We start from the raw sequence: 57,671 nt of genomic DNA on the forward strand, positions 1-57,671 counted from the left end.
CAGATAAGAGAAATGATAGAGCCTCATATGGCTAAAACCGCCTGTAAGAATATGTCTAAAGAATACCTGCTAGGGTTGAAAGAGAAATTTAAAGCGATAAAATTTGGTTTAGATAGCGCAAGTGATATGGCGTATTTTGACCTAGATATAGAATTTCATAAGTATATCCTTGAGAGGGGAAATAACAATCATTTGATAAGGTTTATGAATGAGATATTTGACTTAGACTATAGGATTCGCGTTATGTCAACTTTAGATCGAGATGATGTTGAAAAAAGATCATCACCTGAACATTTTGATATTATTGATGCGCTAATTTCTAAGGATGAGAAACGAATAGAGGACACAATACGAAGACATTTAATAAATTCTCGTGAAGTAGCTTTGATGAGAATTTATTAGTGAAAAATAGAAGACGTATTAAAGATAAAAAATATAATTGACTTTAAAACAATAGATGTTCTAATCTAAAGGGCATACGAGGGAGAGATAAATATGGAAAAAATGAAAGCAGTTCATATTAACGACGACGCTACAATACAAGTTGTAGAGATAGATCGGCCAACACCTAAAAAGGGAGAGGCGCTTTTAAAGATAAAATACTGTGGCATCTGTGGTTCCGATATTCAGACATATACAGGAAATCAACCATTTGCAACATATCCAAGGATTCCAGGCCATGAATTTTCTGCTGAAATCATAGAAATCGAAGAAAATGATATGGGATTACAGAAGGGGATGATTGTCACTGCAAATCCATATTTTAATTGTGGAAAATGCTACTCCTGTCTGAGAGGAAAAGTAAATTGCTGTGAGAACAATGAAACAATGGGCGTACAAAGAGATGGATCCTTTGCGGAGTACATTGTCATGCCAATAGAAAGAATCGTGGATGGTAAAGGGCTAGATGCAAAGACATTATCCCTCATTGAACCCTTTAGTATTAGTTACCATGCTGTTAATCGAGTTAATATACAAAAGGGCGACAAGGTCTTGGTAATAGGTGCAGGGGCCATTGGTATTTTTGCAGCACTTGCAGCGAAGCTCAGAGGTGCTGAGGTTTATATCTCTGATATTTTTGATGAAAGACTTGAAGCTGCATTGAAAATGGGAGCAGACGGAACGATCAATGTAAAGAATGAAAACCTACAAGAACGTGTCAAAGACATTACCAATGGAAATGGAATGGACGTTTGTATCGAAGCAGTAGGAATGCCAGAAACCTTCTTAGACTGCATTGAAAATGTATGCTTTGGGGGGAAAATAGGTCTAATCGGGAATGGTAAAAGAGAAACGACATTTAACCATTCTATTTTACTAAAAAAGGAATTAGATGTTTATGGTTCAAGAAATAGTTTGAATGATTTTATACCACTAGTTGATTTGGTTTCTAAAGATAAAATCGATATCCTTCAGATTGTATCGGATATTTTACCCTTGGAGAATGTGAAAGAAGCATTTGACCTACTAAAAAATAATGACGGTAGTAAAATGAAGGTACTGGTTGAGTTTGATAAAGTATAAATAATAAATAAAAGAAGCTCTTTGGTGGTTGTGCAAAGGGCTTTTAAGCATAAACATTTTGTAAAACCAGGAATTTATTAAAAAAGGAGGAAAAATAATGAAATTGAATAAAACCATTTATAAGGAAGCTAGGAATTACCCAGAAAAAATAGTGCAATTTGGAGAAGGTAACTTTTTAAGAGCCTTTGCTGATTGGACAATAGACAAAATGAATAAAGAAGCCAATTTTAATAGTGGGGTTGTTGTGATTCAACCTTTACAGGGAGGGTTAATAGATAAACTCAATGACCAGGATGGTTTATACACTTTATATCTCAATGGTATAAAGGATGGTGAAGTTGTAAGTGAGCACGCAGTCATTGATTGTGTTACTAGAGGCATCAATACTTATACAAATTATGATGAATATCTAGCAGTAGCAGAAAACCCAGAGCTAAGATTTATGATATCCAATACCACAGAGGCAGGAATTACTTATAATGAGCAAGACCGATTAGAAGACAGACCTCAAGCTAGTTTTCCAGGCAAGTTAACTGCCCTATTATATCACAGATTTAAAACTTTCAATGGAAGTAAGGATAAGGGTCTTGTTTTTATTCCTTGTGAATTAATTGAAAAAAATGGTGAAAAGCTTAAGGAAACGGTACTGAAGCTTGCGGCGCTTTGGAACTTAGAAAATGATTTTAAGGTATGGATTGATGAAGCCAATACATTTTGTAATAGTCTAGTTGATCGAATCGTACCTGGATATCCCAAGGAAAGAATGGAAGAGATTCGTCAAGAATTAGGATATGATGATGATTTAGTAGTAGAAGGGGAACCATTCCATCTATGGGTAATTGAAGGGCCAGCTTGGGTCAAGGAAGCGTTCCCAGCTCATAAAGTAGGATTAAATGTGTTAGTGGTAGATGACATGACTCCCTATAGAACCAGAAAGGTTAGAATTTTAAATGGAGCACATACCAGTATGGTTCCTGTAGCCTATTTATACGGAATTGATACCGTTAGAGAATCTGTGGAAGATTCTGTAGTGGGTCAATTCATTAAGGAAACAATTTTTGAAGAAATCATTCCCACTTTAGATTTACCTAGGGAAGAATTGGACGGGTTTGCAAATGATGTATTAGACCGATTCAGAAACCCCTTTATTAAGCATCAATTAATGAGCATCTCATTAAACTCAATGTCAAAATTTGAAACAAGGGTACTTCCTTCTATTTTAGAGTATGAAAATAGAAAAGGTGAATTGCCGAAAAAATTAACGTTCTCGCTAGCAGCATTAATTGCCTTCTATAAAGGAGAACGAAATGGAGAAAAAATTGCGTTAACTGATGATGCAGCCATTTTAGAACAATACAAAACCCTTTGGAAAGCTTATGAGGGAAAAGAAGACCAATTAAAGCATATCGTAACAACTATATTATCCAATGAAAAGATATGGAAAATGGACTTAAATCAAATTAGTGGGTTAACGGATATGGTGACCAATTATCTTAGCAAAATTCAAGAACATGGAGTTAAAAATGTATTGCAAAGGATGATGAAATAAAATGAAATCATTCATTAAAATCAACGAAACGGATAATGTAGTGGTGGCTTTAACTGACTTAAAGAACGGTGAAATAATTGAACTAGGCGATTTACAAGTGGTACTCCAAGAAGAAATAAAAAGAGGCCATAAGTTTGCATTGAAAGAGATCACACAAGGAGAGCACATCTTAAAGTATGGTGCGCCCATCGGATATGCAACACAGACAATAGCAAAAGGTCATTGGGTACACTCTCATAATACCAAAACAAATCTAGAGGGAGTGAGTGAATATCAATTCAATCAAAAACTCAATGAATTAATAGCGGAAAATAGAAATCTGAATTTTGATGGGTACCGCAGAAGAAATGGAAGTGTGGGGATCCGAAACGAACTATGGATTGTACCTACGGTTGGGTGCGTCAATGGTATTGCACAAATGATTATTGAGAAATTCAAAGAGGAAGTCAAACCAGAAGGCATAGATGCCATTGAAGTATTTAAGCACAACTATGGTTGCTCTCAGCTGGGGGATGACCATAAAAATACAAAGGTCATATTAGGTGATGTTGTGAGACATCCTAATGCCGGTGGCGTGTTAGTCCTTGGATTAGGCTGTGAAAACAATTATATTTCCGCATTTAAGGAAGATCTAGGTGAATATGATCAAGATAGAGTTCGTTTTCTCATTACCCAAGAGGTAGGTGATGAGGTTCAAGAGGGTGTTAACCGCTTGAAGGATCTTTATGAAGAAATGAAAACCGATAAAAGAGAGGTTGTTTCTATCTCTGAATTAAAGATTGGATTAAAATGTGGTGGTTCCGATGGACTCTCTGGTATCACAGCTAATCCATTACTAGGTGTTTTTTCTGATTTCCTTATTTCTCAAGGTGGAACAACGATCTTGACAGAAGTGCCAGAGATGTTTGGAGCAGAGAATATATTAATGGGTCGTGCAGAAAATGAAGATGTATTTGATAAAACCGTGAATCTTATTAATGATTTCAAACAGTACTTCATTGAACATAAGCAACCAATTTATGAAAATCCTTCTCCAGGCAATAAAGAAGGAGGAATCACCACCCTTGAAGAAAAATCCCTTGGATGCACTCAAAAAGGTGGCATAGCCACAGTTGTGGATGTACTAAAGTATGGTGAAACTTTAAAGAAAAAGGGTTTGAATTTATTGGATGCGCCAGGAAATGACTTGGTGGCAGCAACGGCATTGGGGGCATCTGGCTGTCAGATCGTATTGTTCACAACGGGCAGAGGAACTCCCTTTGGAAGCTTTGTCCCAACCATAAAGATTTCGACTAATTCAGCAATATATAATCTGAAGCCACATTGGATTGATTTCAATGCAGGCACCTTGGTAGAGAATGAGACAATGGAAGAAGCTTTGGAAAGATTTATTGAATATATTATTGAAGTGGCCAATGGAAAATTGGTAAACAACGAAAAAAATAACTTTAGAGAAATATCTATATTCAAGACAGGTGTTACATTATAAATTAATTTTATTTAATATATAAAAAGTCCTTCGAAAGCTGTGGTAATTTGGAGGGCTTTTTTGTTGCGATAGATTATATGATGATTGTGAATTTAGCGAGTGGTCAAGGAGAAGAGGGTTGAAATTGGGGATGAGGTGATGCTAAGCTATACTTAGCCAGAAGTCGGGGGCTTTGAAGCCCCTCTAGCTTCTGGCTATTTTTTCAGTGTGAAAACATAGTAGAAGGAATTTATCAGAATATATAGAAACATAAAAAGAAAGCAAGCGATTCAGGAATACCTAATCTTTTTAAAGGGAAAGACAGTGTAGTGAATGTTCAAGTATCAGTTAATCATATAGGGGGGCGCATAAAATGAAGAAGTATATTATGGCTTTAGATCAAGGAACCACAAGCTCAAGGGCAATATTGTTTGATCAAGAGGGTAAAAGAGTAGGAAGTTCACAGAAAGAATTCACTCAATTTTATCCAAAGGCAGGATGGGTAGAGCATGATCCAATGGAGATATGGGGAACACAGAGTGGTGTTGCCAGAGAGGTTTTAGAAACAACGGGGATCAGTACTCAGGATATCGCAGCAATTGGGATTACAAACCAAAGAGAAACCACAATCATATGGGATAAAAACACAGGCAAGCCTATATACAATGCCATCGTTTGGCAATGTAGAAGAACTGCAGGGATTTGTGATGAATTAAAGGCACAAGGCATGGAGACCTACATTAGAGAGAACACGGGATTGGTGGTAGATGCATACTTTTCCGGAACCAAGGTGAAATGGATATTAGATCACGTAGAGGGAGCAAGAGAAAAGGCTGAAAATGGGGAATTGTTATTCGGTACAGTGGATAGTTGGTTGATATGGAATTTAACAAGAGGAAAGGTACATGTAACTGATTATTCCAATGCCTCAAGAACCATGTTATATAATATCAAGGAATTAAAATGGGATGAAAAAATATTAGAGGCATTAGATATTCCAAAATCTATGCTTCCAGAAGTAAAGGCCTCCAGTGAAGTTTATGGACATACAGACCATCAAACATTTGGTGGCGCTGACATTCCCATAGCAGGAGCGGCGGGGGATCAACAGGCTGCATTATTTGGCCAAGCATGTTTTCAACCTGGAATGGCTAAAAACACCTATGGAACAGGATGCTTTATGTTGATGAATACAGGTGAAAAATTTGTGCCATCTGAAAATGGACTCTTAACTACTTTAGCATGGGGTGTAGATGGGAAGGTAGAGTATGCTTTAGAGGGAAGTATCTTTGTAGCTGGGGCTGCGGTTCAGTGGCTGAGGGATGAACTAAGGATAATCAGAGATGCAGAGGACACTGAGTATTTAGCCACAAAGGTGGCGGATTCCAATGGTGTTTATGTAGTACCGGCCTTTACGGGTATGGGGGCACCTTATTGGGATATGTATGCAAGAGGTGCAATCCTAGGGTTGACAAGGGGAGCTAAAGCTGAACATATTATCAGAGCCACATTAGAGTCAATTGCTTATCAAACGAGAGATGTATTGGAGGCCATGCAGGAGGATTCTGGGATTGAATTACGCTCCTTAAAGGTCGATGGTGGTGCTGTTTCGAATAATTTTTTAATGCAGTTTCAAGCGGATATATTAGGAGTCCAGGTAGATAGACCTGAGATTATAGAGACAACCGCCCTAGGAGCTGCCTATCTTGCTGGACTGGCAGTAGGCTTTTGGCGTGATAAAAATGAAATTGCTAATAAGTGGAAGGTGGATACTGTTTTTAGTCCAACAATGGAAAATACTAAAAAAGAAAAAATGTATAGAGGATGGAAACGAGCAGTGAATCGTGCCTTGAAATGGGAGCTAGAAGAGGAATAACAACAAATGGTACCACAAAGGCCAACAGCGCTATATTTGTTTTCAAGTACTTTACAAAGTAAAAAGCATGTGGTAACATGAGAATATATTAACAGGAATTACAATATGTGGTATTTTTTCAATTTTCAGAAAGTACTTTTACAGAGGATTTAATTAAATATAATGAAACTATTGGAGACAGGAGAATTGGAGCGTCAACAGTGGGCAATATAATGTACTGTAGCTGTGAGTTACAGGGTTATTGTTCTATTGTTGCTTTTTATTGCATGTCTATTTTATTGACTCTATTTATCTAAGGGATGTTCAATAAGTGGATTATGGACAGGAGTAAGTCCCGTTTACTTATGAAATAATTAAACTGCCACAAGCTAGAGGAAAACGTTAACGTTAATCAAATTAACAATAGAAAGGGGGCATGAAGAAACAAATTTGTAGCCAAGTCTAATTTTAGAATGCATGTCCATCTAAGGGTAGCTAAAGGTATGAACTCAAAAAAGGGAGGATTATATTATGAAAAAATTGGGAATAAAGTTAAGCGTTATACTGGTGTTATTACTACTAATCACAGGGGTTTTGACGGCATGCGGCGGAGGGGAAACACCGGCAGAAGCGGAAACGGAGGGTGAAGTAACAACAGAAGTAGAAAGTGACGATGACTACAAATTGGTCTTAAGATTGAGTCATGTATTCTCACCTGAGGAGCAACTGACTAAGTCAATGGATTTAGTTGCAGATAGCATTTATGAAAAAACAAATGGTGCTATTGAAATCCAAACATTTCCACAGGGACAAATCGCTGCTTACAAGGATGGCGTAGAGCAAGTGGTTAGAGGGGCAGACTTTATTTCTGTTGAGGATCCTTCATACATAGGAGACTATGTACCTGACTTTACCGCAATGGTTGGTCCTATGTTATACGATACTTATGCTGAATATGTGGCTATGACAGATACCGAATTAGTGGCAGACATGAAAAGAAGAGCAGAAGAAAAAGGCATCAAAATCCTTTCTTTAGATTATGTATTTGGTTTTAGAAATGTAATCACAGACAAAGTAATCGAAACCCCAGCGGATTTAAATGGTGTTAGATTAAGAGTACCTGGAAGTCAATTGTTTATCGAAACATTAAACGCCATGGGTGCCAATTCAACACCGCTACCATGGGGAGAAACGATTTCCGCTATGCAACAGGGGGTTGTTGATGGGATCGAAGGCTCTGAATTCACAAATCTTGGTAACAGTATTTATGAAGTAAGAAAAAATGTGGCATTAACCCGTCATTTCCTTGGTGCTTGCGGTGTTTATATTTCAACTGACGTATGGGATGGAATTCCAGCAAAATACCAAAAAATTATCCAAGATGAGTACAATGCTGGTGCCATTCATATGGTGGAACTATTAACAGAGCAACATGCAGGTGTTGTTGAGGAATTAGAATCCTATGGTGTCCAGTTTAATGAAGTAGACCGAGAGGCTTTTGTAGAAGCAACTGCTCATATTTATGATACATTCCCTGGTTTAACACCTGGAATCTATGACTTGCTTCAAGAGGAGCTAGCTATCATAAGAGGACAATAGTAGAAATAGGTCGGTTCTTAATATAATTATAAATAAAGACAACTAATATTATCCTAATAGAATAAGAATATTATAGGAGATTACTTGCTATAATCATTCATCTATTAGGATCGTTTTTTTACCATCAATTCAACCATGAGGACGTAAGGAGTCGTGATGAGTATGAGAAGAATAATCAATAATCTTGAGGAAATCATAAGTTCCTTTTTTGTAAGTATAACCGTTTCTTTAGTCATTTTAAATGTAATCCTAAGATATGTTTTTAATATGGGAATATACTGGTCAGAGGAAGCTGCTACCATTAGCTTTGTATGGAGTGTTTTTATAGGAGCAGGTGCATGCTATAAGAAAAAGATGCATATTGGAATTGATTTATTGACACAGCTGGCATCCGTAAAGGTTCAAGGCATTATTCATCTCCTAGTCAATTTAGCTCTAGTGGGAATTAATGGATATATCACCTACTTAAGTATCGTCTTTGTAAGAGCATCTGTGGGCAAGCCAACGGCTGTTTTAGGCATTTCATCTGCATATATGAGTGCCGCAGTATTAGCTGGATTTGCCATTATGACCTTCCATTCTATTCGATTTTTTATTGCGGGAGTAAAGGTATTGATTACAGGGGAAGTAAATAAAGAAGTGGAAGAAGCCAATATCATATCAAAGTAGGAAACAGCAAGAATATAAATGAGTAGGAGTGATGAAAATGGCTTATGTACCAGTGGCAATTGTATTTTTATTATATTTCTCAAGCATTCCAATAGCCTTTGCTCTATTTGCTGCAACATTATCATACTTTACCTTTATCAATACAGGTATGCCGGTTGATTTGGTTTTGCAAAGGTTTATTACTAGCACAGCTTCCTTTCCGCTATTAGCCATTCCATTTTTCATTATGGCAGGTGCCATTATGAACTACGCAGGGATCAGCTCTAAGTTAATGAAAATGGCCGATGTACTGACTGGACATATGGTGGGTGGGCTGGCACAGGTGAATGTGGTGTTAAGCACCCTAATGGGTGGCATATCAGGGTCTGCCAATGCAGATGCTGCAATGCAGTGTAAAATTTTGGTGCCGGAGATGGAAAAAAGAGGGTTTAATCGAGCTTTCTCAGCGGCCATTACCGCAGCCTCCTCTTCGATTGCACCGGTGATCCCTCCAGGTATTAACTTGATCATCTATGCACTGATTGCAAATGTATCTGTGGGAAGGATGTTTGTGGCGGGATATGTACCTGGGTTGTTGATGTGTCTCGCTCTAATGGTGACTGTGTCTATTATCTCAAATAAAAGAAGTTATAAGCCATCTAGAGAAAAAAAAGCAACATTAATGGAAGTTTTACTACAAACAAAGGAATCAATTTGGGCATTATTTTTACCCTTTGGCATTATCATGGGATTACGTTTTGGAATGTTTACACCTACAGAAGCAGGTGCCATCGCTGTATTATTCTGTACACTGGTTGGATTTTTTGTGTATAAGGAATTGAAAATACAACACTTTCCTGAAATATTGAAGGATACCATTTATGGTACAAGCTCAGTCATGTTAATTATTGTTGCCGCATCTGTATTTGGATACTATATGAGCTGGGAAAGAATTCCACAAAGTATTACTTCTGTTTTATTAAATGTAACAGAAAGCAAGGTAATGATGCTTATGGTAATCAACCTGTTACTTTTGTTTATGGGAATGTTTTTGGAAGGGGGCGCAGCACTGATTATTGTGGCACCATTACTGGTTCCTGTGGTTGTGAGTCTTGGTGTTGATCCAATCCATTTTGGGATTATTGCCATTGTCAATATCATGATTGGCGGGGTGACACCACCCTTTGGATCCATGATGTTCACCACATGTACCATTACAGGGGTTCCGATTACTGACTTCATCAGAGAGGTTTATCCCTTTATTATTGCATTACTTGTTGCATTACTGCTTGTGACATACCTACCAGGATTAATTTTATTTTTACCAAATCTAATGTAATTTTAGGAGGCTGAAAATAGATGTTAATGATTGCCCATCGAGGCGCATCGGGAGATGCTCCAGAAAACACCATAGCAGCTATGGATTTAGCAATAAAGCAGAATTGTGATGGCATCGAAATGGATGTGCAACTCACAAAGGACGGACAGGTTATTGTTTGTCATGATTGGACTGTAGATAGAACCACAAATGGAACTGGAGAAATTAGAAATTTAACAGTAGAAGAAATTAAAAAACTAGATGCAGGGTCATGGTTTTCTGAAAAATTCACAGGAGAAAAAATACCTACATTAGAAGAAGTGATTAACCATGTACCACATTCTCTGTTATTAAATATTGAAATCAAAATACAGGCATTTGATGATAGGGATATCGCAAAACAGGTACTGGTGATTTTAGAAAAATATGATAGAATAGAGAATACGATTGTTTCATCTTTTAATCATTTACAGATTCAAAGGATAAAAAAATTAAAGCCCGCGGTGAAAATTGGATCTTTATATGAGGCCTATCTTTTGAACCCTTGTGACTACTTCAAGCAAAATGATTTGAACCTGTATAGTTTTCATGCTTGCGGGTATTATATCAATCATGAAGTGATCAAAGAGCTACAGGATAATCATATAAAGGTGTATTGTTGGACTATAAACGATAAAGAAAATGCAAATTTGCTTAAGGATATGGGGGTAGATGGCATCATTTCTAACTTTCCAGATATGTTAAAATAAGGGTAGATTATATATTTTTGTCTATTGAAGGATTATGTGAAACAGTGAGAAAGACACATGAGTATTGGCATTGAATGAGCCATATCATAACGAATAGCTGGCGTGTGTGTTTACATTTATAAAAGGGGTGTTAATGAGATGAAGGAAACGATATTTGAGAGAATAGTAGAGAATCCAATTATTGCAGCTATTCAGAAAGAATCTGACTTAGACATTGCGCTACTATCTCAGGTAAACACCATATTTTTATTGCGTGCGGATATTTTTAATATTAAATATTTAGTTGACAAGATTAAAAGTAATGATAAAAGTGTCTTTATTCATATGGACTTTTTAGAGGGAATAGGAAGAGATGCCAAAGCCATTGATTATATTGCCAAAGTGGTTAAACCGGATGGCATTATTAGTACCAAGAGTAGCCACATAAAGATTGCCAAAGAAAAAGGAATGTTTACGATACAACGTTTTTTTCTCATTGATAATCAATCCTATAATATGACCATTAAAAGTGTTGAGCTTACACATCCAGATATGATTGAGATCATGCCAGGGGTGATACCGGGCGTTATTGGTCGTATGACTAAGAAATTAACCACACCTGTGATTGCAGGCGGATTAATAGAAAGTAAGCAAGATATTATTGAAGTCTTGAAGGCCGGGGCATTAGGGGCTTCCACTGGGAAAAAAGAATTATGGGAGTTGTAATCAAATAATATATTTCAAGTCAAGATAAAGGCTGAATAAAGAGAGCGAGTCACATTTAAAAGAGAGTAATAACCTTTTTTAGATGTGGCTTTTTTATACAATAGGAAAGTTTTGTTTCCTATTGTATAAAAAACGAGGGGGGACTAATATGATAAGTATAGGTGAAACGATTTTAAGACTCGTTCTTTCTGCACTGACTGGTGGACTGGTGGGAATGGAGAGGGAAGCCAACAATCGACCTGCTGGACTGAGGACCCATGTATTAGTTACATTGGGTTCAACATTGATCATGCTTATATCCATGTATGGCTTTGATGGATTGGGGGTAGATGGTCAAGGAGGAGAGCCTGCAAGGTTAGCGGCACAAGTCGTAAGTGGTATCGGATTTTTAGGGGCAGGTACAATTCTACGTACGGGGAATAACATTAGTGGACTGACGACAGCAGCAAGTATCTGGGTATGTGGTGGAATTGGATTAGCCATAGGCAGTGGATATTATATTGGGGGATTAACCACTGCAGGGATTGTTTTTTTTACGCTTAAAAGTCTAGGATTAGTTGAAAACAAGCTTTTCAAAAAGAAATACAAGTCATTGATTCTACAATGTAGAGAAAGACCTGGATTAGTTGGGGACATTGGACACTTATTAGGAAAGAATAATATTATTATAAAGGATATCAAAGTGATTAATGAATATGACCAATACGATGAATACGATGAAAGTAATTCTATTGAAATTCATTTTATGGTCAAAATACCTTCGAAATTTTATGGTGAAAAGTTCTTTGAAGAGCTCCTGGATATCAATGGAATTCGTGATGCCATGTGGGATGGGACATCGAAAGTATATAATGTAAAAAGAAGTGTTAAATAGTAGAAGAATAAAACATGTAGTCTAAATTACATTTGTATAAATAATAATTAAAGTGTATAATCATTCTAAAGAAATTAGCGTCATTTCGTACTTAGAAAGGTGTGGGTGCAATGAAACCTATCGGATTGGCATACGGTCGAAAAGAAGTATTATTGGGGTTACCGGAAAAAACCCTAGTGCAAGTATTGGAAGGCAAGCCCAATGGGCATGAAAAAACTGAAGAAGCCATTATTGTAGAGGCTTTGAGCAATCCCATGGGAACCGATAGATTGCAGGATATTGTGAAGGCAGGACAGCGGGTATGCCTTGTGATTTCCGATGTCACAAGAGCTTGGCAGAAAATGAGTCTGTATCTTCCTTATATCGTTGAAGAACTAAACCAAGCGGGAATCCTAGATGAAAATATTATTTTTCTCTGTGCAACCGGTTCTCATCGAAAACAATCAAGAGAAGAACATAAACTGCTTTTAGGAGAAGAACTAGCGCTGCGCTTTCAGGTGATCGATCATGACTGCAGAGATGAGAGTAATCTAGTTGATCTGGGGAAGACAAGCTTTGGAACCCCAGTTCAAATCAATCGAATTGCCATGGATTGTGATCATATTATTATAACCGGAGCCATTGTATACCACGATTTAGTTGGCTGGGGAGGGGGCAAAAAATCAATCCTTCCTGGAATTGCGGGGTATCAGTCCATTATGGGTAACCATGGATTATCCTTAAGTCATATAGAGGGTGCGGGAACCCATCCCCATGTCAAGAGTGGGAATATTGTCCAAAATCCATTGCATGAGGATATGTTAGAAGCTGCCGGTATTGTCAATCCTTCCTTTTTATTTAATGTGATGATGGATGAGGCAGGTAACATTGGAAATGCCGTTGCAGGGCATTTTGAAGGGGCCCATGAAGTAGGACGAAAGCTAGTCAGTGAAAGTGATGGTATATTTATTAATGAAAAGGCAGATTTGGTTATTGCTTCTGCAGGTGGATTTCCCAAGGATATGAACCTATATCAAGCTTCTAAGGCTTTAAGTAATGGTAAGGAAGCCCTTAAGCCAGGTGGAACAATGATATTGTTATGTCAGTGTGAGGAAGGCTTTGGACATCCTGAGGTTCAAGAAATCATCACTGGTTTTGAAAGTAACCTAGCCCGTGAAACGGAATTGAGAAGAAATTATACCATTGCAAAATATGCTGGTTTTTTAGTCACTGAAATTGCTGCTAAATATAAAGTGATACTGGTGTCTGAAATTGATCCAGTACTGCTAGAGGCAGCCAATATTAAAGTAGTGAGCACCCTAGAATCGGCATTAAAGTTAGTTGGTGGAATACAAGATGCAATCTTAAAAACCTATGTGATTCCTAAGGCGGCAAATGTATTGCCTATAGTAGCCAGTGATTCTAATTAATTGGATTTTAGATAAAGATGCCCTTGAAGGATCAACTCTTCAAGGACATTTTTTATATAACAGGAAAATGAATTGAAATAAAATCATATTATTATGAATTTTTTGTTGAAATGAAAAAGACTTTGTGATAGTATGTTCATATTGATTCAACAAATGTACACTGTAGATAAACAAAAGGGAGGTGTAATGATGGAGCGTGATGGGGGTACCCATTATATTGTTAACGAAAAAGCACTGCCGATCGTACTCTTAAAGACCGTGGAAGCAAAGGAATTACTAAAAAAAGGTGAGGTCGTGACCATCCATGAAGCAGTGGACCGGGTAGGCATGAGTCGCAGTGCCTACTACAAGTATAAGGACTACATCTTCCCTCTTTATGAAATGAATAAGGGGAAAATCATTACAATGCATTTGATATTAAAACATCTTCCAGGTATTTTATCCGAGGTACTAAACCAAATAGCGGAGTCTGAGGCTAGTGTTTTAACCATTAACCAAAGTATTCCTGCCCATGGAATCGCCAATATTTCCGTAGCATTAGAAACGAGACAGATGACAATCAATATTGAAGAGTTAATTTTAAAGATGGAACAAATAAAAGGAGTGCAGAAAATCAATATACTTGCACAGGAGTAGTTTTAAATTATATTGCTTAAGTGAGTAAGCAAGGACGAGGGGATGATAAAATTGGGGAAAATAAAAATTGCTTTGCTAGGAATGGGAACAGTGGGAACCGGAGTATGGCAGATTGTACATGAGAATAAAGAAGAGATATTGAGAAGCTGTGGCTATGAAATTGAGGTCTCAAAAATTTTAGTGAGGGATTTAGAAAAAAAGAGAAATGCAGATATTCCACAGTCATTATTGACAACAAACTATGAAGAGATTGTCAATGATAAAGAGATCGAAATCGTGGTAGAGCTCATGGGAGGCATTGAGCCAGCTAAGGGCTATATTATGAAGGCCATTGAAAATAAAAAACATGTGGTGACGGCCAACAAAGCATTAATCGCATCCCATGGAGATGAAATCATAGAAAAAGCAAAAGAGAAAAAGGTGATAATCCAATATGAAGCCAGTGTTGGTGGGGGAATTCCAGTTCTACAGGCAATCAAAGAGGGGTTATCAGGCAATAAAATTCAAGAAGTCATGGGAATTGTCAATGGCACAACCAATTATATTTTAACAAAAATGACCAAAGAAAAAGTGGATTTTGAAACGGTATTAAAAGAAGCCCAAGATAAGGGTTATGCAGAAGCAGATCCAACTGCAGATATTGAAGGCTATGATGCAGCACATAAATTAACGATTTTGGCCTCCTTATCCTTTGGATCAAATGTTAACTTTGATAGTGTCTACCGAGAGGGGATCACAAAAATCACACCCTTAGATATTGAATATGCAGATGAATTGGGATATGCCATTAAGCTTTTGGCCATAGGCAAGGAAAAGGACAACGAAATGGAATTGAGAGTTCACCCAACATTTATCCCTTTATCCCATCCATTAGCAGCGGTGGGGGATGCTTTCAATGCAGTCTTTTTAAAGGGCAATGCAGTAGGTGAATTAATGTTTTATGGAAAGGGTGCTGGGGATTTACCAACTGGAAGTGCGGTTGTGGGAGATATGATATCCATTATTAAAAACAAATGTAATTTAGCTGATGAATCCTTGAAAACAGTAGACAAAAAGCCAAATAAGTCTGTGAAGCCTATGTCCGAAATAAATTGTGAATACTATATTCGTGTCATGGTGAAGGATCGACCTGCGGTGTTGGGAAAAATCGCCTCATTAATAGGAGATAGTGGTGTCAGCTTATCCACAGTGATTCAAAAGGGGGAAGGGGACCCTTCTGTATCCCTTGTCTTTATTACACATCGAACAAATGAAGGTAATATAAAGCGAGCCTTAGATGCGATTATAGCAGTCCCTGAGGTAGTAGAGCTTGCCAACCTAATTCGTGTGGAGAATAGCTAGATAGAAAACAACTAAAAACAGCTTAAATAGCTAATAAAGGGAGGCATTCATTATGTGGGAAGGTATCATATCAAAATATAGCAGTTATTTTGGCGTAGCAGATGGGGAAAAGGTCATTACGTTAAATGAAGGAAATACACCTTTAATTGCAGCAGAGAATATAGGAGAGATGCTAGGAGGCATCAAATTATATCTGAAATATGAAGGATTAAATCCAACGGGATCCTTTAAGGACAGAGGGATGACCATGGCGGTTTCTAAGGCTGTGGAAGCAGGAAGCAAAGCCATTATCTGTGCGTCAACTGGAAATACATCAGCGGCAGCGGCAGCCTATGCTGCAAAGGCTGGTATACAATGTTTTGTATTAATTCCTAATAAAAAAATTGCACTTGGAAAGCTTTCACAGGCCGTTATTTATGGAGCTAAGATCATACCTGTAGAGGGGAACTTTGATGATGCCCTACGGATTGTACAGGAGATTGCGGCTGAAGGAAGGGTGACTCTAGTGAATTCAGTTAACCCCTATCGTTTAATTGGTCAAAGATCAGGGGCTTATGAGGTTTGTGAGCAATTAGAGGGGGAAATTGACTATTTATCTATTCCTGTAGGGAATGCAGGTAATATCTCTGCCTACTGGGCAGGGTTTAAAGATTACTTTGAAGCAGGGAAACTGAAAAAGTTACCTGTCATGCTAGGATTTCAGGCTGAGGGGGCTGCACCTATCGTTGAAAATCGAATTTTCGAAAATCCGGAGACTGTTGCAACGGCCATTCGAATTGGGAACCCTGCCAGCTGGGAAAAGGCAGTGGCTGCCCGGGATGATTCCAAAGGACTGATAGATAAGGTAACTGATGAAGAAATATTAAGTGCCCAAAGACTCTTAGCATCAAAGGAAGGGATTTTTGTTGAGCCAGCCTCTGCTGCCAGTGTAGCTGGGGTCATTCAACTTAGCAAAAAAGGTTATTTTAAAAAGGGTCAAAAAGTCGTATGCGTGTTGACGGGGAATGGGTTAAAGGATCCCTCTGTAGTAGATGTGGAGAAGGAACTCAAGGTCTATGGCGTACATACGGAGGAAATAAAAATACTCATTAATGAATGTTTAGGAGGAGAGTAATATGATACATGTGACTGTACCAGCTACCACTGCCAATGTGGGACCTGGATTTGACTGCTTAGGAATTGCTCTTTCTCTATATAATCATATTGAAGTGGAGGAAATACCTGAGGGACTGGTCATAGAAGTAAGTGGTGTGGATCAGGATCTGATTGAAAAAGATGAGGGAAATTTAGTTTATCAAAGCATGTTAAAGGCTTTTAAAGCCATTGGGTACCAACCTTCAGGATTAAGGATCAAGCAGTATAATGGCATTCCTGTGGCCAGAGGATTAGGAAGTAGCGCTGCTTGTATTGTCGGGGGAGTTTTGGCGGCCAACAAAATGTGTGGAAGTCCATTGAGCCAAGATGAAATGCTAGAAATTGCCGTGGAGGTAGAGGGTCACCCGGACAATGTGGCTCCTGCATTACTTGGTGGTGTTGTTGTATCCAATCGGTATGAAGGAAAGACCCATTATGTTAGGGCTCTGGTGCATGAGGATTTGAAGTTTTTAACAGCAATTCCTAATGTGCCTCTCGGTACAAAGGAAGCAAGAGATGCTTTGCCAAGGGTTGTGGCCTTTGAAGATGCTGTGTTTAATGTAGGGAAATCTTCATTGTTAGTGGCGGCTCTGTTTTCAGGAGACCTAGAGAAAATCAAACCAGCCCTACAGGATCGACTACATCAGTCCTATCGCGCTAAGCTCATGAGCTCATTAGAGTCTGTTTTTTTAGAAACAGAAAAAGCCCATTTAGATAGTGTTTTTTTAAGTGGAGCGGGACCAACAGTGATCTTACTGAGATGGCAAAAAGAGGGACAGCGGGAAATAAAGTTTAGAGATATCATTTATCGCATGGAGGAAAATTGGGAAATACAAGATTTAAAAGGAGATAACATAGGTGCCCAGGTATTGAATTAGATTATCAGTCCCTAATTCAAGAATTTATTTAGTACAAAATCAAGTGAAGGTGCTGTTGATGCCATTAAAAATGCACTAGCTCAAGCAAAAAATTAAAAAAATAGATTTTGAGCTTCATAGGTGATTGACATTTTTGCGTACTCAGGGTACAATAGATAAAATCCAACTCCGTCGCAGGTCCTCTACAAGGGTTTGTTGCGGAGCTTTTTTTTAGAAGTACGTCATGAGGAGACAGGGGGAGTAAGGATGTGTAGGGGAGAGGTCGTATTAACAAATGAATTGGGATTGCATGCAAGGGCTGCAAGTGCATTTATTAAAGAATCGTCAAAGTACAAGTGTGAAATAAAAATTCTCAAAGACAATAATGAGTATAATGGAAAGAGTATTATTAGTATATTGGGTATGGGGGCTGTAACTGGTGATTCAATTACGATCATTTGTGATGGTAGTGATGAAAAAAAAGCCCTAGAGACTTTAATCCAGCTGGTAAAAAATCAATTTCATGAGTAATGCAAGGGATGAAATCTTAAAACAAGAAAGCTGAGAACGATCATATGATCATTGTTCTCAGCTTTTTTTTTTATAACTGTTGACAATGGCATGAGAATATATTAAAATATTGTCTATATACTTTTTCGATTTAACGCTTTAACGTAGTAAAGAAAGCGACTAATTTAAGGATAGGGAGTGGGGGAATGGTTTTAGAAAAGGTGTTTTTGCCCGAGGGGGTACAGGATCTACTCATGAAGGACTGCCATCACCGGCGATTGATAGAGGGGCGACTGATGGAGGAATGGGTCAAACAAGGCTATATGGAGGTCAGTAGTCCTACTTTAGAGTATTATGACTTGTTCAGGCAAGGAGAGCAAATGCTCAGGGGAAATAAAATGTTTAAACTAATAGATGCCAAGGGAGATTTACTTGTACTAAGGCCCGATGGCACCCTGCCTATTGCTAGAATGGTAGCCACAAAAATGAAGGATATGGTATATCCCCTTAAGATTTGCTACATACAGGATATTTTTCGACTAGATCAAGAACAAGCCGGAAAGCAAAGGGAATTTAGGCAAGCCGGGGTCGAGGTTTTTGGGGTGGAATCTTATGAAGCTGACGGACAGGTGATTATCACTGCGATTGAAAGTCTTAAGGCCCTAGGTTTGAGTGATTTTCAAATTGAAATAGGACAAACGAAAATATTACAAAGTATATTGGATTCAATGGCAGTTACCACTGATGAAAAAGATGAAATTATCATGCTAATCCATAACAAAAATTTTAGTACCCTGGAGTCTTTATTGGAGAAACTGGACATTGATCCTAAAACACGATTGATTTTAAAGGAGATTCCCAATCTTTTCGGAACTCCCCAGGGGGTAATGGAGTCAGTAGCCGCCCTGCCCATCAATGACAATATAAAACGAGCACTTGAAGAATTACAACAGATTTGTCACATGATACAAGCATATGGATTTGGGCAATATATTTCCGTAGATTTAGGTATGACTGCCCCCTTAGGATATTATACCGGTATTATTTTTAAAGGATTTACAAAGGACTTAGGAACCATCCTTTGTAGTGGGGGACGTTATGACCGATTGCTAATGAGTTTTGGAATGAACTGTCCTGCCACGGGCTTTGCTCTACTCATTGATCAGATCAGAAAGGCACTACATCTCGGACAGCAGAAAAAAAAGGAATCAGGACCTCCCTATTACTTATTGGTAAGCCATGAAGGACGTCATGAGGAAGTGGCAAAGGAAGCAACGCGGTTGAAGAAAACAGGCTGTATTGTGGAGGTAAGCCTACTAAAGGACCCCCAGGCCATTGACATCTATGCTAAGCGAAGAGGCGTAGATAAAATTATTGAAATAGGAGAGAAAAAATAGGTCCTTGGGCAGTGAAATTCGTTTAATGTGATGACAAGGACTCACGGAGCACTTAAGTAAATCAGCGTTAATTCAGATTAAGTTTTAAGGGGGATTTAAATGAATGTGATTAAAATTGCATTAGCTAAAGGACGGCTTGCGGATCAATCAGTAAAATTATTGGAGTCCATTGGAATCGATTGTGGGCCATTGTTAGATAAGGGAAGAAAGCTGATTGTGGCACTTCCTAAGGATCATTTGGAAGTGGTTTTTGTGAAGGCTCCCGATGTACCCACATACGTGGAGCATGGGGCTGTGGACATGGGGATTGTGGGAAAGGATGTTCTGCTGGAGGCCAATAAACAGCTTTATGAGGTATTGGATTTACAGTTTGGGAAATGTAAATTTTCAGTAGCGGGAAGTACTTCTATGGAAAATTACCCTACACCACATATGCGAGTGGCCACAAAGTATCCTAATATAGCCAAGAATTTCTTTCAATCTAAGGGACAATCGGTGGAGATTATTAAGCAAGAGGGTTCTGTAGAGTTAGCGCCCATGGTAGGCTTGGCCGATGTTATTGTGGACATAGTAGAAACAGGGAACACCCTTAGGGAAAATGGGCTTATGGTTTTTGAAGATATTGTTGAGATTAGTGCCAGATTAGTATTGAACCAAGTAAGTTATAAAACAAAACATCAGGAAATACGAGGATTGATTGATCGGATTGCTGAAAAAACAGGAAAGTAAAGGGGGAGCAATGGATGGAAGTTTTAGATTTTAAAGACATAGATCAACAGACTCTATTGGCAAAGCTAGAAGGCAGAAACACCTTGGATTTTAGAGAATATAACGAAGTGGTTCAGGAAATTTTAGATGAGGTGAACAAGAAGGGAGATCAGGCCCTACTGTCATATACGGAAAAATTTGATGGGGTGAAATTAACCAGTGGGGATCTATTAGTGAAGCCTGAAGAATTTGAAAGGGCCTATGAAAAAGTGAGCGAGGATTTTATTAAGGCACTTCGAGTGGCCATTGAAAATATTCGGGCGTACCACAGTCGACAAAGGCAAAATTCTTGGTTTATCTCAGAGCAACAGGGAATTTTTTTAGGGCAAAAGATTACCAGTATTGCCCGGGTTGGCATTTATGTGCCAGGGGGAACCGCAGCTTATCCATCTTCGGTTTTAATGAATGCCATACCAGCCCTGGTAGCTGGCGTTAAAAGAATTGCAATGGTGACGCCACCATTGAAGGATGGATCTGTTAATCCTAACGTTTTAGTGGCAGCCAAGGAACTGGGAATTGAAGAAATTTATAAGGTAGGAGGGGCCCAGGCCATTGGGGCTTTAGCCTTTGGAACAGACAGTATCCCAAAGGTGAATAAAATCGTGGGACCTGGTAATATTTATGTGGCCACAGCCAAGAGATTGGTCTATGGCTATGTAGACATTGATATGATCGCAGGGCCCAGTGAAATTTTAGTGATTGCAGATGAAAGTGCCAATCCAAGATATGTGGCTGCGGATTTACTATCCCAAGCAGAGCATGATACATTGTCTTCAGCTATTTGCATTACCACCAGCAGATTCCTGGCAGAGCAGATCAAGACAGAACTCATCAGACAAACAAAGGAATTAGAGCGGAAAGAGATTGTTGAAGCATCCCTGAAGCAATTTGGTCAAATCATTGTTGTGGAAACACTAGAAGAAGCAACGACTTTGGCTAATGAAATTGCACCAGAGCATTTAGAGCTCTGCGTGGCCCAGCCATTTGAGCTAGTACAGGCAATCGAAAATGCAGGGTCAATTTTTCTAGGACATTTCGCTCCTGAATCCTTGGGAGATTATATAGCTGGACCCAATCATGTGCTTCCCACCAGTGGAACAGCTAAATTCTATTCGCCATTATCTGTAGATGATTTTATTAAGAAATCCAGTTTGCTTTATTATGACCGCAGTGCTTTGGAAAAGGTGAAAAATGAGGTGATGATCCTTGCCCAGGTGGAGGGACTCACAGCACACAAAAATGCAGTGAAGGTGAGGTTTGAAGAAGATGAGGAATGATTTGGTTAGAAAAAGTATTGAGAAGTTACAGCCCTACGAACCTAATGAAATTTATTGTGATATCAAACTCGATGCCAATGAAAATAATGGTGCCACCATGCTCTGGAACGAAAAAATTGCCAAGGCCCTTATGGGATTACAGATTAATCAGTATCCTGACACTAATGCAGAAGAGATTAAAGGGATTCTAGGAAGACAACTGGGGGTTCAAAAGGATCAATTGGTCATTGGTTGTGGTTCTGATCAACTGATTACCATGCTATTCAATGCATTTGTGGATTCTAAAGATCGAATTTTAACCCTATCCCCTACTTTTAGTATGTACAGGGTTGCCTGTGACATTGCTGGAGGCATAACGGTGGAAGCGCCCCTAGGCAAGGATTTTGAATTTGATTATTTTACATTCATTAAGGCAGTAAAAAAAGTAGAACCAAAGATGATCTTTTTAACCAATCCTAATAATCCAACCGGAGGGGTTATTTCAAGAGAACATATCATCAAAATAATTGAGAACACAACAGCTGTGGTGGTGGTGGATGAGGCCTATTATGAATTTTATGGAGAGACAGTGGCGGACTTGGTCAACTACTATTCAAACTTAATTGTTTTAAGGACACTGTCCAAGGGCTATGGATTGGCAGGGGCTAGAATTGGTTATTCCATAAGCAATAAAACAGTAACCAGGGTGTTGAAGAAGGTGAAACCACCCTATAATGTCAGTAGCCTAGACCAAATCGCTGCAAAGGTATGTCTGGAAAATAAAGTTTTATTGCAGGAAAGCCTAAGGGAAGTCATTGAAGAACGAGAGAATTTGATAGCGGCATTGGAATCCGTTGACGAAATTAAAACATTTAAAACCAAAGGGAATTTTGTTTTGATAGAGGTAGAAGAGGCAAAATTATTATTCAACTATTTAACAGAAACCGGTATTGCGGTACGTTACTTTGGTGGACAGGGCCCATTGAAGAATTGTATTCGAATTTCCGTGGGAACAAAGGAAGAAAATCGGGTTTTGATGAAGGCAGTTAAGGGTTATTTTATTAAAAAAACTGAATCCTTGGCGTCGGGAGTCAGTGCATAACAAGGCAGATTTCACAAGGGGGATTAAATATGACAAGAAGTTATCGAGGGGATCGTAGGACAAAGGAAACGGATATCGAACTCATTCTTAACTTAGATGGGAAGGGCCAAGGGAAAATTGCAACTGGTATTGGTTTTTTTGATCATATGCTAGAGCAAATTATGAAGCATGGACAGTTGGATCTAGAACTCAAGGCTGTTGGAGATATTGAAGTAGACTTTCATCACACAGTAGAGGACGTGGGGATCTTAATGGGAAAAGCAATTGCTGAGGCCCTGGGAGATAAAAAAGGGATTGTACGATATGCCACTGCCTTCATCCCCATGGATGAAGCACTGTCCATGGTTTCCATGGACATCAGCGGACGCCCATTTTTACAGTATGGAGTAAACTACTCAGGAGAGTTTGTAGGGCAGTTTGAAGTACAGCTGGTAGAAGAATTTTTTAGAGCTCTGGCATTTAATAGTGGGATCACCCTACATATTCAAACCCAATATGGAAGAAATAATCATCATATTGTAGAAAGTATTTTCAAGGCCTTTGCAAAGGCCCTAAGGGAAGCAATCACCATCGATCCGCGAATCGAAGGGGTACTATCGACTAAGGGAAGTCTCTAAGGGGGAGTGAGAGAAATGATCGCAATTATAGATTATGGTATGGGCAATTTAAGAAGTGTTCAAAAGGCTTTTGAAAAAATGGGAATACAAGCGGTTATCACGGCGGAGCAAGCTGTGATTGAATCAGCCCAGGGATTAGTAATTCCTGGGGTGGGAGCCTTTGAGGATGCCATGAAAAACCTAAGGGACAAAAAATTAGATCAGTGGATTATGGAGGCAGTGGAAAAACAAACCCCTCTTTTAGGAATTTGCTTAGGAATGCAAGTCCTATTTCAGTGGGGAGAAGAAGGGGAAGGATGTCAAGGTTTGGGGTTATTAAAGGGAGATGTTGTGAAGCTACCCGAGGGAGAAAAAATTCCCCATATGGGCTGGAATGCACTAGAAGACCTTAAAAAATGTCAACTTCTAGAGGGAGTTGGACAGGGAGATTATGTTTACTTTGTCCATTCCTACTATGTAAGACCTGAGGTTGATGAAGTAATCAAGGCCCGAGCAGGCTATGGTATCAATGTACCGGCGATTGTACAACAGGATCATATTCTAGGGGTACAATTCCATCCAGAAAAAAGTGGCGATGTGGGACTACAAATCCTAAAAAAATTTGGGGAGATGGTGTATCAATGATCATTTATCCAGCAATAGACATTCAAGGAGGACAGTGTGTTAGACTGACCCAGGGAAAAAAAGAAGAACGTAAAATGTACTTTGATTCTCCTCAGGCAGTAGCCCAAAGATGGCAGGCGGAGGGGGCCGAATTTATCCATGTAGTGGATTTAGACGGTGCCTTTGGTAAGGGAGAAGAGAACATGGAAGCTATTGAAGCCATTGTGAAGGCAGTGGAGATTCCCATTCAAGTAGGGGGCGGTATTAGAAGCATTGAGAAAATTCAACAACTACTAGACCTTGGGGTAACCCGTGTGATTCTAGGAACCAAGGCCTTAACCGACGAAGCATTTTTAAGAGAGGCTATCGAAAAATATGGGGATAGGATCATTGTTTCCATTGATGCCAAAGAGGGCTATGTAGCAACGGAAGGCTGGGTGAAAACCAGTAGTCGAAGGGCTTTGGATTTTGCTAAATCCATCGAGGAGATAGGTGTGAAACGAATTGTGTATACAGATATTGCTAAGGATGGCATGCTCCAAGGACCCAACTTTGATGAGATTCAAAGGATGAAGGATTCAGTGGGGATGGAAGTGATTGCATCGGGAGGCATTTCATGTGAAACGGATCTCCAGGGATTAAAGGAGATGGATGTTAAAGGGGTGATCGTTGGAAAGGCACTCTATGAAGGCAAGGTTCAACTGGGGAAATTAAGGGGGATGGATATATGATTACCAAACGAATTATTCCTTGCCTCGATGTTCGCAAGGGACGGGTGGTGAAGGGTGTCAATTTTGTTGACATAAAGGATGCCGGGGACCCTGTGGCCTTGGCTAGGGCCTATAATGACCAGGGGGCCGATGAGATTGTATTTTTAGACATCACTGCCTCCCATGAGGAACGATATATTTTGCTGGATGTCGTAAAAAAGACCTCGGAGGAGATTTTTATTCCATTGACTGTAGGGGGTGGCATTCGAACAGTGGAGGACATGAGACAGATTATAAAATCTGGAGCCGATAAGGTTTCCATCAATTCCAGTGCTGTGAAAAATCCTAGTATGATTACAGATTGTGCCAGACAATTTGGTAGCCAAGCAGTGGTGATTGCCATGGATGTCAAAAGAGGAGCAGATGGCAGGTATGAGGTATATGTCAGAGGGGGAAGAGAAAAGACAGGACTTGAGGCAGTGGACTGGGCAAGAAGGGTAGCCCAATTAGGGGCAGGGGAGATCCTCCTAACCAGTATGGATCGAGATGGGACAAAATCAGGATATGATTTAGAGATTACAAAGCGAATCAGCCAGGCAGTGAATATTCCTGTGATTGCATCGGGAGGTGCAGGTAGTGTTCAGGATTTTGCTGATGCCTTTATAGAGGGGCAGGCCGATGCAGCTCTGGCCGCATCATTATTTCATTATAACGAAGTATCAATTCCTCGGTTAAAGCAAAGCTTGCATGAAATGGATATATCAATGAGAAGGTAGGGATGAGGGTGAAAGGACTAGAAGAAGTTACATTTGACGAAAAAGGATTGGTTGCGACCATTATACAAGAGATGAGTAGTAATGAGGTATTGATGGTAGCCTATATGAATAGAGAATCCCTTAAAAAGACACTGGAAACCAAGGAAACCTGGTTTTGGAGCCGAAGTAGAGGTGAACTGTGGCATAAGGGCGGAACTTCAGGGCATATTCAGCGGGTTAAGGAAATGAGATACGATTGTGATGGAGATGCATTGCTGGTGAAAGTGGAGCAAACTGGAGTCGCCTGTCACACGGGAGAAAAGAGCTGTTTTTATAGCACGTTATATAAAGAAGAAGCAGTCAAGAAGAAAGAAGCTATGTTGGAGGAAAGTGAAAATATTGAGGAGCTACTGAGTTCTCTTTATGAAAGAATTGTGGATCGAAAAGCACATCCAAAACAAGGGTCTTATACAAATTATTTATTCGATAAGGGCGTTGATAAAATATTAAAAAAGGTAGGGGAAGAGGCTTCCGAGGTGATCATTGCAGCTAAAAACCCCGGAAAAGAAGAGCTGGTCAGTGAAACAAGTGACCTACTTTATCACCTGCTGGTATTGTTAGTAGAAAAGGGTGTGTCCCTTGAGGCGATCTATCAAGAGCTCAATAGTAGAGAAAAGTGATATGATTTTTGTAAAAAAGTGCCCATTTGATGAAAGTATGGCTAATCATCAAATGGGCATTTCTTATGTTTTTTGGATTCTTTTAGTTTTTTACTCTTTTACTGTTCTTTAAATTTAATCAATAACTCACCTGATTGAACCTGTTGCTTTTCCTTAACCAAGATAGATTCTATCACACCGGATACTGGAGCGGTAATACTTGCCTCCATTTTCATGGCTTCAAGAATGATGATGGGTTCCTTTGCCTTGATGGTGTCGCCTTCCTTAACAAGAACCTTCAAGACTGTTCCAGGAATGCTTGCACCGATCTCAAGCTTGTTATGTGGATCTGCCATTTTGATGGCGTCTACGCTGATTTCAGATCCTCTATCTTTATCTAAGATTTGAACTTCTCTTCGATTGCCATTGACCTCAAATATCACATTTCGATGGCCGGTATTGTTCAATCTTCCAATATGCAATAGTTTAAGAATCAAGACTTTACCTTGAGCTATCTCAACCTCACAGGTTTCCCCTTCTTCTAAACCGTGGAAGAAAATATCACTTCCCATGCGACTGAAGTCCCCATAGTCTTTAAGGTATTCTAAATAATCTTCAAAAACCTTTGGATAGAGGGCATAGCTTAACATGTCTTGCTTTGTGGGGGTCAGTTTATGCTTATCCTTTAAATGCTGTTGGATGGCTTGGAAATCTTCGGGTTCAAGCATCTCCCCAGGTCGTACTGTAATTGGTTCCTCTCCCTTTAAAACTAACTTCTGAAGTTCTGGAGGAAAGCCTCCCATGGGCTGTCCCATCATTCCCTTGAAGTAGGATACTGCAGAATCTGGGTAGGCAAGATCCTGTCCCTTTTCAAGGATGTTCTCGGGTGTTAAATCATTTTGTACCATGAAAATAGCCAGATCTCCTACCATTTTAGAGGAAGGAGTCACTTTAACGATGTCACCAACCATGTCATTTACCTGCTTGAACATTTCCTTCACATCACCAAATCGATGACCCAATCCAAAGCTTTCTACTTGAGGCTTAAGATTGGAATATTGACCACCAGGGATTTCATACTTATAAATTTCTGTTGTTCCTGATTTCAATCCAGACTCAAATTGGCTGTAAACAGGTCTAACGGCATCCCAGTAGGTTGAAATTGCTTCAAGGTCATCAAGCTTAATCCCCGTAGCTCTTTCTGTGTTTTCTAGGGCAGCCACAACAGAGTTTAATGCAGGTTGACTTGTCAATCCTGACATACTATTGAAGGTGGTATCAACAATATCTACCCCTGCTTCGGCGGCCATTAAAATGGTTGCAACGCCATTGCCACTTGTATCATGAGTATGCAAATGAATGGGCATGGATACTTCTTGCTTCAATGCATGGATCAGTTTATAAGCAGCATAGGGCTTTAATAGGGCGGACATATCTTTAATGGCTAAAATATGAGCACCTGTTTTTTCAATATCCTTTGCCATATTTACATAATATTGTAGTGAATACTTATCTCGACTTGTGTCTAAAATATCACCTGTATAGCAGATGCAGGCCTCGGCAATTTTACCTGTTTTTAGCACTTCATCGATGGCGACCTCCATGCCCTTCAACCAGTTGAGAGAGTCGAAAATTCTAAATAAATCGATACCACTGGCTGCCGATTCTTGAATAAACTCACGAATCACATTATCTGGATAGTTCTTATAACCAACGCCATTGCTTCCTCTTAAAAGCATTTGAAACAGAATATTAGGCACTTTTTTTCGTAGGGCCTCTAATCGAGCCCAAGGGGACTCCTTTAGAAAGCGGTAGGACACATCAAATGTTGCGCCGCCCCACATTTCTAGAGAAAATAAATCCTGACCTAATATAGAAGTGGCCTTAGCAATCTTCACCATATCCTTTGTACGTACCCGGGTTGCCATGAGGGACTGATGGGCATCTCTCATTGTTGTATCGGTTAAGAGTAGTTTTTCTTGATTTTTAACCCAATTGACTATACCTGCAGGTCCTTCTTGATCTAAGATTTGCTTAGTACCGCTCAACCCTAAAGGTCTCTCAACATATGGAACGGTAGGAACATCAAACTCTCTTTTGATACCCTTGGTTTCATTGACTACTTTTTCCCCTATGAACTTTAGGATTTTCAACTCTTTGTTGTTTTTGGGGGCAATATCAAATAGGTCTGGATGATCCGCAATAAAGTTGGTATCACAATCTCCCTTTATAAAGGTTTCATGGTTGAGTACATTAATTAAAAAGGCTGTATTGGTTTTAACACCACTTATTTTTAGCTCTTTAATGGAACGAATCCCTTTTTTGATGGCATCATCGAAGGTTCTAGACCAAGAAGTGGTCTTAACCAGGAGGCTGTCATAGTAAGGGCTAATGGTGGCACCTGTAAATCCATTGCCACCATCTAATCTGATCCCGAAGCCGGATCCAGTTCGATATTCTGTGATTTTCCCCGTATCTGGAGCAAAGTGATTAGCAGGATCCTCACTGGTAACGCGACACTGGATGGAATAACCATTGGCCTTGATATTTTCTTGAGAGCCAATGCCTACCTGTGATGAGTTCAATGGATAGCCTTGGGCAATTAAAATTTGACTTTGAACGATATCGATCCCTGTAATCATTTCAGTGACGGTATGCTCTACCTGAATCCTTGGATTCATTTCGATAAAATAATGGTCACCATGAGCATCAACTAGAAATTCCACAGTGCCAGCATTTCGATAATGTACAGCTCTAGCTATTTTCAAAGCGTCGTGACAGATTGCCTCTCGCTTTTCCTGGGATAGGGAAACTGCAGGGGCGAATTCGATTAGTTTTTGATGACGTCTTTGAATAGAACAATCTCGCTCTAAAAGATGAACGATATTTCCGTATTTATCTCCTAAGATTTGCACTTCAATATGCTTGGGTTTTTCAATATATTTTTCAATAAAGATACTATCGATACCAAAGGCCTTTTTAGCTTCACTTCTAGCACTTAAAAAGGACTCTACAAGATCTTCTTCTTGGGTAACAATGCGCATTCCTCGACCTCCACCACCGGCAGCGGCCTTCAACATAACGGGATATCCACATTCCCCAGCAAATCGTAATGCTTGGGCCTCATCAGCAATAGGTTTTTCTACTCCAGGAATAACCGGTACCCCAGCGGCCTTTGCCACGAGCTTTGATTGGATCTTATCTCCTAATTGCTCGATCATGACATGGGTGGGTCCAATGAATTCAATCCCTGCCTCTTCACATTTTTTTGAAAACTCTGGATTTTCTGCTAAGAAACCATATCCTGGATGAATTGCATCGACTCCCTTTTTCAAGGCAAGGGCAATGATTTCATCTATGGCTAAATACGCTTCTACCGGTCCTTTATTAGAACCTATTTGGTAGGATTCATCGGCCTTTGTTCTAAACAGAGCGCACTTATCTTCATTTGAATAAATTGCCACAGTACGAATGCTAAGTTCCTGACAAGCTCTGAAAATTCTAATGGCAATTTCACCGCGATTTGCCACTAGGATCCGTTTGAATTTTTTTGTTTCCATTATAAGCCACTCCTTCCGTTACTAGTTTGTGAATTATGCTACCAAATCATTCAATGGCAATCATTGAATTCTACATGATGGATAAAACTTCAGTGAATGTATAAACATGATTTGGAATGCATAAATAAAAGTATATTACTATATTATCTAATAATTCTTACTAATTGGCAAGAAAAATATTTTTTTTATTCATAAAAATAAATTATTGATTTATTATGACAGAAAAGTTAGATAGACTTTATATATTTGTCAAAATATCATCTTCCTTGAATATACTTAATAAAGAAATAGAGACAACATCAACTTTCATAATTTAATGACCTGTTTCAGAAAATAGGGTAATATATAAAGGAGTTGATTTATAAATGAGAGGAGAGAAGAAGCAAAAGTGTGAAAGTTTATTCACTCTAAAAAGTAAGGAGGATGATTTATGAGTCAAAAAAATGAACAATGGGGAAGTAGAATAGGATTCATTGCAGCAGCCATTGGGATGGCCATAGGCACGGGAAATATTTGGCGTTTTCCTAGGGTAGCAGCAGCCAATGGTGGGGGACCCTTCGTCATTGCATGGACCATTGCACTATTTGTATGGGCTATTCCACTATTAATGGGTGAAATGGTAATGGGTAGGAAAACTGGATTGGGAACCATCGGTGCATTTAGAGATTTTGTCGGAAAAAAATACACATGGATGGGGACATGGATTGCGGTTGTTTGTTTAGGCATTATGTTTTATTACTCAGTAGTAATGGGATGGACAATGAAGTACTTCACTTTAGCGGTTTCTGGTGCATTTCAACCTGGAGTCACCACGGCGCAAACAGAAGCAATTTGGAATGTGTTCACCACAACACCTTCTCAAACAATCACATTTCACTTTCTATCGATGTTGATTGCTGGATTTATTATTTACAAGGGAGTTAAAGGTGGGATTGAAAAAGCTTCAAAGATTATGATCCCAACACTTTTCGTCTTGTTAATTGCAGCTGTCATTAGAGCCTTGACACTTCCAGGGGCATTACAAGGATTGGAATACTTATTTACACCGAACCTTCATATGTTAAAGAACCCAACAATATGGCTAGAGGCATTTACCCAAGCAGCATGGTCAACTGGAGCCGGTTGGGGATTTATCATTACCTACTCTGTTTACACCAAGCAGAAGGAAGATGTGGCAGGAAACTGTATGATTATGGGTTTTGGAGACAATATTGGGGCTTTGATTGCAGCGATGACAGTATTGCCAGCCATTTATGCCCTATCCCCAACCCCTGAGTTTGCAGCTGAAGCCTTATCCTCAGGAAACACAGGAATTACCTTTATTTACTTGGCACAGCTCTTTACAACAATGCCAGCAGGACAGTTTTTAGCAGCCATTTTCTTCTTGGCAATGGCAATTTCAGCTTTATCCTCTCTGCTTCCTATGATTGAGGTAGGGGTTAGAAACCTTATGGATATGGGTTTTGATCGTAAAAAGGCAACGGCTTCAATTGTGGTAGCGGGATTTCTGTTAGGGATTCCTTCAGCCTATAGTTTGCATTTCCTAGACAATCAAGATTGGGTTTGGGGAGTGGGACTATTAGTCAGTGGTCTCTTTGTTGCCTTTGCCTTGGCAAAGTATGGTCTTGAAAGAGCTAGAAATAATGATATTAATACAGAATGGGCTGACTTTAAAGTTGGAAAATGGTGGTCCACATGTATTCGATTATTCCCGGTATTCTTTGTTGTGGTTACGGGGTGGTGGTTTATGCAAGCAATCTCGTGGTATCCAGGTAATTGGTGGGCTCCATTTGAGGTCTTTAGTGCAGGAACCATTGTATTCCAATGGGCAATCTTGATTGTCATTGCACTACTGACCAATAATTGGCTAGCAAGTAAAATTGGTGCAGGTAGAGACATTACCCAGGGTGATGACGAGAGTGTCTTATAAGGAGGAGATTATATGTCAGGAACTTCTATTATCATGATGATTTTGGTACTGGGATTTTATGTAGTAGGTTTTGCTTTCTTGGTAAATAGGGCCTTTGGAGCTAAAAGGCCATAGTAATATTTTAAAAACCTTAGACTCTCTCCCTTCGGGGAGAGGGTCTGAAATTTATGGAAATGGGGGCTATGATCTTGTGGGCACCTGTTTATTTAAACCTACTTAGGGTAATAAGATACTATACAGTAAAGACTATTTTGGTAATGATTACTATTGATTTAGTTTGGCTTAAACTGTACAATGAAAGCCATTGTAGTTTAACTTAAATTGTATAATATCAACGTTGATAAGGGCAAACTTACTGAAAAGTAAGGACGCAAAGCCATGAGTCTAAGGGAAGTTTTTATTCCTATGATTGTCAGGTTGCAAATCTTAGACTAATGTATCTATTAGGAGAAGGCACCTTTATCAAGGGGTCTTCTTTTTTATATGTTTTTTTAGGGTATCAGCAAGTAAAACACTGTAATCATGAGGGAGAAGACAATATAAAGGGAGGTATGTATTACTTCGTGGTCTCAAATGAGTAGTAGATTTATGGTTGATGACACGTATAGAGTTATACACATCTGAACGGGGAGGAACATAAAAATGAAAAGCATAAAAACAAAACTCATTATCTATTTTTGTACGTTAATTCTTTTTACCACTTTAATCATCAGTTTCTTAGCATATAATAGCGGGTTAAATGGGATGCAGGAATTAGAAGAGGAATTATTAAGAGAAAAACTGATGGGGGATATTGCTTCATCGACATTCTATTTACAGCAGTATTTTGGAAATGTAGAGTATGAAAATGGTCAATTGATAGATGCGAAAGGGAATAACATAGAAGGTAATAATGAAATGGTTGATGCCATTCTAAAAGACATGGGAAGTGCAGCCACTATATTTGCTAAAAGTGATGACGATTTCAAAAGAATTGCAACAAATATTATGGGAGAAGACGGACAAAGAGCCGTAGGTACATATCTGGGGAAAGATAGTTTGGCTTATGGTGATGTAGCCCAAGGAAAACAATTTGTGGGAGAAGCGATGATTTTAGACAATGCCTATATGACTGTCTATAAGCCGATCAATGATGAAAGTGGAAATACAATAGGAATATTATTTCTTGGTGTACCAAGAGAAAGATCCAATCAATTAATACAGGGACATATCAACGGGCTCAGAAATGGATTGTCGATGGTGACAGTAATTGGATTAATAATAGGAATTATTTTTGTATATACAATAGCCAAAAAAATCGCAGATCCAATCGCTATTTTAGCCTTGGAGATTGAGAAAATATCAAATTATGATTTGTATTTTGACGAAAATAGTAAAACGAAAAAGTATTTAAACAATAAAGATGAGATAGGAACCATTACCAGGGCACTGGATGTTATGCAAAGGAATTTGATTGATCTCGTTAAAGACATATCTGGGACAGCCCAGCAAGTAGCGGCTTCCGCTGAAGAGTTAACTGCTACCAGCCAACAATCTGCTACTGCGGCAGATGAAGTAGCTAAAACCATTGAAGAAATTGCTGAAGGGGCCAACGACCAAGCAAAGGATACGGAAAAGGGAGTTGAACATGTCAATGAGTTAGGTGAGTTAATTGAAAAAGATCAACAATACATCAAAGATTTGAATATTTCTGCAAATGAAGCTACTAAATTAAAGGATGAAGGCTTTAAAATATTAAAGGATTTGGTGGAAAAAACAAAGATTAATAGTGAATCTACAGAAGAAGTTTATACGATTATTGTCAATACGAATGAAAGTGCAGAAAAAATAGAAAATGCCAGCCAAATGATTAGAAGTATTGCAGAACAAACGAACCTACTAGCTCTAAATGCAGCCATAGAAGCAGCAAGAGCAGGGGATGCAGGTAGGGGTTTTGCAGTAGTGGCAGAAGAAATAAGAAAACTAGCAGAACAATCTAATTCATTTACAAAGGAAATTGCTGGTATTATTAAGGAATTAACAGATAAAACAGGACATGCCGTTGACACAATCCAAGAGGTGGAGAAGGTCACTGCATCACAAACAGAAAGTGTCCAGTTTACCAACGATAAATTTAAAGGCATCAATGGTGCAATTGAGAAGATGAAGGAAATCATAACGGAAATCAATCAATCAAGTGAAAAAATGGGAGGGAAAAAGAACCAAATCATAGAAATCATTGAGAATCTCTCAGCCATATCACAAGAAAATGCAGCCGGGACTGAGGAAGCCTCGGCATCGGTAGAAGAGCAGACTGCATCTATGGGAGAAATAGCTAATGCAAGTGATTCATTGGCACGATTAGCTGAAGAAATGCAAGGGGCCATTGCTAAATTTAAGTATTAAAATAGCAATATACTTTTAAAAGAACCATAGAGCCATGAATAGATAAGTAAAACCTCTTGGGTAATTTCACATACCCAAGGGGTTTTACTATTTTTGTAAAAATATTGTTCTTCTACCATTAAAAGATCTATAATATATTAAATAGACAAATATAAGCGATCTATGGGTGTGATAGCTAACTAAGGTGATTTGCTATTTACAAATGAGGTGATAATTTGGAAAAAGGAAGGATATTTAATATACAGCGGTACTCATTGCATGATGGGCCAGGAATCCGCACCACGGTTTTTTTGAAGGGATGTCCCTTAAATTGTTGGTGGTGTCATAACCCTGAAAGCAAGGATAGGAAACAGCAAATACTCTTTACACAGCAGAGATGCATTCATTGTGGTAGCTGCCATGATACCTGTTCTCAAAAGGCTATACAGGAAGGGAAAATTAATGGAGAAAACTGTACTCTTTGTAATAAATGTGTGGATAGATGTCCTACTGAAGCTTTGGAGCTAGTTGGAAAAGACATGACGGTGGCGGAGGTCATGGGGGAGATCGAAAAGGACCGTATATTCTTTGAACAGTCAAAGGGTGGTGTGACATTTTCAGGAGGAGAACCATTGAGTCAGGGGGAATTCCTATATGAACTGTTAAGGGTATGTGGCCAGAAAGGAATTCATCGAGGGGTAGATACTTCGGGTTTTAGTTCTTGGCAGCAGTTAGAAAAGATAGCTGAAGTGACGGATTTGTTTTTATATGATTTAAAGCATATAAACAATGACAAACACATTGAATATACAGGGGTATCTAATCAAGGGATTCTAAGAAATTTAGAGAAGTTATCTGCCCTTCACCACAATATCTATATTCGTATACCTATTATCCCTTATATTAATGATAATGATGAAAATATTTTGGAAACCAGTCGTTACCTTGCTACATTAAATGTAAAGAATGTGACTCTTTTACCTTATCATGATACAGGCATTGATAAATATCAAAAGGTAAAAGAGGATTACAGACTAGTACATGTTAAAGTACCTTCTCAGGAGCAGATGATAGCCATAGCAGAAAAGATGAGAGGCTTTGGACTGAACATTAGAATAGGAGGATCATAAAATGGAAGAATTAAGGGGTATAAATGCACGAACTAAAAAATTAAGAAAACAAAGTGAGACAATTCATCCCAGTATTTCCATTGAAAGAGCGGTGTTGATGACCCAAGCATATGAAAAATACAGTGGGAAGGTCTCTGAACCTATGCTGAGGGCATTGTCATTTAAGCACTTAATGGAAAACAAGACCATCTGTATTAACGATGATGAGTTAATTGTTGGTGAAAGAGGCCCTACACCTCAATCGGCACCTACCTATCCAGAGCTATGCTGTCATACAATAGAAGACTTAGAAATGATGAATGACCGTGAAAAAATATCATTTACTGTCACTGCGGAGGATAAAAAAATTCAAAGAGAAAAAATCATACCCTACTGGCAGGGCAAATCCATTCGAGATTTTATTTTTAATGAAATGACTGAAGAATGGAAGGACTGTTATCATGGAGGGATTTTTACCGAGTTTATGGAGCAAAGGGCTCCTGGACATACGGTAGGGGATGACAAAATTTATAAAAGGGGATTCTTAGATTTCAAATTAGAAATTATGGAACAATTAGAATCACTAGACTATTACAATGACATTGAAGCATACGAAAAGCAAGAGCAGCTGAAGGCAATGGAGATTTGTGCCGATGCCATTATCATTTTTGCCCATAGACATGCTGAGAAAGCTAAAGAGCTTGCTGAAAATGAGGAGAATCCTCAAAAAAAGCGAGAACTAGAAAAAATTGCTGAGGTATGTCTTCGTGTACCTGCCCTTCCACCGGGAAATTTTTGGGAGGCATTACAAAGCTATTGGTTTGTGCACCTAGGTGTAATTACAGAACTCAATACATGGGATGCCTTTTGTCCAGGTAGATTGGATCAGCATTTACATCCTTTTTACCAAAAGGGCATTGAAGGAGGAACATTAACCCCCCAAGGTGCTAAAGAGCTTCTGGAATGTTTTTGGGTGAAGTTTAACAATCAGCCAGCACCACCTAAGGTAGGCATTACTCTTCAAGAAAGTGGTACCTATACAGATTTTGCCAATATTAATATAGGCGGATTAAAAATAGATGGATCAGATGGTGTCAATGAGGTGTCCTATCTGCTATTGGAAGTGATCGATGAAATGAAACTACTACAGCCTAGTTCAAATATCCAGGTGAGTAAGAAAAATCCTGATTATTTTATTAAAAAAGCAGCAGAAGTCATTAGAAAGGGATGGGGACAGCCCTCGGTGTTTAATGCTGATGCTGTGGTGGAGGAGCTACTACGGCAGGGGAAATCTATTGAAGATGCAAGATGTGGTGGCACCAGTGGTTGTGTGGAAACAGGGGCCTTTGGCAAGGAAAGTTTTATACTAACGGGATACTTTAATCTGACAAAGGTATTAGAAATTACATTGAATAATGGGTTTGATCCAGTAACGGGTAAAAAAATTGGCGTGCAGACCGAGGTTGTAGAGAATTTACATTCCTTTAAAGCGTTGTTTGAAGCCTTTAAAGTCCAACTGAATCATTTTATTGATATTAAAATCAAAGGAAACAATATCATTGAAAAACTTTATGCCCATTACATGCCTTCGCCATTTTTATCGATTCTAATCGATGACTGCATTAAAAATGCCAAGGACTATAACGCTGGGGGAACAAGATATAATACCAATTATATACAAGGAGTAGGCATTGCCAGTATTACCGACAGCCTGTCTGCCATCAAGTCCCATGTGTTTGATGACAAACTGTTCACCCTTAGACAATTAATGGAGACCCTCCATGTGGATTTCAAAGGTCATGAACCGATACGACAGCTATTGTTAAATAAGACCCCACGATATGGAAATGATGATGATTATGTGGATAGTATTATGGTGAAAGTATTTGACGCCTTCTACCAAGCGGTTAATGGTAGAAAAACCATGCGGGGAGGAACTTATCGAATTAACATGCTACCCACTACCTGTCATGTTTATTTTGGGTCTGTAATTGGAGCCACTCCTGATGGAAGAAAAGCGGGAAGGCCCCTTTCTGAAGGAATTTCTCCAGTACAGGGCACAGATAAGAAAGGCCCCACGGCAGTCATTAAATCAGCCTCAAAAATGGATCAGTTAAAGACCGGAGGGACGCTATTGAATCAAAAGTTCACTCCAAATATGCTAGAGGGAGAAGCTGGCTTGGAGAATGTAGTGCATTTAGTTCGTTCATATTTTAGGCTGGATGGACATCACATTCAATTCAATGTAGTAGATGCCGCCACATTGAAAAAAGCCCAGGCAAACCCAGAAGCGTATCAAAATTTAATTGTTCGAGTGGCAGGATACAGTGATTATTTTAATAATCTAAATAAAGGATTGCAAGATGAGATTATTGCTAGAACTGAGCATCAGGCAATGTGATAGGAAAAATTATTCATGGTTCTTTGTTTAATCAAATCTGCCTCGGGTAGAAAATGTAACAGCAGAATTTCTAAAGAGATAAGATTGAATGATATGTGATGGAGATTTGTGCAGAAAAGCTCTTTGAGGAAGCTGTTCTTTAAAGGGCTTTCGTATGGTCTTTGATGCCTTCCATAGTTGTATGGGAATTGTTTGAAATGTTATACTGAATAGAGCTAAATAATAGAATACACTAAAGATAAAAGGAATGGAGGTATTGCCATATGAAATTAGTATCATGGAATGTAAATGGAATTAGAGCTTGTGTGAAAAAAGGGTTTTTAGATTATTTTAATGAGGTAGATGCAGATATATTTTGTATTCAAGAGTCTAAGCTGCAGGAAGGACAAATTGAGTTAGACTTAGAAGGGTATGAGCAGTATTGGAATTATGCTGTTAAAAAGGGGTATTCCGGTACCGCAGTCTTTACGAAGGAAAAGCCAATTTCTGTGAAATATGGGGTGGGAGAAGAAGAGGATGAGGAAGAGGGACGAGTGCTTACCTTAGAATTTGATCAGTTCTATTTAGTGAATGTATACACCCCTAATTCTAAAAGGGGATTGGAAAGATTAGATGGGAGAATGATCTGGGAGGATGAATTCAGAGCACATTTGAAGGAGCTAGATGCGATTAAACCCGTGATTTTATGTGGAGATTTAAATGTAGCCCATGAAGAAATTGACTTGAAGAATCCTAAAAGCAATAAAAAAAGTGCGGGATTTACCAATGAAGAAAGAGAAAAAATGACTGAATTATTGACATCTGGTTTTATAGATTCCTTTAGATATTTTTATCCTGATCTAGAAGGGGCATACTCATGGTGGTCTTATATGGGCAAGGCTAGGGAGCGAAATGCAGGCTGGAGAATAGATTATTTTGTTGTATCAGAAAGGTTGAAGAATCAATTGAAGGAGGCTGCAATTCATCCTCAAATTATGGGGAGTGACCATTGCCCTGTTGTCTTGGAATTGGATATTTAGTTATTTTTCCTACATCCAGGCAATTTGTATTTAATATTCACTTTAGTAAAGAAGCAGTACTACTTTACAAGGGTGTTACAAATAATAAATAGAAAATTCAGAAAGCTATTGACTAGTAATAAAACTTTGTGGTATGATAAATGTGAAACATGTTCCACATGGTTTTATTACTGGAACAATCGTTTTTAAGTAAGAAAATGGAAATGAAGAAAAAGATAATTCATATGAACTATTCATATGAACTCTGGGTACTATGTAAACAGATGATATGTGAACCTACGTTTACAAAAACATTGAGATGCTCACTATAGGCAATATGTAACATGTTACACATGGATTTATTCAAATTAGATTTGAGTTAGACCATACTGAAGCGTAATAGAGGTGAGGGTTTTATGGCAAATATTAGAGAAATAGCAAAAAGAGCAGGGATCAGTATTGCCACAGTATCAAGACATTTAAATAATACTGGTTATGTAAGTGAAGACGCAAGAGAAAAGATTCAAAAAGTTGTTGATGAATTAAACTATACGCCTAATGCCTTGGCTAGGGCAATGTTTACAAAAAATTCAAAGACAATAGGATTAATGGTTCCGAATATATCAAATCCATTTTTTAATCAAATGGCCTCGGTGATTGAAGAGTATGCCAAAAACAAGGGATACACTCTCTTTTTATGTAACACAGATGATGATAAAGAGAAGGAAAAAACGTATTTAGAGGTTTTGCAAAGTCATAGAGTGGCAGGAATTATTGCCTCTAGAAGTCAATGTGAAGACGAATATGCAAACATAGATATTCCAGTAGTGGCATTTGAAAACCACATATTGGACAATATCATCACAATTTCTTCTGATAATTACAATGGAGGGAGAATGGCTTTTGACCATCTCTACGAAAAGGGATGTCGAAAAATCCTGCATATAAAGGGACCTGAAGTCTTCGAGGCCACAGAATTAAGGTACAAAGGCTTTTTAGATGGGGCAAGGGCTAAGGATTTGGAAATCGATTTCATTGAATTTCAACATGACTTTCAAGTTAAGATGTTAGAAGAAGATATTAATAGTATGAAAGACATTGTTAATTATGATGGGATATTCGTTTTTAATGACATTGCTGCAGCCACCGTCATGAGGGCTCTGAAAAAAAGAGGGGTGAGTATTCCCCAAGAAGTTCAAATTATTGGATTCGATAATAGTTTTATAGGTGAATTACTGTATCCTTCTTTAACGACTATCAATCAACCGATAGAGGCGTTAGCTTATACGATTATTGAACTATTAATTAAGATCATCAATGGCGAGGGTGTTCTTATTGAAGATTATATTATGGAAGTAAAGCTAATAGAAAGAGAGACTACGATATCGCTAAAAGATTTGGATCCAGCATCTATATAATCTAACCAAAGGGCTATTCAGATCAACGCGGGGCTAAAACTAGCAAAATATATTATAAATACATGAGGGGAGAAAAAAATGAATGGAGAAATTAAATTAAGAGTTTCTAATATCGAGAAATCTTTTCCTGGGGTGAAAGCATTAGATGGTATTAATTTCTCTGCTAAAAAGGGTTCAGTTCATGTATTATGTGGAGAAAACGGTGCAGGCAAATCTACCTTAATGAAAATTATAAATGGTATTTATAAAGCTGATGCGGGAGAGATTTTAATTGATGGGAAGGTTGTTGAGATACAAAATCCGATTCAGGCAAGAAGCCTGGGAATATCAATGATATTTCAAGAGCTAAACTATATGCCAGAAATGACAATTGAAGAGAGTTTATTTGTTGGTAGTTGGCCTACTCATAAGTACGGTAATGTCAATTGGGCCGAAATAAGAAAACGTACCATTGAATTATTAGAGAAGGAAAACCTAGATTATTCTCCTGAAACCAAGCTTAAAGACTTGTCAGTTTCAGATATACAAATGCTAGAGATCTTAAAAGCCATATCCTATAACGCTGAGATTATAATTATGGACGAACCGACCTCCGCCATTACTCAGAAAGAAGTGGAGGTTTTGTTTAAAAAGATTAATCAATTACGTGACAGAGGTTCAAGTATTATCTATATATCTCATAAGATGGATGAAATTTTTAGAATTGCCGATGAAATCACAGTACTGAGAGATGGGTGTGTGGTGGATTCAAGGCCAAAGGATGAATATGATATAGACATGGTTATTGCCCATATGGTTGGCAGAAAATTAGATGGTAATTTTCCCAAAGAAGATATCAAAATTGGTGAGAAAATACTCGAAGTCAAAGACTTAACAAACCAGGGGAATTTTAAGGATATCAATTTCCATGTTAATGAAGGTGAAATTGTTGGATTTGCAGGTCTTATGGGAGCTGGTAGAACCGAGATTATGCGGTCTATATTTGGACTTGATGGGTACCAGGAAGGCGAAGTCTTCATTAAAGGTGAAAAAGTAGTGATTAAAAATGTAAAAAGCAGTATAGATAAAAAAATGGTCATGTTATCAGAGGATCGTAGGAGATATGGGATTATACCTGTTAGAAGCGTAAAGGAAAACGTTTCCCTAAGTAGTTTGAAAAAATTTATCTATGGTGGTAAACTTCATGCAAAAAAAGAGACTGATACAATTCAGGACTACGCTACAAAAATGAGGGTGAAAACACCGTCCATTGAAACTTCCATTGAATCCTTAAGTGGTGGAAATCAGCAAAAGGTTATTTTAGCTAAATGGATGCTTACGGACCCAGATATTTTGATTTTAGATGAGCCAACAAGAGGTATTGATGTAGGTGCTAAGTATGAAATATATAAATTAATGTCAGAACTGTCAAAGCAGAAAAAGGGAATTATCATGGTGTCCTCAGAACTTCCAGAGCTAATCGGAATGTGTGATCGAATTTATGTTATGGCAAAGGGTAGAATCATGGGTGAGCTTAAGCGAGATGAATTTACACAAGAAGGCATTATGAAGCTTGCAACTAAAAAAACAAGTTAAAATGAGGTGAATAAAATGAAAACTGATAGGATGAAAAAAATATGGTCAGATATAAAAAGTAAATACAGTATTTTCTTAGTCCTCGCCGCATTGGTGATTGTAAGTTGGATTGCAAATGAAAACTTTTTATCCGTGGGCAACTTATCAAATGTTTCAAGACAGATTGCTGTGGTAACAATTTTAGCCTTCGGGCAAACCATACTGATCATAAGTGGTATGTTGGACTTATCCTCGGGTTCAGTTTTAGCCCTAGCGGGTGTTCTTTCTGTATCGGTCTATACAATGACCGAATCGCTTTTACTGGCATTTATCGTGGCAATATTGGCCAGTGTTGCATGTAATATGCTAAATGGACTAATGGTGACGAAGTTCAAGGCACCTCCATTCATTGCCACCCTGGCGATGATGACAATGGCTAGGGGGGCAGCCCTACTTTATACAAATGGACAAAACATTTATCAAATTGGAGATTATGTGAAGTTTGGTCAGGGGTCAACTTTTGGAGTACCCACCCCAATCGTATTTATGATTATCATTCTATTCATAACCTGGTATATATTGAAGCATACAACCCTAGGTAGATCTGTCTATGCAATTGGAGGAAATGAAGAAGCGGCAAATGCATCTGGCATAAACGTAAATAAGGTAAAGATGAAGGCTTTCATCGTAAATGGTATTTTTGTTGGGATTGCAGGGGTCATATTCATGTCCCGTGTCAATGGCGGAATGCCAAATGGGGCAGTGGGGTATGAATTTAAATCACTTACCGCAGCGATCATAGGTGGAACTAGTTTTACAGGTGGTATTGGTACAGCCGTAGGCACATTAGCCGGCTCATTCATCGTTGGTTTTCTAGACAATATCATGGTGTTAACACGAGTCAACTCGTATTTACAACAAATTGTACGTGGTGCCATTATCGCACTGGCTGTTATCTATGATATATGGTCAAAACAAAAAAGAACCAAGAAAAAGCTCGGAAATATACAGGAAAAGTCAAAGTAGGCCTTAATAGAGCATATCTATTAAAATAAAAATTCAGGAGGGAATAAAATGAAAAAGAAGTTAATTGTTTTATTGGCGATTACATTAATAATGGCTATGTTAGCAGGTTGTACAAGTCCTGCAAATAATGGCGCAGGTGGAGACGAAAATGGAGAGACAGTCTATCGAGTGGCTTATGTGGCAAGAACGCAGTCGGATTCCTTTGCAGCATGGCTTGCAAATGCAATTTCAGAAGAAGCTGATAAATACGATAACATAATCATAGACGTATTTGATGGTCAAGCTTCTGATTCTACACAAAACTCATTAATTGAAAATGCAATTACAAGCAACTATGACGCGATTATCATTCAGCCAAATAATGGGGAAGCACAAAAATCCTATGCTGAACAAGCCGTTGCAGCAGGCATCATTACCATCACGACTAATGCTCGAATTGAAGGTGTGCAGGGAGCATCTTCTGTAGATGCTGATCCATATGAACAAGCTAAAGTGAATGCTGATGTTGCTCTTGAACAAATTCCTCAAAATGCAAATGTAGTTGTATTAAAAGGGCCTCCAGGAAACTTCCATGCCGATGCAAGACGAGACAGCTGGCAAAAAGAGTTTTTTGACAAACGTCCAGATGTAACGATCGTTGGAGAAGAAATTGCAAACTGGAATAAAGATGAAGCAATGACTTATATGGAAACATGGGTACAAGCAAATAGTAAAATTGATGCCATCATCGCTATGAATGATAACATGGCTGCTGGGGCATTGGAAGTTGTTAGAGATGATTCAAACTTTGCTGGTATGTTATCTTATGGTGTTGATGGAACTGCTGAAGCTGTTTTATTAATACAAGAAGGTGTTATGACACAAACAAGTCTACAAAGTGCTTATGATCTTGCCACAGCACTATTAGATACTAGCAATAAGCTGTTAACTGGTGCTGAAACACAAATTGATATCGATATTGATGCACCTGTGATTAATAGTGATAATGTTGAAGAATATGTAGAAATGCACAAAAGAGCCGGCGCTATCAGATAGTAGGAATGAATCACTAGTGAAACCTAGGCGTGCGACTAGAAATAGTACGCGCGCCAATTTCAACTATAGAGATTAAATAATTAGGAGGTTATGAAATGAAAAATAGAGCAGTCTTTATGCAAGGTACAGATAACATGGTTACTAAGGATGTGCCAATGCCAAAGATAAAAGAAAAAGACGTACTAATAAAAGTAGATATTGTTGGTATATGTGGTTCGGATGTTCATTATTATAAACATGGTAAAATTGGTGACTTCGTGGTTGAAGGAGAGTTTATCCTAGGACATGAAGCTGCCGGTGAAGTTGTAGAAGTCGGGGAACAGGTAAAGGGATTAACTGTTGGGGATCGAGTGACTATGGAACCTGGTAAGACTTGTGGGAAATGTGAATTTTGCAAGGGTGGAAAATATAACCTTTGCCCAGATGTGGAATTCTTTGCGACGCCTCCTTATCATGGTGTGTTGACTAACTATGTCTCTCACCCTGAGGACATGTGTTTCAAACTACCAAAAAATGTGTCGAATGTAGAAGGCGCTTTAGTGGAACCACTTGCAGTTGGGTTGCACGCATCTGATCAAGGTGGAGTCAAGCTAGGTGATACTGTTGTGATTTTCGGAACCGGGTGCATTGGCCTAATGACAATCATTTCCTGTAAAGCCAAAGGTGCTGCCAAGATAATTGTTGTTGATATATTGGAGAATAGACTTGAAGTTGCAAAAAAAGTAGGTGCAACGGATACAATTAATGCAAAAGAAGTTAACGTATTAAAGAAAATACAAGAACTAACCGACGGTAAAGGTGCAGAGGTTGTGATTGATGCAGCAGGAGCCGCCATTACAGTCAAACAAACAGTAGATGCTGTTAAGCCTGGTGGTACCATCGTTTTGGTTGGTATGACACCTAAAGATGAAGTAGAATTCAACTTTATGAAGCTAATGGGGAAAGAAGCAGAAGTAAAAACAGTGTTCCGTTATCGTAATTTATATCCAATTGCAATTAATGCCATTGCAAGTGGAGCAATCAATATAAAAGATATCGTGAGCCATGAGTTTGACTTTGAGCAGACCAAGGAAGCCTTTGATTTTGTTGCTGAACACGCAAGCGATGTAGTCAAAGCTGTGATTAAGATAAAGTAAATTGAGTAAGGGGAAAGAAGGGAAGTGACAGATAGTCATGTACTTTATAGGTATAGACATTGGAACAACATCAGTAAAAATCATTGCCATTGATGAGGATGGGAAGATTGTTAAGTCCGTTAGCAAAGAGTATCCACTATCCTATCCTAAGCCTCTTTGGTCTGAGCAAGATCCAGAAGATTGGTGGAAGCAATCGATAAATGGATTTAAAGAACTTTTAGATGACTTAGACAAAAAAGAAGTAAAGGCAATTGGTTTTAGTGGACAAATGCATGGGTTAGTTACCCTAGACGAAAATGATAAGGTAGTCAGACCTGCAATTCTCTGGAACGATCAAAGAACTGAAAAAGAATGCAACTATTTAAATAATGAAATAGGGCAAAGCAAAATATCCCAGTGGACAGGAAATCTAGCATTGGCAGGATTCACTGCTCCTAAAATATTATGGTTAAAAGAAAATGAACCAGACAACTTTGCAAAGACTAAGAAGATTATGCTTCCTAAGGATTATGTAGCTTATAAAATGTCAGGTGTATTTGCCACAGATATGTCAGATGCATCAGGGACCTTATATTTAGATGTGAAAAATAGAAAATGGTCGTCAGAAATGCTTCGGGTTCTAGGGGTGACTGAAAGCCAACTACCTGATTTATTTGAATCCTATGAAGCAATTGGATGCATGAAGCCTGATATTGCACAGGAATTAGGATTAAGTAAAGATGTGAAAATTATTATTGGTGGTGGAGATCAAGCGGTTGCAGCCGTTGGTGGTGGCGTTGTGAAAGCAGGTTCATGTTCATTATCCCTTGGAACCTCTGGGGTTGTTTTTACATCGAATGAAGATTTTTTTGTTGATGAAAATAATAGTTTGCATTCATTTTGTCATGCAAATGGGAAATATCACCTTATGGGTGTCACACTTGCAGCGGCAGCATCACTTAAGTGGTGGGTTGAAGGAATTAATAAATCAGATGATTTCGATGGACTATTAAATGAAGCTAAAGATGCGGAAGTAGATGATCAATTATTTTATCTTCCCTATTTAATGGGGGAAAGAACACCACATAATGATCCTAACGCCAGAGGAACCTTTATCGGATTGAATATCACCCATGAAAGAAAACACATGACGCGAGCTGTATTAGAAGGAGTTGCATTCTCCCTTCGTGATACATTTGAAATCATGAAGGCAATGGGAGTTGAAATTAATGACATTAGTATTAATGGTGGTGGTGCCAAGAGTACATTTTGGTGTGAAATCATTGCAGATGTATTGAATGTCAAGGTAAATAAATTAAACTCAAATGAAGGTCCTGCATATGGAGCTGCAATACTTGCTGCGGTTGGATTTGGACGATTTCATACAGTTGAAGAGGCTTGTTCTCAGTTTATCAAAATTACTGAAAGTATTAATCCTAATGAGGAAAATAGCAAGATTTATAATGAAAAATATGGAAAGTACACAAAAATTTATCCTGCGACAAAAGAACTCTTTAAACAATTGATTTAAGTGGCTAAAACCAATAGAAAGTCCTTTGAAGAAGCGTTTACTTCTTTGAAGGACTTTTATCATATCGTAAAGTATAAGAAAGTTCTAAGTAGCCCATGGCAAATGATATACTATCATTATAGTGATGATTTTTAATCAAAATACAAAGTAAAGGATAACAGAGGGGGATAAAAAATGACAATACCAAAGTCACTTAAATTGGCAAACCTACCTACTAAAATTGAAAAGCTGGAGAGATTGTCTAAAAGTCTGGGAGACATCAATATTTATATCAAAAGAGATGATCAAACTGGGACAGAAGTATCAGGAAACAAGGTGAGAAAGCTGGAATTTGCAGTACAAGAGGCCTTGGACCAAGGCTGTGATTATTTAATTACATGTGGTGGGATTCAATCAAATCATGCTAGAGCCACGGCGGCGGTTGCAGCTAAGCTGGACATTAACTCATACCTAGTGTTGAGAAGCAATGGGGACGATCCCGTTGAAGGGAATTATTTTCTAAATAAGATTCTTGGGGCGGAAATTTGTCTCATTACCCCTGAAGAGTATAGGGATAATCGGATGAAGGTGATGGAAGAGATACAAAGAGAGCTAGCTGGTCAAGGACATAAGGCTTATATTTTACCCGAAGGAGCATCTAATGGGATCGGTACATTTGGATACTATCAAGCCATGGAAGAAATTTTAGAGCAAGAAGCGGAGTTGGATGTCAAGTTCGATGCCATCGTCACAGCAGTAGGATCTGGGGGAACCTACGCAGGGTTATTTTACGCTAATAAACTCAGAAAGAATGAGGCGAAAATTTATGGGATCAATGTATGTGATGATGCAGATCATTTTAAAAATAGAGTACAAGAATTAGTCCATGAAAGCATACAGTATACCAAAAGACCCATTCATTTCAAAAAAGAAGACATTCATATGATTGATGGGTATGTAGGCGAAGGATATGCTCAAAGTAGACAAGAAGAACTGACATTTATCCTTGATTTTGCAAAGCTAGAGGGTATTATTCTGGATCCTGTTTATACAGGTAAGGCAATGTATGGTTTAGTGGAAGAAATTAAAAAGGGAAGTTTTAATGGATTCAAAAACATTCTCTTTATCCATACCGGTGGCCTTTACGGGCTGTTCCCCAAGGGGAATCAGTTGTTTTAAAACTGATTCCAATGGATTACTTCTTCTAAAGGTCTTTTTTCAACAATTGGACTTTCATCACTATATCCAATCGAAACAATAGAGATGAGTTGAAGATCTTGAGGTGTTTTTAGAATTTTTTGGACTTCTTCGGTTAATGGAATGCTGTTTTTAGGTTCGTAGCAAGGGATACCTTCGCAAAGAGGGATTTCTTCCCCATCATATGAGCCTTGGTTCCCTGCGATCCAACAACTTTTCAGACCATGGAGTCGTGCTGCAATTAAGATGGTTTGAGTTGCAGCAGATCCATCCTCAATATAATAGGAAGAACTTGTTTTAGTAAAAACAGCAATACAGGCAGGTGCATTCTTCAGAAACTCACCGTGAGGTGTTACTTCTCCTAACGCTGTCAAGAGTTTTTTATCATCAACAATGATAAACTCCCAAGGCTGTTGGTTTTTAGCAGTTGGAGACATCCGTCCACAGTCTATAATTTGCTCTAGGATGGAACGGGAAACCGGATCCTTCTTGTACTTTCGAATGCTTCGGATATCCTTTAACAATTGTAGTGATTGATCAACAGATTGCATATAATATTCCTCCTTTTCATAGGGATTGATTACTATATTATTATCATATATATACCCAATAAACTCTAATTTAATGAAAATCACAGAATAATTTGTATGTAATAGTGAATATTTGTTTATCAACTTATCGATTAAAAGCCCAGAAAGGAATTAATTCCTTTCTGGGCTTTTAAAAAGGCTTAATGTAACGAGTGGGCTGTAGATGTTGTTAATTAATTATGGGAATAATGAAGGGAATCAAAGGGAATTTTAAATTTTTTGATTTAGACGGCCTTATAATTGTTAGTAAATTAAGATTAATGATATACTATAGTGATAAAGAAAAAATAGGGTTCATCTTGTTGGTATATTTGACTAAAATTAAGTCATCAAATAATCACAGTGTTAGGGAAATGAGGGAAAGTATGTTACGAATTAATCGAGAGCTATTGGAGGACATCGTGAGTCACCCAAATGCCTATTATAATGGTGTGGAATATCATAAAAAAAATAGAGTGGTAGACTTAAAGTTCCGTAGAGACAAGAAACACTTTATTGCAAAGGTAAAGGGAAGTAACCACTATGATATAGAAGTGAACTTCAATCAACAGGGAGAGATGGGTGAGGCCACCTGTACCTGTCCAGCCTATGATCGTTTTTGGGGTTATTGTAAGCATATTGTGGCAGTGCTTTTATCAATTAAAGAAATAGATGAAAGGGGAGGACTGTACAAGAAAAATGGTAATCAGCAAATTGATAGTATTTTAGAGTACTTTCATAACCAACAATTAAATGAGCGTATCTCTGTCAAGCTGCAAATTTACTATGAGGTGGAAAGACACTCAATGGATGAGACTGTAGAGTCCTATCTTACCTTAAAGGTTGGAGAAGAACGGATGTATGTGGTTAGAAATATAAAAGAGTTTATTGAGAACGTCTATAATGTGAAGCCCCAATACTTTGGGAAACAATTTACATTCGAGCCAGAAATTCATGGATTCGGAGAAGGGGATCAAAGGGTATTGGATTTAATCTATGAAATCCATGAAAATGAAACATTATCGGACAGCTCTTTTTTAGGAAAGTCGGGGAACACACTATTTGATGGAAAAAGAGTCCAGTTAGGAGATCAAGCATTAAAGCGTTTTTTAAATCTCATAAGAGAAGAAAAATTACAAACTGAGGATAGGGTGAAGGTCTGTATTTTAGATAGGGAACCTCAAAATATATTGGTTTATGAAGGGGATCTTCCTGTTGATTTTCAATTAGAGAAGCAAGGAGAAGAGACCATTTTAAAGCTGAATTACCAGGGAGATGTCATCCGTCTAGTAGCCGATGGGGAGTACTTTCTAACACATCACGGGATTTGTAGAGTGACAGAGCAGCAAAGAAGTGGATTTATGCCATTTTACCGCACTATGGTTGTCAACCAAACCAATAAATTGGTGATTCCTAAGGAGAAGGAAGAGCAATTTATTTCGGAAATTTATCCAATTATGAAAGCAGTGGGAAAGGTTGAAATTAGCCCAGAGCTTTCAAAAACCATTTATTCTCCTCCTTTAAAAGCAGAGGTGTATTTTGATCAGGTTGATCAACTGGTGAAGGCAGAAATTCGTTGGGTCTATGGAAACATGACATTACGTCCCTTTGAAGAGAGCAAAAAAGAAGCAGGACAGATTTTACTGCGGGATATCAAAAAAGAAGAAGAAATCATCGGATTTTTTGAACGAAATCAATTCAAGATTAAAAACAAACAGATCTATTTAGAAGAAGAGGCTGCAATCTTTCAGCTTATTTATAAGGAACTAGACAAGCTACAAAAAATTAGTGAGGTTTATTACTCTGAGACCTTTAAAGGGATGGAGTTAAAAAGTGCGGCTAGTTTTCGCGGAGGGATTCAACTGAATCGAGAAGAGGATCTGTTGGAATTTCAATTTGATATAGATGGCATTGAGGATCATGAATTAACAGATCTAATGGAGTCACTAAGAAAGAAGAAAAAATACTATCGATTGAAGGATGGATCCTTTATTCCATTAGAAGAAGAGCGTCTCATCGCAATAGATGAATTGATGAAGCAATTGGATTTATCTGGGGAAAATATTCACGGAAAAGTGATTGAAATACCTAAATTCAAGGGAATATTTGTAGACGAGTTTTTAAAACAACGGGATCTCGGTTTTGTTAAGAAAAATAAAGCCTATAGACAATTCATTGAAGATATTAAGGAATTTGAAGAGGTGGAATATGATGAACCCCAAGAATTAAAGGAGATCCTTCGGAATTATCAAAGATTAGGCTTTCGATGGTTAAAATCTCTGACTCGGTATGGGTTAGGGGGGATTTTAGCCGATGACATGGGACTGGGAAAAACATTGCAGATACTTACTTATTTGGTGGATGAAAAAGAGAAAAGAGGGCAAGGAACTGCTCTGATTGTGTCGCCAACCTCTTTGGTTTATAATTGGATCGCAGAGGTGGAAAAATTCACCCCGGAACTTCGGATCAAGGCGATCGTCGGAAGCAAGAACGAGCGAGAAGAGATCATGAAAGAAATTGATGAATATGACATTATCATCACTTCATACCCCTTAATTAGAAGAGATGCTGAACTTTATGAAACCCGTTCTTTTAGGTGTTGTATTTTAGATGAGGCCCAGCATATTAAAAATCCAGTTTCTCAAAATGCAAAGGCTGTTAAAGCCATCAGGGCAACCCACCGCTTTGCATTGACAGGCACACCCATTGAAAATTCTCTTACGGAGTTATGGTCAATTTTTGACTTCGTCATGCCAGGATATTTATTGTCTCATCATAAGTTCAAAGGACGTTTTGAAAAACCTATTGTGAAGGATAGGGATAGTGAGGCATTGGCAAGTCTAGGGAAACTCATTCGTCCCTTTGTATTGAGAAGAATGAAACGAGATGTATTACAAGAGCTTCCTGAAAAAATAGAAAGTAAAATGGTGGCAGAGTTAACGGAAGATCAAAAGAAGTTATACCTAGCTTATTTAAAGCAAATTAAAGGACAAATACAAGAAGAGATTGAACAAAATGGCTTTGAAAGAAGTCAGATGAAGATATTAGCAGGATTGACACGCTTGAGACAGATTTGCTGTCATCCTTCCTTATTTGTTGAAAACTATGAGGGAGGTAGTGGAAAGTTAGACCTACTAGAGGAAGTAGTGGCAGCGAGTTTAGAGGCTGGACATCGCATTCTATTATTTTCTCAATTTACCAGCATGTTGAAAATGATTAGAGAGAAGCTAGATCAACAGGGAATAGAATATGCTTACTTAGATGGCAGCACACCCATGGAAGCCAGAGGTGAAATTGTAAAGGAATTTAATGAAGGTAAAGGAAGCATCTTTCTGATCTCCCTAAAAGCCGGCGGGACGGGCCTGAATTTAACCGGTGCAGATACAGTGATTCACTTTGATCCATGGTGGAATCCTGCGGTAGAAGATCAAGCAACGGATCGGGCTTATCGCATTGGGCAAAAAAATAAAGTCCATGTGATGAAGTTCATTGCCCAAGGAACCATTGAAGAAAAAATCTTCAAGCTTCAAGAGCGGAAAAAAGAAATGATTAATGCAGTGATTCAACCTGGAGAAACATTCCTTGCAAAAATGAACTCACAGGAATTGATGGAACTATTGAAGTGAATTGGATTAATCTGATACATTCTCCCAGGAAAAGGTATATATATCATATACATTAATGAATAAAAGAAAACTAAGGGGAGGGGTTATCATGGTTGAAACAAGTGCCCATGAACGTGTAGAGCTACTGACGAGGTAAATAACATAGCCTATGTCTGAGATTTACAAATCTCTTGTATTGTAGTATAATAAGCATACAATAAGCACACAATAATGCTACGAAACGAGGTGATCGGGATGATGAATATCAAACCCTCTGCGGCAATTCGAAAAAACTACAATGAGATTTCTGAGTTGTGCAAACGGTCGGGAGAACCAGTATATCTGACTAAAAACGGAGAAGGAGATCTGGTGGTAATGGATATTGAAGCCTTTGCCAGACGAGAAAGCATGCTGCTCCTTAGAGAAAATTTGATTGCTTCGGAGGAAGGCAGGTTGAGTGGCAAAAAAGGCTATTCCATTGACGAAGTGTCCAATATGATGAAGGACGCTGTCAAGGAGGTATTGGATGGACAATGAAGGTAAGTTATATAAAGTGATTATCTCCGATGAGGCGGCTCAGATGCTGGTATCTCATTCTCGCTTTCTTACACAGGTCAGTGAAACAGCAGCCCTGCAACTCATTGCCGAGTTTAATAAAAAAGCAAAGTCCCTGGAGAGATTTCCAGAGCGAAACCCATGGCTTTTCGACCTACTGGTACCATCAGGCAAATACCGCAGGCTCTTGATGGCGAAGCGATATCTGCTGGTTTATCAGGTGAAGGAGAGCACCGTATATGTAGATGCCGTGGTGGATTGCAGGCAGGATTATGGCTGGTTGCTATAGACAAGTAAGCTGAATAAAACTCTTAGCATTATTGGCTGAGAGCTTTATTCAGTTTATTTTTGATGATTTTTAAGAATGATTTTACAGAAAATTTCATAAATTTATTGTTTTTGTTCGTTCCTTCCTAAACAGATAAAGGGGTATAACAGACAGGTCCCTGTCCCTGCGTCTGTTGAAAAATAGTTAAATTTACCAATACATAGTTGATTAATATTAGAAAAGAGCGTATAATAAAATTGTACTGAAAAGGTATAAAAGTACAAAGCGTACTACTTATGGTATCGGTAAGGAGATGAAAAAATGGCAAGTCAAAGTGAAATCAAATACAATCGACTAGTAGAGAAAGCTGAGATGCTGTTTATACAATTCGGATATAAGGCAGTATCAGTAGATGAAATTTCAGAAGCTGCGGGGATCAGCAAAATGACCATCTATAAATACTTTGATTCTAAGGAAACACTTTTTATAGAAGTCATGCTACTCTTGATGGATAGACAATATAATCTAATAGAAGCAAAGCTTAATGACATATCAGGAACCCTGGAAAAAATAAACTTTATGATGAATTACAGTCTGGAGGGAGCAAAAGATTATTCTCTTGCATTATACAAGGATATTATGAACATCCCTCATATTACAGAAAGACTGATAGCAGTGAAGAATGAAAAAAATAAAGTGTTATTTGAAAGTATGATTAGGGAAGGAATGGAAAAAGGAGAAGTTAAAAGAGGTGATGTTGTTTTTATGGCTGATATGATCATTATGATGATCGAAGCATTTGGCCAACGACATTTTTATAAAATAAATAATAGGGAAGATCTAGAGGGGTTGACCAAGAGTTTATTTGACTTTCTAAAATATGGCCTCTTAGGGGGAGGAGCGTAATTAAAATGGAAAGCAATGTGTTGATGAAGGTAGAAAATGTAAATAAGATTTATGAAATGGGTGAAGTCAAGGTAGCAGCAGTAAAGGAAATAGACCTTGAATTATATCAAGGGGAATTTGTGGTGATACTGGGTCCCAGTGGCTCGGGAAAAAGTACCTTGTTAAATATTTTAGGTGGGATGGACCTGCCAACCCAGGGAAAGGTCTTCATGGAAGGCCAAGAGATTACCGATTACAATGATCGAAAGCTAACCAACTATCGTAGAGAGAAAATTGGTTTTGTTTTTCAATTTTACAACCTGATGGCCAATTTAACCGCCAGGGAAAATGTAGAGCTGGCCACAGAAATCTGCAAAAATGCACTGAATATTGATGAGGTACTGGAGGCAATTGGATTAGGAGAGCGAAAGGAACATTTTCCAGCTCAAATGAGTGGTGGTGAGCAACAAAGGGTTGCAATTGCCAGGGCAGTGGCCAAGAACCCTGCTTTATTACTCTGTGATGAACCAACTGGGGCCCTAGATTTTGAGACAGGTATTAAAATACTATCCTTGTTGAAAAAGATTAATCAAGATTATAATAAAACAGTGGTGATTATTACCCATAACATGCCTATCGGGGAAATGGCAGATCGGGTCATTAAAATGCGAAGCGGTGAAATCATTGAAGTAAAGGTGAATGACAATCCAATCCATCCTGAAGGGATTGAGTGGTAATGAAGAAGCTAGATGTAAGATTACTAAGAATGATCAAAAACACCAAGGGGCAGTTTATTTCCATTGTTGTGGTCATCATTTTAGCATTAACCATCTACGGGTCCTTCAATATGATGGCGGATAATATGGGAAATACCATCTCTCATTATTATGAAATCACAAATTTTGGGGATGTTTTTGTTGAAGTCGTACGAATACCAAGGGCGGCTATTGATCAACTGACCACCATTGAAGGAGTTGAGGTGGCCCAGGGGAGAGTCACTGCCGATGTTCCCTTGCGAGTTGAAGATCCCAATGAGAAAGTGAATGTTCGAATCGTATCCCTACCAAGGGAGGATTATCGGATTAATGAGCTTTATACAATAGAGGGAAGAGAAATGCAGGAGGATGTCAGAACAACAGTGGTACTGGAGCAATTTTCCGAGGCAAGGGGGATTCAGCTAGGAGATCAAATCACACCCTATATTGCAGGGCGAGAATATCCTCTAGAAATGATCGGTATTGTAGGGAGCCCAGAGTATATTTATTTAATGGAAAATCAACAGAGCCTACTGCCGACCCCTGAAAGATTTGGTGTTATCTATGTGACAGAGGAGTTTGCTCAATCGGTTTTGGGTTTTCAAGGAAGTTATAATGAAGTCATGATTAAAATAGAGGATGAGCACTTAGATCGAATTGATAGCATTACGGATGAAATTGAAGATCAATTGGATCGCTATGGTGTAAGGAGGACAATCAAAAGAGAAGACCAGCTCAGCAACTCAATGATGATGGAGGAAGTTTCACAATTAGACCAGATGGCGACTTCAGTGCCTTTATTATTTCTCGTGGTGGCAGCGGTGATTATTAATATCATGCTATCTAGAATTGTGAAAAATGATCGAATGGCCATTGGGGTGATGAAGGCCTTAGGATATGGCAATTTTAATATTATGGGACATTATGTCAAGTATGCATTGGCCATTGGACTGGTAGGAGCGGTCATCGGGATTATCTTTAGTGTATTTCTATCCCAGGCATTTACGAATCTTTATATTCAATTTTTTAATATTCCCCTACTACAGATGGATGTTTATTATATTTATGTTCTATATGGACTCATCCTCACCAGTGTCTTTTGTATTGTCTCAGGGTTGATAGGGGCCAGAAGTGTCTTGAGAATTCTACCTGCTGATTCAATGAAACCAGAAGCACCGAAGGCAGGAGGTCGAATCCTATTAGAAAAAGTCAAATTTATTTGGAACAGAATTTCCTTTAGCTGGAAAATGGTCATTAGAAACATATTGAGAAATAAAAAAAGAGGCATTTTTTTAGTACTGGGAATCGCCTTAACCTTCGGTATCACAATGCTACCGATATTTATGACAAGTGTTTGGGGAAACTTGTTCACCATACATTATGGAGAGTTCCAAACCATGGAATACAATGTTGACTTTGCCCATCCAATGAATGACAACGCCATTCGGGAACTACAGCAAATCATTGATGTAGATCATATCGAGCCCAAGATCGAGATTCCCTTTGAGCTGAGAAATGGATGGAGAAAGCAAGTTGTCAGTGTCATCGCAGTCCCAAGGGATACTAGATTTTATCATTTTACAAGTCCATCGAAACAGTCCATTAATCTAGATACCAGGGGAATGATTATAACGGAAGGCATTGCCAGAAGCCTTGGAGCCCAAATAGGTGATGAGATATTGCTTAAAAGCTTTATGCCTGACCAAGAGGATCAGTTGATTAGGGTAAGTGGGATCACCCAACAATTACTAGGGAGTAATGGGTACATGGATATTGAAACCATGAATGATGTACTAGGTGAGAGAGGCATAATCACTGGGGCCTTAATTGATTCACAGGATGATGTATCCTTGAAGCTTCAAGATGTTAAAAACATTAGTCTGGTACAATCCGTAGAGGACATGAAAAACAGCTTCGAAGAATTTATGGAGATGATGATTTATTCCGTGAGTATCCTAATGCTATTTGGAGGGATTTTAGGGTTCGCCATTGTTTATAACACAACAATTATTAGCATTAGCGAACGTATAATGGAGTTCTCTTCATTGAGGGTATTGGGATTTGAAAAAAATGAAATATATAAGATGATTAGTAGAGAGAACGCTGTCATGACGGTGCTTGGAATTGCCGTGGGTGTGCCAGTGGGATACGGGATGTGCTATGGGATTGTTTCTGCCTTTGAAACAGATCTGTATAAGATCCCACTCATTATTACACCAAGTAGCTATGTTTTTGCAGCCATGATGACGGCCTTCTTCGTGGCCATTGCGCAGCTGGCTACCATCAGAAAAATCTATAAAATGAATTTTATTGATGCATTAAAAAATAGAATTTCTTAAAATAAAAAGGATTTTATTCTATAGAGTAAGGGTGGGATGAAAATGAAGAAAAAAATAATTGGTGCCATTATCATTGTGATTGTTTTGGGAGCAGCAGCATTTTTCATGATGAATCGAGGCATCGTTGTGGAAGTGGAGATGGCAGCTGTAACCCAAGGCAATATAGCAAAATATGTTGAAGAATTGGGCGTTGTCAAGACAAAAAATCAAGCAAGTGTTTATGCAGATACAGCCGGGCGTGTAACCGATGTATTGGTAAAAGAAGGGGAGCAAGTTAATACAGGGGATGTGTTGGTTAGATTGGATTCCCAGCAACTCTCCAGACAAAAAAGAGAACTAGAAGCTCAAAGGTTGGGGATCATTGCCCAATATAATGAAGCCACACAATCAATTGATGAAAAAGAAATTGAAAAGCTAGAGCTGGAGATAGAAGTCATTGAAAGAAGAATAAAAGAAGCAAAAAGAGTTGTGGAAAATAATAAGAGATTGTATGAAGCAGGGGCCATTAGCTATGAGGAATATAACATTACAGTTACAAGTCTTGAAGCTGAACAAAGTAATTTAGAGGGGGTACAGTTAGATTTAGAACTGATCAAAAAGCCTATTTCTGAAAATATCAGTGCTCAATATGAAGCCCAGCTACGCCAGCTTGATATCCAAATGGAAGCACTGGAAAGCCAAAGTGGAGATTTTGTCATCACAGCTCATATGAGTGGAACTGTACTGATGAAGGCTGTAGAAAAGGGCAGCTATGTACAACCAGGAGTCCCCCTACTAGAGATTGGCGATACAGAGATACTTTATATAGAAAGTGATCTTTTGATCGGAGATATTGCCAATGTTGAAGTGGGTGCACCGGTGATTATATCTAATAAAGATTTAAGGATTATTGATTTACAAGGAACCGTCACAAAAATTCACCCCCAAGCCTTCAGCAGTGTATCAGACCTAGGAATCGAACAGAAACGAATTAAGGTAGATATTGAATTTGAAGGATCTGTGGCTATTTTAAGACCAGGCTACGATCTGGATGTGAACATTATTATTGAAAGCAAGGAAAATGTGTTGCTTATACCAGAAAATGCGATATTTCAGCAGGCAGGAAGGGACTTTGTCTTTGTGAATGTTAATGAACAAGCAATACTCAGGGAAATTGAAAAGGGAATTGAGAGTCAAAGACGGGTAGAAATTGTCAGTGGATTACAAAAAGGTGATCAGGTGATCGTTTCACCTAGTGGCGAGTTAGAAGAGGGAGTCCAAATTAAATCAAAATAAAGATAAAATCATGAAAACAATGCCCGTGGTCTAGCCCGGGCATCGTTTTTTAGTGAGGTGAGATGCATGAAAGTGCTTTTGGTAAGACCCGCTAGAATCAAACAAGCAGTGACCCTGGGAGAGTTTATGTATAGTGAGCCCATTGGACTTGAAATGGTAT

Annotated in this window: 48 protein-coding genes and 1 riboswitch (2 of these 49 cut by a window edge); of the genes, 46 read left to right on the forward strand and 2 right to left on the reverse strand. The window is 38.5% G+C overall.

Translation table 11 applies throughout. The annotated features are described in order from the left end of the window. The 26 genes from AMET_RS02785 to hisIE all read left to right on the forward strand — a co-directional run. Positions 1–402, forward strand: the 3' portion of a protein-coding gene (locus tag AMET_RS02785; RefSeq protein ID WP_011971688.1) for a GntR family transcriptional regulator. Its footprint begins 255 nt before the window's first position; the window shows 402 of its 657 coding nt (coding positions 256–657); its start codon lies off the left edge, out of view; the stop codon is at positions 400–402. 93 nt (positions 403–495) lie between these two features. Continuing rightward, positions 496–1,524, forward strand: a complete 1,029-nt coding sequence (locus tag AMET_RS02790; protein ID WP_011971689.1) for a zinc-binding alcohol dehydrogenase family protein — start codon at positions 496–498, stop codon at positions 1,522–1,524. Positions 1,525–1,621: 97 nt separating this feature from the next. After that, positions 1,622–3,073 carry a tagaturonate reductase gene (locus AMET_RS02795; protein ID WP_011971690.1) on the forward strand — a complete coding sequence of 484 codons (1,452 nt, stop codon included), beginning with the start codon at positions 1,622–1,624 and terminating at the stop codon, positions 3,071–3,073. Position 3,074: 1 nt separating this feature from the next. After that, positions 3,075–4,562 (forward strand): UxaA family hydrolase, encoded by a 1,488-nt coding sequence (locus AMET_RS02800; protein WP_011971691.1) that lies wholly within the window; start codon positions 3,075–3,077, stop codon positions 4,560–4,562. Positions 4,563–4,914: 352 nt separating this feature from the next. Further along, on the forward strand, positions 4,915–6,417 hold the full coding sequence (gene glpK, locus AMET_RS02805) for a glycerol kinase GlpK (protein ID WP_011971692.1): 1,503 nt from the start codon (positions 4,915–4,917) through the stop codon (positions 6,415–6,417). A gap of 510 nt (positions 6,418–6,927) precedes the next feature. Next, entirely contained in the window at positions 6,928–7,995 is a 1,068-nt protein-coding gene (locus AMET_RS02810; RefSeq protein ID WP_011971693.1) for a C4-dicarboxylate TRAP transporter substrate-binding protein, read from the forward strand. A 162-nt stretch (positions 7,996–8,157) separates the two neighbouring features. Next, positions 8,158–8,664 (forward strand): TRAP transporter small permease, encoded by a 507-nt coding sequence (locus AMET_RS02815; RefSeq protein ID WP_041720273.1) that lies wholly within the window; start codon positions 8,158–8,160, stop codon positions 8,662–8,664. A 37-nt stretch (positions 8,665–8,701) separates the two neighbouring features. Next, positions 8,702–9,982, forward strand: a complete 1,281-nt coding sequence (locus tag AMET_RS02820) for a TRAP transporter large permease (protein WP_011971695.1) — start codon at positions 8,702–8,704, stop codon at positions 9,980–9,982. A 20-nt stretch (positions 9,983–10,002) separates the two neighbouring features. Next, on the forward strand, positions 10,003–10,710 hold the full coding sequence (locus tag AMET_RS02825) for a glycerophosphodiester phosphodiesterase (RefSeq protein ID WP_011971696.1): 708 nt from the start codon (positions 10,003–10,005) through the stop codon (positions 10,708–10,710). Between the two features lie 138 nt (positions 10,711–10,848). Continuing rightward, positions 10,849–11,415 carry a glycerol-3-phosphate responsive antiterminator gene (locus tag AMET_RS02830; protein ID WP_011971697.1) on the forward strand — a complete coding sequence of 189 codons (567 nt, stop codon included), beginning with the start codon at positions 10,849–10,851 and terminating at the stop codon, positions 11,413–11,415. Positions 11,416–11,563: 148 nt separating this feature from the next. Further along, positions 11,564–12,289 (forward strand): MgtC/SapB family protein, encoded by a 726-nt coding sequence (locus tag AMET_RS02835; protein ID WP_011971698.1) that lies wholly within the window; start codon positions 11,564–11,566, stop codon positions 12,287–12,289. A 110-nt stretch (positions 12,290–12,399) separates the two neighbouring features. Next, positions 12,400–13,698, forward strand: coding sequence for a nickel-dependent lactate racemase family protein (locus AMET_RS02840; RefSeq protein WP_011971699.1), 1,299 nt, complete (start codon positions 12,400–12,402; stop codon positions 13,696–13,698). 132 nt (positions 13,699–13,830) lie between these two features. Further along, a complete protein-coding gene (locus AMET_RS02845) occupies positions 13,831–14,334 on the forward strand; it encodes an ACT domain-containing protein (protein ID WP_011971700.1) in 504 nt (167 codons plus the stop codon). A gap of 42 nt (positions 14,335–14,376) precedes the next feature. Continuing rightward, the gene (locus tag AMET_RS02850) at positions 14,377–15,675 is read left to right on the forward strand and encodes a homoserine dehydrogenase (RefSeq protein ID WP_011971701.1); all 1,299 of its coding nucleotides are present in this window, start codon (positions 14,377–14,379) and stop codon (positions 15,673–15,675) included. Between the two features lie 52 nt (positions 15,676–15,727). Beyond that, on the forward strand, positions 15,728–16,789 hold the full coding sequence (gene thrC / locus AMET_RS02855) for a threonine synthase (RefSeq protein WP_011971702.1): 1,062 nt from the start codon (positions 15,728–15,730) through the stop codon (positions 16,787–16,789). A gap of 1 nt (position 16,790) precedes the next feature. Continuing rightward, positions 16,791–17,687 (forward strand): homoserine kinase, encoded by an 897-nt coding sequence (gene thrB / locus AMET_RS02860; protein ID WP_011971703.1) that lies wholly within the window; start codon positions 16,791–16,793, stop codon positions 17,685–17,687. A 246-nt stretch (positions 17,688–17,933) separates the two neighbouring features. Continuing rightward, the gene (locus AMET_RS02865) at positions 17,934–18,197 is read left to right on the forward strand and encodes an HPr family phosphocarrier protein (RefSeq protein WP_011971704.1); all 264 of its coding nucleotides are present in this window, start codon (positions 17,934–17,936) and stop codon (positions 18,195–18,197) included. A 185-nt stretch (positions 18,198–18,382) separates the two neighbouring features. Beyond that, entirely contained in the window at positions 18,383–19,573 is a 1,191-nt protein-coding gene (gene hisZ, locus AMET_RS02870) for an ATP phosphoribosyltransferase regulatory subunit (protein WP_011971705.1), read from the forward strand. A gap of 99 nt (positions 19,574–19,672) precedes the next feature. Then, positions 19,673–20,302, forward strand: coding sequence for an ATP phosphoribosyltransferase (gene hisG, locus AMET_RS02875; protein WP_011971706.1), 630 nt, complete (start codon positions 19,673–19,675; stop codon positions 20,300–20,302). A 14-nt stretch (positions 20,303–20,316) separates the two neighbouring features. Then, a complete protein-coding gene (hisD, locus tag AMET_RS02880; protein WP_011971707.1) occupies positions 20,317–21,618 on the forward strand; it encodes a histidinol dehydrogenase in 1,302 nt (433 codons plus the stop codon). Between the two features lies 1 nt (position 21,619). Continuing rightward, positions 21,620–22,699, forward strand: a complete 1,080-nt coding sequence (hisC, locus tag AMET_RS02885; RefSeq protein WP_049765154.1) for a histidinol-phosphate transaminase — start codon at positions 21,620–21,622, stop codon at positions 22,697–22,699. Positions 22,700–22,728: 29 nt separating this feature from the next. Next, positions 22,729–23,316 carry an imidazoleglycerol-phosphate dehydratase HisB gene (hisB, locus tag AMET_RS02890; protein WP_011971709.1) on the forward strand — a complete coding sequence of 196 codons (588 nt, stop codon included), beginning with the start codon at positions 22,729–22,731 and terminating at the stop codon, positions 23,314–23,316. A gap of 15 nt (positions 23,317–23,331) precedes the next feature. Next, complete coding sequence (hisH, locus tag AMET_RS02895; protein WP_011971710.1) at positions 23,332–23,940, forward strand: imidazole glycerol phosphate synthase subunit HisH; 609 nt, start codon at positions 23,332–23,334, stop codon at positions 23,938–23,940. Beyond that, the gene (gene hisA / locus AMET_RS02900; RefSeq protein ID WP_011971711.1) at positions 23,937–24,650 is read left to right on the forward strand and encodes a 1-(5-phosphoribosyl)-5-[(5-phosphoribosylamino)methylideneamino]imidazole-4-carboxamide isomerase; all 714 of its coding nucleotides are present in this window, start codon (positions 23,937–23,939) and stop codon (positions 24,648–24,650) included. The genes hisH and hisA overlap by 4 nt, the downstream gene beginning before the upstream one ends. Beyond that, positions 24,647–25,405 carry an imidazole glycerol phosphate synthase subunit HisF gene (gene hisF, locus AMET_RS02905; RefSeq protein ID WP_011971712.1) on the forward strand — a complete coding sequence of 253 codons (759 nt, stop codon included), beginning with the start codon at positions 24,647–24,649 and terminating at the stop codon, positions 25,403–25,405. The genes hisA and hisF overlap by 4 nt, the downstream gene beginning before the upstream one ends. A gap of 2 nt (positions 25,406–25,407) precedes the next feature. Continuing rightward, positions 25,408–26,064: a bifunctional phosphoribosyl-AMP cyclohydrolase/phosphoribosyl-ATP diphosphatase HisIE gene (gene hisIE / locus AMET_RS02910; RefSeq protein WP_041720282.1), complete on the forward strand. Its 657-nt coding sequence runs from the start codon at positions 25,408–25,410 to the stop codon at positions 26,062–26,064. A 98-nt stretch (positions 26,065–26,162) separates the two neighbouring features. Here hisIE and AMET_RS02915 read toward each other — a convergent pair whose 3' ends face one another. Further along, positions 26,163–29,603: a pyruvate carboxylase gene (locus tag AMET_RS02915; protein ID WP_011971714.1), complete on the reverse strand. Its 3,441-nt coding sequence runs from the start codon at positions 29,601–29,603 to the stop codon at positions 26,163–26,165. Positions 29,604–30,033: 430 nt separating this feature from the next. Here AMET_RS02915 and AMET_RS02920 point away from each other — a divergent pair, with 430 nt between their 5' ends. The 12 genes from AMET_RS02920 (at position 30,034) to AMET_RS02975 (ending at position 47,242) form a co-directional block, all read left to right on the forward strand. Continuing rightward, on the forward strand, positions 30,034–31,533 hold the full coding sequence (locus AMET_RS02920; protein ID WP_011971715.1) for a sodium-dependent transporter: 1,500 nt from the start codon (positions 30,034–30,036) through the stop codon (positions 31,531–31,533). Between the two features lie 335 nt (positions 31,534–31,868). Further along, a riboswitch (cyclic di-GMP riboswitch) is annotated at positions 31,869–31,958 on the forward strand. A 217-nt stretch (positions 31,959–32,175) separates the two neighbouring features. Beyond that, on the forward strand, positions 32,176–33,918 hold the full coding sequence (locus tag AMET_RS02925) for a methyl-accepting chemotaxis protein (RefSeq protein WP_011971717.1): 1,743 nt from the start codon (positions 32,176–32,178) through the stop codon (positions 33,916–33,918). A 215-nt stretch (positions 33,919–34,133) separates the two neighbouring features. Next, complete coding sequence (locus AMET_RS02930) at positions 34,134–35,027, forward strand: glycyl-radical enzyme activating protein (protein WP_011971718.1); 894 nt, start codon at positions 34,134–34,136, stop codon at positions 35,025–35,027. Between the two features lies 1 nt (position 35,028). Continuing rightward, on the forward strand, positions 35,029–37,407 hold the full coding sequence (gene hypD, locus AMET_RS02935) for a trans-4-hydroxy-L-proline dehydratase (RefSeq protein WP_011971719.1): 2,379 nt from the start codon (positions 35,029–35,031) through the stop codon (positions 37,405–37,407). A gap of 263 nt (positions 37,408–37,670) precedes the next feature. Next, a complete protein-coding gene (locus AMET_RS02940) occupies positions 37,671–38,426 on the forward strand; it encodes an exodeoxyribonuclease III (RefSeq protein ID WP_011971720.1) in 756 nt (251 codons plus the stop codon). Positions 38,427–38,821: 395 nt separating this feature from the next. Then, positions 38,822–39,823: a LacI family DNA-binding transcriptional regulator gene (locus tag AMET_RS02945; RefSeq protein WP_011971721.1), complete on the forward strand. Its 1,002-nt coding sequence runs from the start codon at positions 38,822–38,824 to the stop codon at positions 39,821–39,823. 78 nt (positions 39,824–39,901) lie between these two features. Next, the gene (locus AMET_RS02950; RefSeq protein ID WP_011971722.1) at positions 39,902–41,398 is read left to right on the forward strand and encodes a sugar ABC transporter ATP-binding protein; all 1,497 of its coding nucleotides are present in this window, start codon (positions 39,902–39,904) and stop codon (positions 41,396–41,398) included. Positions 41,399–41,413: 15 nt separating this feature from the next. Then, positions 41,414–42,403 carry an ABC transporter permease gene (locus AMET_RS02955; protein WP_011971723.1) on the forward strand — a complete coding sequence of 330 codons (990 nt, stop codon included), beginning with the start codon at positions 41,414–41,416 and terminating at the stop codon, positions 42,401–42,403. Positions 42,404–42,451: 48 nt separating this feature from the next. Then, positions 42,452–43,438, forward strand: coding sequence for a sugar ABC transporter substrate-binding protein (locus tag AMET_RS02960; protein WP_011971724.1), 987 nt, complete (start codon positions 42,452–42,454; stop codon positions 43,436–43,438). A 95-nt stretch (positions 43,439–43,533) separates the two neighbouring features. Continuing rightward, positions 43,534–44,574, forward strand: coding sequence for an NAD(P)-dependent alcohol dehydrogenase (locus AMET_RS02965; RefSeq protein ID WP_011971725.1), 1,041 nt, complete (start codon positions 43,534–43,536; stop codon positions 44,572–44,574). Between the two features lie 37 nt (positions 44,575–44,611). Continuing rightward, positions 44,612–46,084 carry a xylulokinase gene (xylB, locus tag AMET_RS02970; RefSeq protein WP_011971726.1) on the forward strand — a complete coding sequence of 491 codons (1,473 nt, stop codon included), beginning with the start codon at positions 44,612–44,614 and terminating at the stop codon, positions 46,082–46,084. 174 nt (positions 46,085–46,258) lie between these two features. After that, the gene (locus AMET_RS02975) at positions 46,259–47,242 is read left to right on the forward strand and encodes a D-cysteine desulfhydrase family protein (protein ID WP_011971727.1); all 984 of its coding nucleotides are present in this window, start codon (positions 46,259–46,261) and stop codon (positions 47,240–47,242) included. Here AMET_RS02975 and AMET_RS02980 read toward each other — a convergent pair. Then, positions 47,239–47,811, reverse strand: coding sequence for a nitroreductase family protein (locus AMET_RS02980; RefSeq protein ID WP_041720285.1), 573 nt, complete (start codon positions 47,809–47,811; stop codon positions 47,239–47,241). The two genes, AMET_RS02975 and AMET_RS02980, sit on opposite strands and share 4 nt — an antisense overlap. Before the next feature lie 404 nt (positions 47,812–48,215). Here AMET_RS02980 and AMET_RS02985 point away from each other — a divergent pair, with 404 nt between their 5' ends. From AMET_RS02985 to AMET_RS03020, 8 genes are all read left to right on the forward strand, one after another. Then, complete coding sequence (locus AMET_RS02985; protein WP_041721342.1) at positions 48,216–51,455, forward strand: DEAD/DEAH box helicase; 3,240 nt, start codon at positions 48,216–48,218, stop codon at positions 51,453–51,455. Positions 51,456–51,689: 234 nt separating this feature from the next. Then, positions 51,690–51,971 carry a type II toxin-antitoxin system prevent-host-death family antitoxin gene (locus AMET_RS02990; protein ID WP_011971730.1) on the forward strand — a complete coding sequence of 94 codons (282 nt, stop codon included), beginning with the start codon at positions 51,690–51,692 and terminating at the stop codon, positions 51,969–51,971. Beyond that, positions 51,961–52,278, forward strand: coding sequence for a type II toxin-antitoxin system RelE/ParE family toxin (locus AMET_RS02995; protein ID WP_011971731.1), 318 nt, complete (start codon positions 51,961–51,963; stop codon positions 52,276–52,278). Before AMET_RS02990 ends, AMET_RS02995 begins: the two co-directional genes overlap by 11 nt. Before the next feature lie 300 nt (positions 52,279–52,578). Then, a complete protein-coding gene (locus AMET_RS03000) occupies positions 52,579–53,163 on the forward strand; it encodes a TetR/AcrR family transcriptional regulator (RefSeq protein WP_011971732.1) in 585 nt (194 codons plus the stop codon). A 5-nt stretch (positions 53,164–53,168) separates the two neighbouring features. After that, positions 53,169–53,879 carry an ABC transporter ATP-binding protein gene (locus AMET_RS03005; protein ID WP_011971733.1) on the forward strand — a complete coding sequence of 237 codons (711 nt, stop codon included), beginning with the start codon at positions 53,169–53,171 and terminating at the stop codon, positions 53,877–53,879. Beyond that, the gene (locus AMET_RS03010) at positions 53,879–56,236 is read left to right on the forward strand and encodes an ABC transporter permease (RefSeq protein ID WP_011971734.1); all 2,358 of its coding nucleotides are present in this window, start codon (positions 53,879–53,881) and stop codon (positions 56,234–56,236) included. Before AMET_RS03005 ends, AMET_RS03010 begins: the two co-directional genes overlap by 1 nt. A 42-nt stretch (positions 56,237–56,278) precedes the next feature. Further along, on the forward strand, positions 56,279–57,511 hold the full coding sequence (locus AMET_RS03015) for an efflux RND transporter periplasmic adaptor subunit (protein ID WP_011971735.1): 1,233 nt from the start codon (positions 56,279–56,281) through the stop codon (positions 57,509–57,511). 66 nt (positions 57,512–57,577) lie between these two features. After that, a protein-coding gene (locus AMET_RS03020) for a B12-binding domain-containing radical SAM protein (RefSeq protein WP_011971736.1) crosses the window boundary here: on the forward strand, positions 57,578–57,671 show its beginning. The gene runs 1,268 nt beyond the window's last position; only the first 94 of its 1,362 coding nucleotides appear in the window; its start codon is at positions 57,578–57,580; its stop codon lies beyond the right edge, outside the window.

It is taken from the genome of Alkaliphilus metalliredigens QYMF (assembly GCF_000016985.1).
Taxonomy (GTDB): domain Bacteria; phylum Bacillota; class Clostridia; order Peptostreptococcales; family Natronincolaceae; genus Alkaliphilus_A; species Alkaliphilus_A metalliredigens.

Coding starts and splice junctions, on each gene's coding strand:
- AMET_RS02790 (WP_011971689.1), top strand. CDS start 496: ATGGAAAAAATGAAAGCAGTTCATATTAACGACGACGCTACAATACAA.
- AMET_RS02795 (WP_011971690.1), top strand. CDS start 1,622: ATGAAATTGAATAAAACCATTTATAAGGAAGCTAGGAATTACCCAGAA.
- AMET_RS02800 (WP_011971691.1), top strand. CDS start 3,075: ATGAAATCATTCATTAAAATCAACGAAACGGATAATGTAGTGGTGGCT.
- glpK (WP_011971692.1), top strand. CDS start 4,915: ATGAAGAAGTATATTATGGCTTTAGATCAAGGAACCACAAGCTCAAGG.
- AMET_RS02810 (WP_011971693.1), top strand. CDS start 6,928: ATGAAAAAATTGGGAATAAAGTTAAGCGTTATACTGGTGTTATTACTA.
- AMET_RS02815 (WP_041720273.1), top strand. CDS start 8,158: ATGAGAAGAATAATCAATAATCTTGAGGAAATCATAAGTTCCTTTTTT.
- AMET_RS02820 (WP_011971695.1), top strand. CDS start 8,702: ATGGCTTATGTACCAGTGGCAATTGTATTTTTATTATATTTCTCAAGC.
- AMET_RS02825 (WP_011971696.1), top strand. CDS start 10,003: ATGTTAATGATTGCCCATCGAGGCGCATCGGGAGATGCTCCAGAAAAC.
- AMET_RS02830 (WP_011971697.1), top strand. CDS start 10,849: ATGAAGGAAACGATATTTGAGAGAATAGTAGAGAATCCAATTATTGCA.
- AMET_RS02835 (WP_011971698.1), top strand. CDS start 11,564: ATGATAAGTATAGGTGAAACGATTTTAAGACTCGTTCTTTCTGCACTG.
- AMET_RS02840 (WP_011971699.1), top strand. CDS start 12,400: ATGAAACCTATCGGATTGGCATACGGTCGAAAAGAAGTATTATTGGGG.
- AMET_RS02845 (WP_011971700.1), top strand. CDS start 13,831: ATGTTCATATTGATTCAACAAATGTACACTGTAGATAAACAAAAGGGA.
- AMET_RS02850 (WP_011971701.1), top strand. CDS start 14,377: ATGATAAAATTGGGGAAAATAAAAATTGCTTTGCTAGGAATGGGAACA.
- thrC (WP_011971702.1), top strand. CDS start 15,728: ATGTGGGAAGGTATCATATCAAAATATAGCAGTTATTTTGGCGTAGCA.
- thrB (WP_011971703.1), top strand. CDS start 16,791: ATGATACATGTGACTGTACCAGCTACCACTGCCAATGTGGGACCTGGA.
- AMET_RS02865 (WP_011971704.1), top strand. CDS start 17,934: ATGTGTAGGGGAGAGGTCGTATTAACAAATGAATTGGGATTGCATGCA.
- hisZ (WP_011971705.1), top strand. CDS start 18,383: ATGGTTTTAGAAAAGGTGTTTTTGCCCGAGGGGGTACAGGATCTACTC.
- hisG (WP_011971706.1), top strand. CDS start 19,673: ATGAATGTGATTAAAATTGCATTAGCTAAAGGACGGCTTGCGGATCAA.
- hisD (WP_011971707.1), top strand. CDS start 20,317: ATGGAAGTTTTAGATTTTAAAGACATAGATCAACAGACTCTATTGGCA.
- hisB (WP_011971709.1), top strand. CDS start 22,729: ATGACAAGAAGTTATCGAGGGGATCGTAGGACAAAGGAAACGGATATC.
- hisH (WP_011971710.1), top strand. CDS start 23,332: ATGATCGCAATTATAGATTATGGTATGGGCAATTTAAGAAGTGTTCAA.
- hisA (WP_011971711.1), top strand. CDS start 23,937: ATGATCATTTATCCAGCAATAGACATTCAAGGAGGACAGTGTGTTAGA.
- hisF (WP_011971712.1), top strand. CDS start 24,647: ATGATTACCAAACGAATTATTCCTTGCCTCGATGTTCGCAAGGGACGG.
- hisIE (WP_041720282.1), top strand. CDS start 25,408: ATGAGGGTGAAAGGACTAGAAGAAGTTACATTTGACGAAAAAGGATTG.
- AMET_RS02915 (WP_011971714.1), bottom strand. CDS start 29,603: ATGGAAACAAAAAAATTCAAACGGATCCTAGTGGCAAATCGCGGTGAA.
- AMET_RS02920 (WP_011971715.1), top strand. CDS start 30,034: ATGAGTCAAAAAAATGAACAATGGGGAAGTAGAATAGGATTCATTGCA.
- AMET_RS02925 (WP_011971717.1), top strand. CDS start 32,176: ATGAAAAGCATAAAAACAAAACTCATTATCTATTTTTGTACGTTAATT.
- hypD (WP_011971719.1), top strand. CDS start 35,029: ATGGAAGAATTAAGGGGTATAAATGCACGAACTAAAAAATTAAGAAAA.
- AMET_RS02940 (WP_011971720.1), top strand. CDS start 37,671: ATGAAATTAGTATCATGGAATGTAAATGGAATTAGAGCTTGTGTGAAA.
- AMET_RS02945 (WP_011971721.1), top strand. CDS start 38,822: ATGGCAAATATTAGAGAAATAGCAAAAAGAGCAGGGATCAGTATTGCC.
- AMET_RS02950 (WP_011971722.1), top strand. CDS start 39,902: ATGAATGGAGAAATTAAATTAAGAGTTTCTAATATCGAGAAATCTTTT.
- AMET_RS02955 (WP_011971723.1), top strand. CDS start 41,414: ATGAAAACTGATAGGATGAAAAAAATATGGTCAGATATAAAAAGTAAA.
- AMET_RS02960 (WP_011971724.1), top strand. CDS start 42,452: ATGAAAAAGAAGTTAATTGTTTTATTGGCGATTACATTAATAATGGCT.
- AMET_RS02965 (WP_011971725.1), top strand. CDS start 43,534: ATGAAAAATAGAGCAGTCTTTATGCAAGGTACAGATAACATGGTTACT.
- xylB (WP_011971726.1), top strand. CDS start 44,612: ATGTACTTTATAGGTATAGACATTGGAACAACATCAGTAAAAATCATT.
- AMET_RS02975 (WP_011971727.1), top strand. CDS start 46,259: ATGACAATACCAAAGTCACTTAAATTGGCAAACCTACCTACTAAAATT.
- AMET_RS02980 (WP_041720285.1), bottom strand. CDS start 47,811: ATGCAATCTGTTGATCAATCACTACAATTGTTAAAGGATATCCGAAGC.
- AMET_RS02985 (WP_041721342.1), top strand. CDS start 48,216: ATGTTACGAATTAATCGAGAGCTATTGGAGGACATCGTGAGTCACCCA.
- AMET_RS02990 (WP_011971730.1), top strand. CDS start 51,690: ATGATGAATATCAAACCCTCTGCGGCAATTCGAAAAAACTACAATGAG.
- AMET_RS02995 (WP_011971731.1), top strand. CDS start 51,961: ATGGACAATGAAGGTAAGTTATATAAAGTGATTATCTCCGATGAGGCG.
- AMET_RS03000 (WP_011971732.1), top strand. CDS start 52,579: ATGGCAAGTCAAAGTGAAATCAAATACAATCGACTAGTAGAGAAAGCT.
- AMET_RS03005 (WP_011971733.1), top strand. CDS start 53,169: ATGGAAAGCAATGTGTTGATGAAGGTAGAAAATGTAAATAAGATTTAT.
- AMET_RS03010 (WP_011971734.1), top strand. CDS start 53,879: ATGAAGAAGCTAGATGTAAGATTACTAAGAATGATCAAAAACACCAAG.
- AMET_RS03015 (WP_011971735.1), top strand. CDS start 56,279: ATGAAGAAAAAAATAATTGGTGCCATTATCATTGTGATTGTTTTGGGA.